Consider the following 57671-nt stretch of genomic DNA (forward strand, 5'->3'; position numbering starts at 1 on the left):
TCGGCCGTTCGGGCATCACCAACGGTGCAAACGCAGTACAGCCGTTTGATACCGACGCAATCGCAGCCTGCATCATCGGCGGCGCGTCCTTCATGGGCGGCAAGGGCACGATGTGGGGCACGATGGTTGGCGCGCTGATCATCTCGGTGCTGCGCAACGGCTTTACGCTGCTGTCTGCTCCGTCCTCGATTCAGAATATCGTGCTCGGCCTCGTTATCATCGTCGCGGTGTTCATCGACGTAACCCGTGAACGTATGGAAGCAAAGGCCCGCAGACTGGCTGCTAAATAAGACCATATCCACTCTCTTCTTAAGGACTGCCGCAGGCGTTTGCCGACGGCAGTCCTTGTTTATTGCATTGAAAAGCGCCGACTCCACACAGAAGCCGACGCTTTTTTGCAATTATTTATCCACTTTCGTTTATATCTGCGCAAAATGACACCTATTGCGTGACAAATTCCGCGCCGCGCTCCTCGAGCACCTCAATGTCAGTGGCATGCAGATACAGCATACGGTCGTAGCCGTCTATGACCAGCTCCGGTGTTCCTGTCACCCGAATCCATGCATTGTCCTCCGGGTATTCGCCGTCATATTGCAGCAGAAATCCGCCCCAGCCGTCGTTTCCGCAGCAGCCTGGGCCTTTGCGGTACACGGCCGGCGTGTTCTGCACCCCGTCCTTATCGTAAAACAGGGTATACATGCCCTCCACTTCGATTGTGGTATCCCAATAACTGTCAAAGTTGTTGAAAATCTCATTGATTTGGGTCAAAAACAGCTTTTCTCCAATGACAAGCGTGTCTGTTTCTGTGGTATCAGGCTCGACGACTTCCACCATGTGCCCGGTTTGCTCCGGCAGGCTGTCGCCCGCGCCGCCGCAGGCGGCAGTGAGCACGCCCAGCGTCAGCACGGCGGCCAGCAGCTTCAGACGTTTCATGCACGCCACCCCCTGCCTTTGCACCAACCGACCACCGAAAACAGCACGAAGCACGCCATGTTCAGCAGCGCTACACTCGCGCCGGTCGGGGTTGCATAAACGTAGGACAGCATAAGCCCCGCCAAAAAGCAGAGAAGCGAAATCAGCGCCGAGCTGATGACGACCGTTTTGAAGCGCTTGAACACCCGCATTGAGGTCAGTGCCGGGAAAATAATCAAGCTCGAAATCAGCAACGCGCCCATTGTTCTCATGCCGAGCACAATGGTGAACGCCGTCAAGAGCGCAATGAGCATATTATAGAAATCGGCTCGTGTTCCGGTCGCTTTGGCGAAGGTTTCATCAAAGGTGACGGCAAAAATGCGGTTGTAAAACAGTATAAACAGCACCAGCACCAGAACCGACAGCACAATGGTCAGCAGCACTTCGTTCTGCTTGACGCCAAGAATCGAGCCGAACAGATAGTTGCACACATCGGTATTCATTCCCGTGCTCATCGAAATGACCATCACACCGATGGCCAGCGAGCCGGTGGAGATGAGTGCAATGGCGGCATCGCCCTTGATTTTGCTGCTTTCCTTGATGCGCAGCAGCAAAAAAGCGGCCAGCACAACTATGGGCAGCGAAACGGCAAGCGGCGCCAGATGCAGTGCTGTTGCGATTGCAAGCGCGCCGAAACCGACATGGGACAACCCGTCGCCAATCATCGAATACCGCTTGAGAACCATGCTCACACCCAGAAGCGAGGCACAGAGCGCAACCAGTACGCCGACAATCAGTGCGCGCACCATAAAGGGATAGGACAGCATCTCCTGCCAGATGTTAAGCATACGTGCCACCTCCCGCAAAGCGCGCGCCCGCGGCGCTGTCACGATACTGCTGCACGGTGCCGAAAAACAGCTGTTCGGTGTCCAGATGCAGGATTTTGTTCGCATATTGCAGCACGCTCTGGATATCGTGCGACACCATGATGACCGTCAGCCCCAGCTCGCGGTTGACCTTTGCGATCAGTTCATACAGTTCTCCGGTGACAATCGGGTCAAGTCCCGCTGCCGGCTCGTCGAGCAGCAGCAGCTTTCCGGTTGCGCACAGCGCACGCGCCAACAGCACCCGCTGCTGCTGTCCGCCGGACAATTCCCGATAGCACTGCCGTTTCAGCGGAGTGATTCCAAGCTGCTCCAGTTTTTCATCTGCCAGCTTTTTTTCGGCCTTGCCGTAAAAGGGTCGACCTTTCAGGCGATTCAGACATCCGGACAGCACCACCTCATATACATCTGCCGGAAAATCCTTTTGTGCAGCGGTCTGCTGCGGCAGATACCCAATCTCATCCGCACGCAGTCCCTCGCCCATGCGGATAACGCCGCTTGCGGGCGCTTTCAGGTGCAGCAGTCCTTTCATGAGCGTGCTTTTTCCTGCGCCGTTTTCACCAACGATACACAGGTAATCCCCGCTTTCCACGGAAAAATTCAGGTTTTTTGCAACCGCTTTGCCGTCATAGGCAAAACCGGTGTTCTCACAGGCCAGTAGCGCCATATCAGTTCAGCGCCTCCCTGAGGTTTTCCACATTCTGCTCCATCAGGGACAGATACGTCGCACCATCAGCCATATCTTCGGCGGATACATTGTGGCAGGAGTGCAGAATCAGCTTTTTCGCCCCAGTCGCGTCAGCGATGGAGTCCGCGATTCTGCCGTTTGAAAACTCAATCGTGAACACAACGGGCAGTTGGTCTTTCTTCACTTCATCAACCAGAAACGCCACAGTAGCGGCGTCCGCCTCACTTTCCGTAGAGCAGCCGGAAAAGGCCGCATAATACTTCAGTCCGTAGGCATCCGCCAGATAGCGGAAGGGAAACCGATCGCCGAAGAGCACGGTCTTTCTCGCGCCGGATGTGACCACATCACGGAAGCTCTCGTCCAGACCTCGCAGCTTTTCTACATAGGCCGCGCTGTTCGCCTGATAGTCGGCCGCGTTTGCCGCATCCTTTTCAGACAGCACCGCCGCAATTTTATCCACAATCCGCATGGCGTTCTGTGGAGAAGTCCACACGTGTTCGTCGACCTCTTCCTCTTCTTCATGCGCTTCGTCTTCCTCATGCGCCTGCTCCATGCCTTCAACCAGTTCTTCCGTGACGGTGGGCACGCAGTCAAGCAGTTTCAGCGTCTCCGGCTGTGATTCTCCCATGGACGACAGGATACCGTCCACCCAAACATCGTTTTCACCGCCGGTATAGATAAACAGATCGGCATTCTGAATTTTCTTGATGTCCTGCGGCGTTGGATCGAAGGAGTGACTTTCCGCGCCGGGCTTGAGCAGCATTGTCACCTCGGCATGGTCGCCGACAATCTGACGCGTAAAATCATACTGGGGAAAGATCGTGGTCACAATGCTGAGTTTGTCCGCGGCGTCCGCTGTGCTTTGTGTGCCCGCCGTGCCGCAGCCCGACAACAGCCCCGCCGTCAGCAGCGATGCCAACAGCATAGATAAAGTTCGTTTCAAAATAAAAACCTCCGTTTTGTTTGCGTTTCTAAGCATAGGAATACGGGGCTGTCGACAACAGTCCTAGGCGGATTGTTCACAGTCCCTTTCGGAGGTTTTAATTATTTAGTTTGACCCGCAGCGTCACCGGGGAACGCCGTGCGTGCTCTGCCGCACGCTGAAGGATTGGAGCAAGCAGCCAGCGCAGCAGCACCGTCAGACAGCCGGCAGTTACCACAGCCGTTGACAGTTGCTGGCGGAGCTGCTCCATTTGCTGCATGTGCGCACAGATGGGGCAGTCATGCCCGGTGCAGATATGATCGGCCTCATTTATTTCATAGGCCGTGGAAAACAGAAAGACCGCGACAAAGCAAACGCACAACACGATAGCCAGAAATCTTTTGTTTTGCAGGTTGCGCAGCTTGTTCACGCGGGTTCTCCTTTCTGTTATTTGGAATGCTCACATGCGCCGCAAAGTCCGTAAAACACCGTCTGTTCCAGATCAATTTTGACTGACGCACTCTTTTTCAGCTGACTGTCCAGCTGCTGCAGCTCCCTGCTTTGAAAATGGAGCAGCTTACCGCACTGTCCGCAGCGAAAGTGAAAGGACGAATCAGGCATGTCCGTCTCGTCTTCATACTGAAAGCACGCGGCGGCGTTTCCGTCTAAAACGTACTTTTTCACCGCGCCTTCGCGCACCAGTGCGTCCATATAGCGGTAGATGGTGGGCATGCTCACTGCTGTATTTTCCTGCTGCAAATGAGCGGATATCTGCTGAATCGTAATATGTGCGCCTTTGTTTTGCTGCAAAAAGTCTAAAATTGCTTTTTTCTGTTTTGTTTGATACGATGCGCGAACCATCTCCGTCCAGCTCCCCTCCCAATTTGATAACCGTTTTCAATTTAACGCAAATTTCCGCGTTTGTCAAGCCTTATGCGCGGCGGCGCAGGTACTCCTCCATCGAAATTGCATATTCCGCAAGCACATCATTGGCCTTGGTTCTTCGCATACCGCAGCTGCTGACCGTATGAATGGACCGAGCGTTTTTGTGATAAACCTTCGCAATCGCCATCTCCGCTCTTTTTTCAAAGAAAACGATGTGCAGCGCACGCCGCAGCGCACGTTTTCCCATCCCCTGCCCCCACAGGCACTCTTCTCCGATTGCAAACACAATCTCATAGCATTTTCCTGTCTGGCAGCGCAGCTTGACAAAGCCAATTGACCGATTCTGCTCATCGCAAACCAGATAAAACTGACCGTATTGATTAAAATAGTACGTGAGCAGATGCGGCGGCGCACCCTCTAAAAGTGATTCGATTTCCCCCGCCACATGGCTGCTTTCGTTTAAGTACCGTGTTACATTCTCGTTTTTTACCCAACGGATCAGGTTGTATCCATCGTTCGGTTTGATATCAGCGCGCAAAAAAATAGAAGCGGCCTTTTCCATATCGCTTACCTCTCAGTAGAAATATTTAAAGCCCTTCTATGCATCCGCATCGACGGTTCTTTATCATTTAATTTTCGGAAAGTGTATCACGAAAGCCCCATAATGTCAAATGCGAATCGAAAAATGTATTTTTAATGAATTTTATGGCATTTTAAAACATTGTTTTTGCCCTTGCTTATATTTTCCTTTTGTGATATAATACTGTTAATTCAATAGGAAAGAACCGTCTTATCAAGAAGGGCTTTTGGTATGCGCTTTAAAGCGTTGTATGAAAAGTCCTTCTTTTTTTTACAGTATTCCCGCCATACTTCGGCTGCTGTGCAAAAACACGGCCGTTATAAATTTTTATATTACAGGAGGTTCAGTCAAATGAGTACGGTGATTGCAGTGAAACGAGATCCCCAGGCAAAAGCAAAGCAGCTGAGGAGGATGGGCATTGTGCCCTGCTCGGTCTACGGTGCTTCGCTTCCGGCATCGCTTTCGGTTCAGCTCGATCAAAACACGGTCAGCAAGCTGCTGCGCGGCAAGGACGTAGGCAGCCGGGTTGAACTGACGCTGAATGACAAGGTCATCCCCGTGATTATCAAGGAGATTGCGCGTGATACGCTGAAAAACGAGGTGCAGCACATTGGTTTTCAGGTATTGGAGGCTGACGCCAAGGTCAACGGCACCGCGCATATTGTGCTTGTAAACCAAGAAAAAATCGGCGGTTTTGTCAGTCAGGTCTTATTTGAGATTCCCTATGCCGCATATCCGGCTGATCTTGTAGACACCATCACAATTGATTTGACTGAGCTTGCCGTTGGCAGCAGCCTGATGGTGCGCGACTTGGAAATCGCAAACAATCCGCGCCTTGAACTGCTGATTGACGCAGATACACTGGTGCTGAGCATCGCCGACGTGAAACGCGCGCCCGCTGACGGCGAGGCACGTGAACAATAGCAGTCTTGACCCATCGCACAAAGCGGCGTTCGGCGCATCCGCGTGATGCCGTTTGACGGAAGAAAGGAACTCTGAATCATGCAATTGGAAGGTAAATCCGTTACCCATCAAAAATACGGTAAAGGCATCATCAAAGAGGTGTCCGGCAATACCATCGTCGCCGCGTTTTCCGAAACGGAAAAACGTTTTTTGTACCCGGACGCATTCTCTCAGTTTTTGACACTGAACGATGAACGCGTACAGACGCACATGGATGATTTGCTGATACAGGAACAGCAGCGCGAAGAAGCCGAACGGCAGGCCGCGCAGAAGGAACAGGAGCGGATACGCAGGCTCAGCCATTTTAAGATTTCTCCCACCTCGCAGGCGGCCTTTGGCTGCGTGACGAATACACCGCAGGACGTATTTTCCGAATGGCGTGTGCAAACCGGCCGCTATCTCAGCGGATGTTCGAAGGGCGAGCCCAAGATTCCGCACCGTATGAAGCCAAACTCCGCCTGCCTTATCACCGCATGCTCCAACCACCATGAGGACGACCGCCGCATCCTCGGCGCATTCATGGTGCGGGAGGATTTCTTCGGAGAATCCTGTGCGGACGGTGTCATCGAAAGCCACAACCATCATCGCATTGCGCTGAGCCCCGACGAAACGCTGCAGTTTTGGGATTATTTTGCCGAGCCCAATCAACAGCGCAGATGGGGCAGCGCAGAGGTCAAGTATTTTTCCAATCAGACCATGCGGCAGATTCTGTTCGACATAACACGCGCCGTAACAGATCCGCAGCAGCAGGAAACGGCACAGGCGCTCTATCAATACTTCTGCAAAATCAACCGCCTGCCGTACCTCAAACCCGAGGCGCTCGAAGCATAACATCGCCAAACCCATTTTTCTCTCAAGCCGCCGGAAACACGCCGTTTCCGGCGGTTTTTTCACGTTTTACTGCTAAAATGCAGTTGTCGCCTCCCTTTTTCCTGCCATCAAATTAAATCTTGCATTTCCCAAATCCATATGCTATACTTGCAAAGGTTTCGTTAGTCACCGCTAACCACATCTTACACTACCCGTTTTCAGCGGGTATTTCTTTTCCGCATCGGTTAGTTGTAGCTAACGAAAATTTTTCAAGGAGGACTACACCATGAAACAACGAACGCTCACTGCGGTGCTTGCGTGCAGCCTTGTGATTTTATCCATTGTGTCCCTGTTCGTGGGCGTAATTGATTTGAACCTGTCCACACTGCTGTCGGGCGATTTGGAGCAGCTTGAGATTCTGCTGATTTCCCGCCTGCCGCGGCTGCTTGCCATTTTGTGCACCGGCGTCGGCATGAGCGTGGCCGGCCTGATTATGCAGCAGCTTTGCATGAACAAATTTGTGTCACCGACGACGGGCGCGACCATCTCCTCGGCGCAGTTCGGCATTTTGCTCGCTCTGCTCTTCCTGCCGGGCTCTACTCTCTGGGGACGGGCACTCTTCGCCTTTGTTGCCGCTGTGCTTGGCACTTGGCTTTTCGTTTGGTTTATTCAGCGCATCCAGTTTAAGGACATGATTATGGTGCCTTTGGTGGGCATCATGTTTGGCAATGTCATTGGCGGCATCACCAACTTTCTTGCCTTTAAGTACGAAATGACGCAGGCACTGTCCTCGTGGCTCGTCGGGCACTTTTCGCTCGTGCTGCGCGGACGCTATGAGCTGGTCTATCTGGTACTGCCACTCGTCATTTTGGCATTTTTGTTCGCAAATCACTTCAACATCGTCGGCATGGGCAAGGATTTTTCCAAAAATCTGGGCGTCCCGTACAACCTTGTGCTGTTTCTGGGACTGACGATTGCGGCGCTCATCACGGCGAGTATCGTGGTTGTCGTCGGCTCCATCTCCTATATCGGCCTGATTGTCCCCAACGTCGTTGCGATGTTCAAGGGTGACAAAATCCGCGGCACGCTCGCCGATACCGCGCTGTTCGGCGCACTCTTTGTGCTCGTCTGCGATATGATTGGCCGCGCGGTCATCGCTCCCTATGAGCTTCCCATCGAGCTTATTGTCGGCATTCTGGGCAGCATTCTGTTCGTCGGTCTGCTGTTTTACCGTCTGCGTAACGGACGAAAAGCCATCCGGCTCAAAGCACACGGCTGCGGCTGTTCACCCGTGCCTGAAATAAACGGAGGTGATGCATTGTGACCTCGGCCGCTTATAAGGCAAATCTCAAAAAACTGACCGTTTTGGCGGTGCTCGTGCTGCTCGCCGCCGTAGCTTACATGCTGGTATCCGTTCAGTTTGACAACCCAAAGCTGCTGCAATACGCCTTGCGCATCCGTGCACCCAAGCTGATTGCCATGCTCATCACCGCGTTTGCGATCGGCGGCGCATCTATTGTATTTCAGTCCATCATCAACAACACCATCGTCACCCCTTGCCTGCTCGGCATGAACTCGCTTTACACCCTCATTCACACCGCGGTGGTGTTCTGCGTGGGTTCGGGCAGTGCACTGGCGGCCAACGTCAACCTGTCGTTCGCGGTCGATTTGCTGATTATGGGCGTTGTGGCGACAGTGATTTACAGCTACCTCTTCCGAAAAACCAACCACAACATTCTCTACGTGCTGCTCATCGGCACGGTGCTTACCTCGTTTTTCTCCAGTATCCAAACCGCAATGACCCGCATCATGGATCCCAACGAGTACGACACCCTGCTCAGCACGCTGGTGGCAAGCTTCAGCAACATCAACTCCGAGGTCATTCTGCTCTCCCTACTGTTGCTGGCGCTGCTGATTTTCGTGCTGCGCAAGGAGCTCGCACTGCTTGATGTGCTCACATTGGGTAAGGATCAGGCCATCAATCTGGGTGTGGATTACGATCGCTGCGTGCGCCGGCTGCTGCTTGGCGTGACCCTGTGCATCGCCGTGGCCACTGCAATGGTCGGCCCGGTTTCGTTTCTGGGGCTGATTATCGCGAATCTCGCCCGCCAACTGCTCAAAACCTATCGCCACAGTCAGCTAATCTTAGGCTCTGCTCTGTTCGGCATGTTGGTGCTGGTCGGAGGACAGCTGATTGTCGAGCATGTGTTCGCATATGCCATTCCCATCAGCGTGTTCATCACCGTGGGCGGCGGACTGTACTTTCTCTATCTGCTTTTGACCAACAGGAGGGCATAAATTATGAAAATCCGGCAACTCACCAAGCAATACGGCAGCAAAACCGTGGTGGATGCGGTCAGCTTTGAAATTCCCAAGGGCGCGGTCATTTCGATGATTGGCCCGAACGGCGCGGGCAAATCAACCGTGATGGGCATGCTGTCCCGCCTGATTGCGCGGGACGGCGGCCATGTCGACTTCGACGGAACGGACATCGCCCACTGGAAAAGCAAGGAGCTGTCCAAACGACTTGCCATCCTGACCCAGCACAACAACATCCAGATGAAGCTCACCGTGCGGGAGCTGGTCACCTTCGGGCGTTTTCCGTATTCGGGCAGCCATGTCACGGCCGAGGATTGGGAGATTATCGACCGCGCCATCGCCTACATGGAACTCGAATCCTTCGAGGATCGCTTTATTGACGAGCTTTCGGGCGGTCAGCGACAGCGCGCCTATATCGCCATGGTCATTGCGCAGGACACGGACTATATCCTGCTCGACGAGCCGACCAACAATCTGGACATTTATCATGCCACCAACATGATGAAAATCGTCCGGCGGCTCTGCGACGAGCTCGGTAAAACCATCATTCTGGTGCTGCACGAAATCAACTACGCGGCCTTCTACTCCGATTATATCTGTGCCTTCAAGGACGGACAGGTCGCAAAATTCGGCACGGTTAAGGAGGTGATGACCAAAGAGACGCTGTCCCGCATTTACAATGTGGATTTTGAAATCATGGAAATCGAGGGTCGGCCTCTGTCCATTTACTATTGAGTCGTTTCACCCACCATTTTTCAGTACTTTTATTAAAAAGGAGTTTTAACACCATGAAAAAACTGATTTCTCTTACGCTAACCGCCGTAATGGCGCTGAGCCTTGCAGCCTGCGGCAGCTCCGCCGCGCAGGGCGACGCCGCAGATAGCGCCGCGCCGGAAACCGTGACCATTTCCACACTCAACGGCAGTCGCGAAAGCGTCGAGCTGGAAGTGCCCTACAACCCGGAGCGCATCGCAATTCTGGACATGGCTTCGCTCGATATTCTGGACAGCCTTGGTCTGGGCGACCGCGTGGTCGGCTCGGCCAGCACCTCGCTTGATTACCTGCAGTCCTATGTGACGGATGATGGCATTTCCAATCTGGGCACCATTAAAGAGGCAAACTTGGAAGCGGTGATGGCCTGCGAACCCGATGTCATCTTCATCGGCGGCCGTCTGAGCGAATCCTATGACGCGCTCAGCGAAATCGCACCGGTGGTCTATCTGGCAACGGACAGCGAAATCGGCGTGGTCGAAAGCGTGCGTAAAAACGCCTCGACCATTGCGTCCATCTTCGGTCTGGAAAGCCAAGTCGACAATCGCATGGCTGAATTTGCATCCCGCATCGATGCGCTTGCCTCGTTTGCCGAGGGCAAAACCGCCATTGTCGGCATGGCAACGAGCGGCAGCTTCAACGTGCTCGGCAACGACGGCCGCTGCTCCATCATCGGCGTGGAGCTCGGCTTTGACAATCTGGGCAATGCCGACACCACCTCGACCCACGGCAACGAAAGCTCGTTTGAACTGATTACCAAGTTGTCTCCGGACTATCTGTTTGTTCTGGATCGGGATGCCGCCATCGGCACGGACGGCGCACAGCTTGCCAAGGAGATTGTGGAAAACGAACTGGTTATGAGCACAATCGCGTATCAGAACGGCAACATTGTCTACCTCGCACACCCTGCCGTGTGGTACACCGCCGAGGGCGGCGTCACCGCACTGGACATCATGCTCTCTGATTTGGAGAGCGAACTGCTCAAGCAGTAACCGAAAAGAGCATCTTTCACCGTCTGCGGACGTGGAAGGTGCTCTTTTTTCTTTTGGCCATGCTTGACAATCCATCCAAATCACGCTATCCTTATTGTAAACCATAATTTATACAGAGGTTTACATTCATGAAAATCAAAGACCTGACCCGCGTGGCGCTGTTTACCGCTCTGATTGCAGCCGGCGCTTTTCTTCGCATTCCGATTCCCTACGTTCCATTTACTCTGCAATTCCTGTTTACCACCCTTGCGGGACTGCTTCTGGGCGGCAAGCTCGGCGCGGTGAGTGTCGCATGCTATGTGGTGCTTGGCCTGCTCGGCGTGCCGATTTTTGCCGAGGGCGGCGGGCTGTCCTACGTTTTCCAGCCGACCTTCGGTTATTTGATTGGCTTTTGTGCCGGGGCATTCGCAACCGGGCATATTGCGGGACGCACCGAATCCCCCTCTATCAAGCGGCTGCTGCTGGCGTGCTTTGCCGGCCTTGCGATCGTTTACGCGTTTGGCATGGTGTATTACTGGGCGATTGCTACCTTTTATCTCGGTACGGGCATCGGTTTGTGGACGCTGTTTCTATACTGCTTCCTGCTTGCTGTGCCCGGTGACATTTTGCTCTGCTTTCTGGCGGCGTTTCTGGGCAAGCGCTTGCTGCCGATTTTGAACAAAGGAAGGACCTGACCAAATGAATATCACCGAACAATGCAAGCAAGCCGTGCTTGACGGCAAACAGCTGCAACAGGACGAGGCGCTTTCCCTGTACCAAGCGCCGCTTGAAGAATTATGCGCGGCCGCGGACGAAATCCGACAGCATTTCTGCGGTGAAACGTTCGATATTTGCACCATCGTCAACGGCAAATCCGGCCGCTGCTCGGAGGACTGCAAATTTTGTGCACAGTCGATGCATTATCAGACCAAAATTGAAGAATACGCGCTGATGGACACCGATGAAATCGTGCGACAGGCCAAAAGCAACGCGGAACAGGGCGTGCTGCGGTATTCCATCGTGACCTCCGGCAGACGGCTGAGTGATGCCGAGGTCGACCGCGTGTGCGAAAGCATCCGCGCCATTAAGGAAAACGTTGATATTGAGGTCTGCGTATCCTTTGGACTGCTGGACGAAGCACAGTTTCGCAAAATCCGCGCCGCAGGCGCGAGCCGGGCGCACTGCAATCTGGAATCCTCCCGCCGCTTCTTTCCGAGCGTATGCACCACGCACACCTTTGACGAGAAAATCGCCGCTCTGCAGGCCGCCAGACAGGCCGGACTCAGCGTATGCAGCGGCGGTATTATGGGACTGGGCGAAACGGTTGAGGATCGCATCGATTTGGCGCTGACTCTGCGCGCGCTCAGCATCAAATCAATTCCGGTCAATTTCCTCAGCCCTATCTCCGGCACGCCGTATGCACAAAATCCGCTGCTGACAGAGGAAGAAAAGCGGCGCATCATCGCAGTGTACCGCTTTCTGCTGCCAAACACCTCGATTCGCCTCGCGGGCGGCCGCGGGTTGATGCCCGATCAGGGCGAGGGGTGTTTTCGCGCCGGCTCGAACGCAGCCATCTCCGGCGACATGCTGACCACCGCCGGCATCTCGATGCAAACCGATTTGAATATGCTGCACCGGCTGGGGTTTGAAGCGGGTCTTTGGAATGAGTAAGGGCCTTTTTATCGTCGGCACGGAAACCGATATCGGCAAGACCTATGTCACCGGACTGCTTCTCAAGGCACTGCGGGACAGCGGACAGCGTGCGGCGTACTTCAAGGCTGCGATGAGCGGCAACGCGCGCGATGCGGACGGCAATCTGCTGCCCGGAGACGCGCTTTGGGTCAAAACTGTCTCCGGAATCGAGCAGCCGGTGCGGGAAATGTGTCCGTATGTATACGAAAACGCGTATTCGCCGCACCTTGCAGCCCAGATAGAAGGCAATCCAATCGAACTGCATGTCGTTAAGGAGCGTTTTGCCGAGGTCAGCCAACGCTATAATTATGTGACCGTAGAGGGCAGCGGCGGCATTCTGTGTCCGCTCCGCTTTGATGACAAGCAGATTTTGCTTGAGGACGTGATACGTGCACTAAACCTGCCCTGCCTGCTCGTCGCGGATGCGGGACTGGGCACGATTAACTCCGTTGTACTGACAGCGGAATATATGCTCGCACGAAAGCTTCCGGTAAAAGGTATGATTTTCAATCGTTTCCACCCCGAAAGTGTGCTTGAGCAGGACAATCTGCGCATGTGCCAACGTCTGACGGGTTTGCCCGTCCTTGCCTGTGTCAAACCGGGCGACACAACGCTCGCGATAGACACGCAGACGCTGACCGAACTCTATGAATAGGAAGGACTGACAACATGATTTGGTACCCTTACGCACAGATGAAAACCATGCCCCCTCCCATCAAAATCACCGATGCCAACGGCGTGTACCTTTATACAGAGGACACCCGCCTGATTGATTCAGTCTCCTCTTGGTGGAGCGTGATTCATGGCTATCGCCATCCGGTGCTGGACGAAGCCGTGCGCACACAGCTTGCGCATTTTTCCCACGTCATGCTCGGCGGACTGACGCACGAGGCAGTTGAAAAGCTGTCCGACAAACTGGAGAGCTGGCTGCCGGGCGACCTAAATTATTGCTTCTTTTCCGATTCCGGCAGCGTCGCGGTCGAGGTTGCGCTCAAAATGGCGCTCCAGTTTCAGGTTAACCGCGGCAGTCGTCGCAAAACCGTCCTTGCGCTGGAGCACGCGTACCACGGCGATACCTTCAAGACCATGGAAGTCGGGGATGATGACGATTATCACTTTGCGTTTGGAGAAAAGCAGGGTGTCATTCACATTCCAACCGAGATTCCCGCACTTGAAACCGCCTTTCGCATGTACGGAGAACAACTGAGCTGCTTCATCGTTGAACCGCTGCTGCAGGGTGCGGGCGGCATGCGGATGTATGAGCTGCCCTTTCTGGAACGCGCCCGCGCACTGTGCGACCAGTACGATGTGCTGCTCGTTTTCGACGAGGTTGCGACCGGCTTTGGGCGCACAGGACACCGTTTTGTGGCAGATTTGGTCTGCCCGGATATTCTCGTCCTCGGCAAAGCGCTGACCGGCGGCTACATCGGTCACGCGGTCACCGTGGCCAACCGAAAAGTGTTTGACGGCTTTTACAGCGACGATCCTTCCCATGCGCTGATGCACGGCCCCACCTTTATGGGCAATGCACTGGCGTGCAGCGTGGCGCTCGCATCCATTGAGCTGTTTGAATCGGAACGCTATTTGACGAAAATTCAGCGCATCACGGCGGTGACCCAACGGGAAATGGCAGACTTCTCCGACCCGCGCGTCAAGGAAGTTCGCATTCTGGGCGGCTGTGTGTGCATTGAAGTGCACGATGCGCAGACGCTCCACGGTTTTCAGCAGTTTGCGTATCGGCGCGGCGTGTTCAGCCGGCCGTTTTTGAATTATATGTACGCTATGGTGCCGTATATCATCCGCGAAGATGAACTCATACAGGTGCTCCGCACGATGAAAGACTGGTTCAGGCAATAAGCAAAGCCGCAGCAAACGCTGCGGCTTTTTCCTTTGGTTAAACGCGGTTTGCGTGCAGCAGGGCTGCCGTTTTGCGCAGGGCGGTCACAGTGTCCATCGTATAATCCTCATGCTCGATGGAAAGCACGCCGTCATATCCCATCATTTTGAGTGTAACAAGGAATTCCCGCCACCAGCGTTCGTCATGTCCGTAGCCCGGAATCGCGAAATTCCACGAGCGCTTGGCGAAGTCCAACACGCCCTTGCCGTCGAGCAGGGTGTTGACCGCGGCGGGTCGTTCGATGCGCACATCTTTAATATGTACGTGGTAGATACTGTCTCCGAGTGCGCGGGCAACCGCAATCGGATCTGCGCCCATCCAAAACAGATGCGAGGGATCAAGATTGAAGCCGATTGTCTGATCCCCGCCGCAGGCATCGCGCAGACGCAGGAAATTCTCCACATCATGCACCAGCTGACAGCCGTGCGGTTCGAGCGCAAGCCGCCTCACGCCGCTCGCATTTGCAACCTTAACAAGTTCCTTCCAGTACGGAATCGCGACCTGATTCCACTGGTAATTCAGGATTTCCTGCGTCTCGGGCGGCCACGAGGTGGTAACCCAGTTGGGATACTTGTCATCCGGACCACCTGCGGGCAGGCCGGACATCATCACCACAGTGCTCAGTCCGAACAGCGCGGAAAGACGGAAGCATTTGCGCGTGATTTCATCCTCGCGCCTGCCCCAATCGCCAGGGGCGAGGGGGTTGCCCGAGCAGTTAAACGCCGAAATTGAAATGCTGTACTCCGCAAGCATGCCCTTCATCTCATCGCGTTTTGCCTCGCTCTCAAGCAGGCCGTCCAAATCGACGTGCGGCGCTGATGACCAGTTCCCCACGCCAAGCTCAACCTGTTCAATGCCCAGCTCCTTGCAGGTTTTCAGCAGCTCTTCAAAAGACTGCCCCGCCAGACAATCCGATACCAGACCGATTTTCATGTCGCGCCCTCCTTACTTAACCGTGACCCACTGACGGGTCTCAGCAGACTCGAGCACCGCGTCGATGACCTGCATCACCTTAGTGCCGAAGCGGAAGTCGATTTCGCACGGCTTGTGCTCCGCCACGCACTTGAGCGTATGATAGGCTTCAATCGTCTTCTGGTCTGCATAGCCAAGGCAGATGCCCGCGCCGCCGTAAAACTTGTCATACTCGCCGTGGCCGGGCGCAATCAGCACGGTTTTGAAGCCGCGTTCGCGCTTATCGTCGTCATGGCGGTAAATCTGCACCTCGTTCTGGCGCTCCTGATTGTACACAATGCAGCCGTTTGTCATCTGAATCTCGTAGCCGAGCGACATTTTGCGTCCTGCGGCCAGACGATTGGAGAAAATCGTACCGCATGCGCCGTTTGCAAAGTTGAACATGAACTGCACCACGTCGTCGTTTTCAACCGGCAGCATTTTGGAGGAATCCTTCGGGTCGGGACGCGCCGGCACAATGATTTTCGTCATGCCGCAGACCTCCGCAATGTCGCCGATGATATATTGTGAAAGGGACAGCGTATGGCTCGCCAAATCGCCCAGTGCGCCCGAGGCCGAGGCGGATTTGAACATGCGCCACTCGTGCTTCTGATCGGGTTCATTATAATAGTCCTGATCGTACATACCGCGGAAATTGACGACCTCGCCAAGCTCGCCCGATGCAACAAGTTCCTTAACATACTGCTGAATGGGATTGCGCACATAGTTAAAGCCCACCGAGGTGATGATGCCCGCATCCTCCACGGCCTTCGTCGCGTCGACCGCTTCTTGCGCGGTCATGGAGAGCGGCTTTTCACAGTAGACGTGCTTGCCGTGCTTTGCAGCTTCGACCGCGATCGGGCAGTGCGATGCATTGGGGGTGGTGATGTCCACCATGTCGATTTCGGGGTCGAATACAACCTCCATCCAATCGGTCGTCCAACGCTGAAAGCCGTACTTTTCGGCGAGCGATTTGGCGTTCGCTTCGTTCACGTCTGCGACCGCGACCAATTCCGGTACGACCTCGTCACCGAAGATGTTATTGATGGATTTATAGGCGTTTGCATGGGTTCGCCCCATAAAACCTGCGCCAATCAGGCCGATTTTGATTTTTTTCATGTTGCTTTGCTCCTTTTGATCTGTATGCGGTTAAAAGAAGCTGCCCCTGAAATGCGGGGCAGCTCGGTTGTATTACTTCGTCCACTCTGCCAGCTTGACGAGGAAATCATCGACATTGGAAGCGTCAATGACGCTCGCTTCCGACGGATAGAACGCTTCAATCGACTTGCCTTCGACTGCGTCAATTGCGCGTGCCACACAGTTATAACCCATGGTGTAGGGGCCGATGTCGACCGTTGCCGTCAGCTTGCCGTCCTTGACAGGCTGCGCGCCCGAGATGCCGCCAAATCCGCACACCTTGATGCGATCGGCCAGTCCGGACGAAGCAACCGCGTTGGCTGCACCCATTGCCACGTCGTCCGAGTGGCAGACAACCGCGTCAATCTGATCGGGGTACTGCTGCATCAGGCCTTCAATGCTCGTAACGGCCTTATCCGCAACCGCATCCGTGTATTGCAGGTCGAGCACGGTGCAGCCGCCCTCTTCCAGTCCGCGCGTCCAGCCCTTAATGCGATCCTCCGAGGTGGTATCGCCCTGTACCCCCGCCAGAATCACAACATTTCCCTTGCCGCCAAGCTGTTCGGCGATGTATTTGCCGCCCGCTGCCGCTGCGTCCTCATTGGAAACGCCGATATAGCTGAGCAGCTTTTCCGAAGTAAACGTTGTATCGACCGAGAGAATCGGAATCTGCGCGTCCTTCACCGCATTTGCCGCCGAATCCGGCTGCAGCGGTGCAAGCACCAACGCTTCGGACTCACTGCTTGCAAGGGTGGTTTCAATCATGTTGAGTTGCTCATCGTAGGAGCTTTCGCTCGGCGGGCCCTGCAGCAGCACCTTGCAGCCAAGATCGGACTCAGCCTGACGAATGCCTGCCGCTACTGCATTCCAATATTCCGAATTGAGTGTCTTGAGAATAACCGTGATCGTATGCTGTCCGTCTGCCGCGGCTGTTCCTTCTGTCTGTGTGCCGGAAGCGGACTGTTCGCCGCCGCACGCTGTCAAACCGAGCACCATTGCGCCGGCCAGCAGCATTGCCAAAAATCTCTTTTTCATTCCATATACCTCTCTTTACATCGTGTGCGCGCTGATCATCACTGCACACTGTTGTGTTCTGGTTATCGGGCCGCCCTTTTGTTGTCCTTATTATAGGCCGACGGCTGTCTGCACTTCAATTCGCAAAGTCCATAGAGTTGGATTTTGTCAGCTTTCGCAGGGAATCGGACGTTTCGCTGTGCAAATCGCCCGAATCCTCCGTATCCTTTCTCGAAAATCCCGGGTTTCCCTTACGTGCCTAAAATAGGCACGTTCCACTCACCCTTGTTCTTGACGCATTTTGACCGAAGAACAGAAAATGACACGTAAAAGGCACGCTCTTAATGCAACAAAAAAGCGCTGCCGTATGCAGCGCTTTTCCTTACAGGCTTTGATTGGCTGAGAGCACTTCAATATTCTCATCAATGCCGATCAGGATGGGCATCTCCAGAAAGGGAGCGGCCGGTTTCTCCCCATCCAGCAGATATTTGAGCAGCGTATGCAGTGCCACACTGCCCTGCCGATAGGGGGTCAGTCCGATGGTGAAATCCACAATACCGCGCTTGACCAACGCGACCACATCGTCCGTAAAATTATAGCACACGATTTTAACGTTCTTGGCCTGACGGTCAATCAGCGCCTGCCCGATGTCCCCGGTGCAGCCGACTACGCTGAAAATGCCGCGCAGATTGGGATACTGCTGCACCAGCATGCCGGTCTTTTCATAGGCAATGACGCTCTGGTCACGCGAATTGATCGTCTCCACGATGCGGATGCTCGGATACCGTTCACGTATCGCCTGCTCAAAGCCATGCAGCCGCGCACGGTGCGCCAGCATATCCGGCAGGCCGCCGATGATTGCCACATCCCCCTGCCCGCCGATGCTCTTTGCCAGAAGCGAAGCGGCAACACGCCCCGAAGCGCGGCTGTCCTCCCCCACCATGCACAGCCGCCGACAGCCCGGCATATCCGAATCATACAGCACAACAGGAATGTTTTTGTCTGCAAAACGGTTCAGTCGGTCGCACAGCCGCCCGCTTTGTCCGCCGCGCAGCACAATGCCGTCCACGCCATGCTCCTCGATATAATCGAGTATGGAAAGCACTTCATTGACGTTCACACCGTCACAGAAGAAATACTCGACCTGCACATTGCGATCGTGGAAGTGCACTAAGGCGCTGTCCATGCCGCGCTTGACGATTTCAAAAAACGGGTTGCTCAGCCGCGGAATAATGACCGCAATCTGAACCTGCTCGAGCGCACCGGTTTCCTTCTGCCGCTTGGGCAGTTCATATCCAAGCTCATCAATCAGTTGCTGCACCGCCGCGCGCACCTCATCGCTGACGCCCGTACGCCCATGCACCACCTTGTCCACCGTGCCACGCGATACGCCGGCCAGCTGCGCTATTTTGCGAATGGTTGTCTTCATCCTGCTATCCTCTCATGCCGTTATCGTCCGTACTGTGCGATATGCTTTTCCGCACCGTTCCTCTGCAAAGTAAGTACTAAAACCTTCCAACTTTGAACGGGCACTTGTATTTCAAAGAAATATATATTATATTATATTTGTTAATTATTGGATTTTTCTTTGTGGTTCGGCCGCTTTCATGTCGATTCATAAGGAATCTTCCTTTCAATGAGGTGACTGGCTATATTTAAAGTTAATAAAGGGCTTCTTTATCTGTGGATTGCATTTGTTGCACTGTCCATCGGCGTCTTTGTCGTTTCTCTGCAGCAATTTTCCGCTTCCAATCTGCAAACGACGTTTTCTGATGCCGTTTCCAGTGTTGCGGCTACGTTAGGACTTAATTCCTCTGAATTTGATTCGTTTTCTCCGCAGGATGAGGATTTATCCGAAGAATTTCAGCGCATTCAAGAACAAGCAGATGCGCTGTTGGATTTGGACTCGGGTCATGTCAGCGTCCGGTACTTCGTGCACAAAGGAAGAGACCTGATTTATGTCATAACACAAGATGCAGCCGGTGTCAACCATCTATGCACTTTGAAGCTGCAGGACGATCATTGGTTGAAAACCGATGAAGTTCTGGATAGCAACGCAAATGATATCTAATTCCCCCTCAATACATAAAGCACCCCTGTGTCTCAACACAGGGGTGCTTTTTCGGGTTGTTTAACGAGGATGCAATACTCGCCCCCGAGTCAAGAGGGCACATGCTCCGTTTGCTGCTGCATCAGCGCCGCAAACTGCTCCACCGGCATCGGTTTTGCGTAGTAATACCCCTGCACGATGTCACATCCCGCTGCCCGCAGCAAATCAATATGCTCCCGGCTCTCAATCCCCTCTGCCACGGTCACAATATGCAGCTTTTTCGCCATCAGCATAATGCTTTCAATCACTGCGTTTGCTCTGGCGCTGTCCGAGTGATCGGTAAAGAAGCTCCTGTCGATTTTAATCACATCTACCGGCAGATTTTTGAGCAGTCCCAGTGAGGAATAGCCAGTTCCGAAATCATCCATCGACAGCGTAAAGCCGGCCGCATGGATTTTATTCAGCACCGTTTCCAAAAGGTCTTCATTCTCAAAGATGATGCTTTCTGTCAGTTCAAGCTCGATATTGTGCGCCGGAACGCCGTATCGTTTTGCAATTTCCACCAGTTCGTCGATGAAGTGGGCATTTGCCAGATGCCTTCTGGAAAAATTCACCGATACGGTGACGATTGTCTGTCCGCAATCCATCCATCCTCTGATGAGTTGGCACACCTGCTCGAACATATAGAAATCCAGCTTTGTGATGAAGCCATTGTGTTCAAACAGAGGAATAAACTCACCCGGATAAATCAGGCTTGCGTTTGACGCCTCCCAGCGGACGAGCGCCTCCGCCCCCACAACCGTCTCGCTTGCCAGCGCATACTTTGGCTACAAATAGACCTTGAATTCCCGGTTTTCCAGTGCCGCCGCCATTTTATCTTCAATTTCGGTTTCCCGCACTGCTTTTTTCTTGTCAGCATCATCAAAATAGAACTCGGTCACGCCCGTCTGCTCGGTCATCAGCTTCGCCTGCCGGTGGGCATAATTCACTTTTTCAAAAATTTCGGCGATCGAGTCTTCGCCCGTGTCCGTCACATATCGTCCGGTCGGGAATTTGACGAAATACTGAAAGGAAGGGCCCATCAGCTCGGTGAAACGCTGTCGAAACCGATTGCGAATATGATCCATTTCCGCTTTGCCCCTGTTGTTGAACATTATGATAAACTCATCCACCATAATACGTGCAAACAGTTCATTCGGCTCGCTCGCAACCTCTGACAGCGCCTGCGCCATGTTTTTCAGCACGCGGTCCCCCATGTCAAAGCCAAGGCGATCATTGACCAGTTTAAAATTCTGCACATCCATCTTGGTGAAAAGGAATTGTTTGTGCGGGTTTTCTATCAAAACCCGCTGTACCCGCTCCCGAAATGCATTGTAATTCGGAAATCCGGTCAATTCATCAAAATACGCCACGTGCTCCAGATGCCGTTTGGTTTTGCGGTTTTGTATGACCACAGTAACCAGCAGCAGCATGAATGCAGTCGAAGTAAACAGCACGATTTTTGTGTTGCGCGCAATCAGCCGGTTAGTGTTTTGGGAAATCACAGCAGTGGGAACAACGGAGAGCACGTACCAGTCGTTCACGCCAACTCTACAGTAAGCGCCCACTCTTTGCACGTCTCCCCGGCTGTACTCAATAACGCCGTTTTTGTTTTGCTCCATATTCTTTTTGATGGCCTGCACCTTTTCTTCTCCCATTTTGTCGCCATAAATCTCATCGAACAGGTTGGAAAATTCATAAAGGCCGTTTTTGTGCTCTGTGAAGACAATCGGTTCACCCTCTTTGGTGACGATATAAGAAAATCCCTCGCCACCAAAGGTGGCGGTGTTCAGCAGGTCGGTAAATAGATCGGTCTCATTGGTTGCAAAAACGACGCCGGCCACCTGTCCCTGATGGTACAGCGGCACGGCATACACATTGATAAAGCCGTTGTCTACCTTATCCACCAGTCGATCCGACACGCTGCTGAGACCTGACAACGCTTTTTTAAAATAGTCACGATCCGCGATGCTGAATTGCTCTGCATCTGTTGTAATTGCGTTGCCATCGAGCGCTGCATACCCCATCCGCTTAAAGGCCGAACGGGTTTGCTCCGATTGCAGAACCGTAATCATACGATTGGTATCCAGTTTTTCCTCTTGACCGATAATATTGGCGACCGCTTCAATTTTATCCAGCTGCATCTGCACCGTATTTTGAATGATTTTTGCATTCTGCATTGCAATTTCACTTAAATACTGCTGATCCTGCATGTTAATATCGTTCGTTGTCTGCACGAGAAAATAATACGCGCCGGCCAACACGATAGCCACAGGGATGCAAATCATCAAGGCAATCGTTATGAACCGTTTTCCCCATCGATTTTTCAAAGTATTGCTCCATTCTTTGGCGAACACGCTGTCTGAAAAGCGCCATATAGCATGATAATTCTACCACGTTCGTCCGAATATTGCAATGTTCTCCAAGCACCGCGATGTGCTGCATTTTCTGATGAGTGAGCGCATTTTCCGTGCGGTTTTTCTTTACACGGAGGAAAGCAGCCCAATCTTCTGCATGGCGTATGCAATGATGCGCGCATGGTCAAAAGCAAGGCCGCCGCTGTCCTGCAGCATATATTCCGTACGCACGCCCACAATTCCCAGAACAGTCTTCCGATACAGTACCGCGCTGAACGTCTCTGCCGTACCGGTAAAATCCAGTGTAAGGGTTTCCCCTGTCTGCTGCGCGCGGACGCGAAACCATGCAGCGTCTGCAGCGTCGTCACCCGCGACTGGGATAGCCTGCTGATCTGTGATTCTTGCAACATACCCTTCTGACATGACCCACATGCGCGGATCGCGTCCGGGCGTGCTGAACAGTCCCACCGGCTCAATCGGCAGTCCGGTCAGATGCGTTTCTTCCTCCAGTTCACGCATGGCGGTCTGCTCCACCGACTCCGATTCTTCCGAAAAGCCGCCGGGCAACGCCCATTTGCCGAGATACGGATGCCCGCCGCGCCGAATCAGCAGCAATTCCTCACCCTCTGGCATACTGCGGAAAACCGCAATATCCGCTGTGACTGAGGGCCTTTTGTAGTCCCGCGGCCGGTATTGTGTCAAAAATTCCGCTTCGGTGCGCCCGTTTTTGTCCCGTAATTCCATACTTCCTCCAAATTGACAGAAGGCTGCCGCTTACAATCAAGCGGCAGCCTTGTAGTTTGATAATTAAAAATCGACTTCGGTATCGTAGTAGCAGCACTTGAGCAGCTTTTCCATCTCCTCCTGGCTGGGTTGACGGGGATTTGAACCCGTGCACGCGTCAGCGATGGCATTCTTCGCAATCTCCGGCAGGCGTTCGAGGAACACTTCTTCGGGAACAAAGCCGTTCTCGGCAGGATAGCTGTCCGGGCCGTAATGCTTGATGCAGTGCGGAATGTTCAGCTCATCATTCATCTTGCGCAGATAGTCGATGAGCAACTGTACCTTTTCGTCATCATCCTTGCCGCCGAGTCCCATGTAATCCGCAATCACACCATAGCGCTTCTTTGCGGTATCATCCTTCGCATTAAACGCAATGACCTTGGGCAGGTACATCGCATTGGCTGCACCGTGGATGATATGCGCGCCGTGATCGGCAAAAACCGCGCCGGTCTTATGTGCCATCGAATGGACAATGCCCAGCAGTGCGTTAGAGAACGCCATGCCCGCAAGACACTGGGCGTTATGCATGCTGTCGCGCTTGGCCATATCGCCGTTATAGGAATCCACCAGATCGCTCTGCACCATCTTGATGGCAAAAATCGAAAGCGGATCGGTGAAATCGGAGTTCGCAGTGGAAACATACGCCTCAATTGCATGAGTCATCGCGTCCATGCCGGTGTGCGCCACCAACTTCTGCGGCATAGTTTCGGCAAGATCGGGATCGACAATCGCGACATCCGGGGTGATTTCAAAATCCGCAATCGGGTATTTGATGCCCTTGGAATAATCGGTGATGATAGAGAATGCCGTGACCTCGGTCGCCGTGCCGGAGGTCGAGGAGATCGCGCAGAAATGTGCCTTCTTGCGCAGCTTCGGCAGGCCAAACACCTTGCACATATCCTCAAAGGTCACGTCCGGGTACTCATATTTAATCCACATAGCCTTCGCCGCGTCAATCGGAGAGCCGCCGCCCATGGCAACAATCCAGTCAGGCTGGAATTTCTGCATGGCTTCCGCGCCCTTCATGACGGTCTCAACCGACGGGTCCGGCTCAATGCCCTCGAACAGTTCGACTTCCATCCCTGCTTCCTTCAGGTAGGAAACGGCTCTGTCGAGAAAACCGAATTTTTTCATGCTGCCGCCGCCAACGCAAACCATTGCGCGCTTGCCCTCAAAGGTCTTCAGCGCTTCCAGAGAACCCTTGCCATGGTACAAATCTCTCGGTAAAGTGAACCTTGCCATAATCGACCTCCAAATTTTTGATTATTTGATTTGTGTGCATAACACGATGAAGACAAGCCGCACCGCCTTATTGTTAATATTTTAACGCTTCTGCTTCCTGATGTCAAGCGCCTACGGACACCTGTCCAAAAATATTATTCGACCGAACGGTACAGCATACGGTACGGCCGTTCTCACTGATCGAAAAAGGCTCGGATTCCTCAGAATCCGAGCCTTTTTTTGTTGTATTACTGTGCGCTCAATGTCAGATATCGCATAAGCATTGCCGCTACTTCAGCACGGGTCGCATTGCCGGTGGGGTCAAGCACGCCATTGCCCTTGCCGGAAATGATACCGCGCTCTACCGCCCACTGCATTGCACCGGAAGCGTAACCGCTAATCCGACCCGCATCAGCAAAGCCGGTCAGTGCCTGCTCTGCTGCCGGGCTGCCGGCATGCCGCCAGAGGATGGCCGCAAGCTGTTCGCGGGTGATATGGTCATCCGGTCCGAACAGGCCGTCCCCATAGCCGGTGACATAGCCCTTCGCGTTTGCCCAAATCACTGCGTCAGCATACCATGCGCCGTTTGCCACATCGGTAAACAGGCTGCCGTCGGTGACGGCCGGACGCTTTGCGTTGTTATAGAGAATCTGCGCGAGCATTGCACGCGACAGTGCATCCTCCGGACCGAAGGTGTGCGCGTCATAGCCGCTCATCAGGCCGTTCGAAATGGCATAATCCACCGCTTCGTGGTACCACTGCGTGCGGTCTACGTCGGTATAGGGCTTGCTCGGGCAGTTTGCCTCGTCGTTACCGACAAAGCGCACCGCGATGGTGTGGTCTGCGCTGACATCCTTGAAGGTGTAGGCTTCGACCGCACCCACACTCTTGCCGTCGACTAGCACATCTGCTACCTGATAGCCGTCGTTCGGCTTAATGGTGAAGGTCTGCTCCTTACCGGAAACGACACTCACCTTGCCGGAAGGCGTTATGCTGCCGCCTGCGCCGACTGTGGCGTTAATGGTGTGCGAAGCGGTCACAGCTCCGCCGCCACCGCCGCCGGCAGGTGCAGTATACTTGCTCCAACCGATGGCGAAGGGAGACAGGCTGTTCACGTGGAAATGCAGTCCGTCTGCCTCCTTGGTAAACTTAACGACCTCCATTTCGCCTGCGTTGCCGCTCGTCGTCAGCATGTGAATCAGGGTAAAGGTGTCCTTGGAATCCGTGCCGGCCGGATAGGGAATCACGACATCCACGCCCTCCGCCGGGAAGTCATGCTCGCTTACGATTTGCCACGCATTTTCTGTCGTATCGTAATACTTGAGCGTCACTTCGTAGAAAGCGCGATTCTCGCTCGCATGATTGGTCAGCTTGGTTTCCAATTTGGTTTTAATCTTGTCAGTGGTATTGAGTTCCTCGTTCTCCTTCAGCGAATCCGGAACCTGAACGTCGTCCTCAACCACAAGCTTGTTGGCTACAATCTCGGTTTGGATATCGGCATTGACGTTTGTGACCGTTACCGTGTAAGAGCCGTTTACGTTCTTAACCGCCGTCACGTCGCCGCTACCGCCGGTGGCGGTCAGGCAGTCATAACCGTTGACGAGGAGCTTACTGAGGTAGCCGTTTTCACCGCCTGCCAGCTGTGTGGGCGTGACAGTGAAGGTTACCGTGCCGTCCTTGCGGATTTCGCCCTTGGGCAGCGTGTCATCCGGCACGCGAAGCACGTTCGTAATGGTATAGCTGCTCTGATTGGAGGGAATGGCATATCCCACATACGGTACAAATTCGGCGGTGACATGTACTGCCTTTGTCAGTTTGGAAATTACCAATGTGTTAGACAGTCGATCGGTCATGGCAAGCCCCAGAGCCGCCATATTGTCGTTGGTCACTTCCGTGCCGTCCACCGTCCACTTGGCCACCATATCGGTGTTATCGGAGGCATCTGCAGCAGGCTGCGCCGTGAAGGTCAGCGTTGTGCCGCCGACGACAGAGGCCGGCGTGTCAGTTGTCGGGTAGATGACCTCGTTCCCCTTCTGAACCTTGACGGTAGAGTCGTTCGGGTTGCTGCCCTCGATGGAGAAATACACATCGAGCAGAACCGCTTCATCGAACACCGCCTCAACAGCATAGTCCTTTTTGACTGCGTTGAGCGTCAGCGTGCTGCCGTCTGTCTCGTTCTGTACGCCGTTCATAATCCAGTGGTGGAAGCTGTGGAACTCATCGGGTTCGGTCGTGATGGTCACGCTTTCGTTGCGCGCGATGGCGATGCTGCCCGTGTTTTCCGTGTCGCCCACAATGCTTACCGCACCGTGCTCCTGCGCCGTTGCAGCAATCGTATAGGTCGGCCGTTCCACCAACTGTGCCGCAACCGTCTGCGCGCCGGTCACGTTTTGCAGCGTATAGCTCATGGCGACATCTTCCGTATCGGTCATTTCCGCAACGGTACTGCCGTCAACCGTCCAGCTTGCCAACATGTCGGTCGCATTACTCGGCTTGACGGTGAGCAACACATCCGCGCCATAGGGTACGGTTGCGCCGCTTTCAATGCTGCTGCCGTCAACCGTCGCGGTAATTTTGCCGGGACGGCCGCTCAGGCTGTAGTCGAGTGTAATCGCATCGAGCGCAAACACCGCCTTGACAGTTGTATCAGTTGTAACCGTCAGGGTCAGCGCATTGCTTTCTGTGGTCTTCTTTGCACCGTTTACCAACCAGTGCGTCAGATGACGGCCGGTAGCGGGCACGGCAGTCAGCGTGACTTCCGCGCCGTTTGCCACATAGCCGCCGGGTGCGACCGGACTTGTGACCGTGCCGCCCGTTTCTGCGCTGTAGTTCACCTGATAGCTGCCGCGCGCCATGACTGCACGAATCTCATAAGCGGAGACTGCGGGCGTTGCCTGCTTGCCGTTGGGCACCGTCCAGACAAAGCTGCTGCCTGCGCTACCGTCCTGCTTGAGGCCATTGACCGTCCAATAGGACACGGCGTAGCCGTCTGTCGGGGTCGCGGTAAAGGTCAGCTCTGTGCCGCCGCGTGCCTGATTTTCGGTCAGCGCCGGTGCGATGGACACACTGCCGTGATCCGCGCCCGCGGTCACACCGTAAGTGACCTGTCGGAACACCGGGGCGAGATAGACGCTCTCCCCTGTGCCAAGGCTGATATAGGTGTAGTCCGTCTTGCCTTCCGTACCGTCAATCGGTGCGGCGTTCTGTGTCCAGTACTGCACTTCATAGCCGGTTGCGGGGGTCGCCTTGAGGTTCAGCGCCTTATTTTGAGCCAGATTGATGCCCGAAGACGCGTTGCCGAGCACATTGGTATTCTCCACCGCTGCGGCAGAGAGATAGCCGCCGGTGTGTGCCGGATCGGTCGGCCCGAAGGTCACGCCGGCTACCGTTTTGATGAAGCGGACAGACACCGTAACATCGCCCTGCACGTCGGTCAGGTTGGGCAGGGTGCTGCCCGAACCCGAAACGCCGTTTACCGTCCATGTATAGGTCTGCACACGGTAATTGGCATCCGGCTCGGCATAAATCATGAGGTTGCTGTCGCGGTAGAACTGTCCGTCCACCGCATTTTCGGTATCCGAAATGGATGCCGTGTAGTCATTCAGCGTCTTTCGGGTCACGTCTGCACGAATCGCGCCGTGCTTGCCGTTGCCGCTCTGGTCAATCTGCTCAACCGACAGCGTCAGGTTGTGCTGCGCAATCGTCTTTGCTGTGACAGACGCGGTCACGTTTTCCGCAATCGGTCCGGCAACGGTGTAGGTCGTCTCATCGGTTTTGTCCGCGCTGACGGCAGATGCCGTGACAGACGCACCGTTCACCGTCCAGACAGCCGTTTCATAACCCTTGTTCGGCGTTGCCGTGAGCACAATGTCACTGCTGTACTTTTCGATGTGCTGACCGTCGGTCAACGCGGTGTCGCCCTGCTTTGCCGAAACGGTGATGTTGTGATCCGCATCGGACTCGAAGTCCAGAACCGGCTTTTCGGTGTACACCACGGCGACTGCCGTGTTGTCCTGCACGTCGGAAATCGACAGCTGAACGGTATCCGGCTCGTATTTTTCCGCACTGTCATAGGAGTAAGCCACGCCGCCGACCGTGATGCTGCTGACGAAATAGCCATCCTGCGGCACGGCGGAAATAGTGATGCCGCTGCCGTAATCCACATGCTTTTCTGTGCTGGCCGTATCGATTGCAATGTCCTTGCCTGCGCGGACACCCGAAACGGTCGTTGCGCCATGCTGCTCCGCCGACACCGTAATCTGCGGCTTTTCCGCAATGGTGACGGTGACAATGGTCTTCGCCGCCAGCGAAGCAATCGATGCCTTGGTGCTGTCCTGCTCGTTTGCTGCCGCGCCTGCCCATGAAACGACACGGTAATTGTCGTTCAGGGTGAGGGCGAAGTCCACCGGAATGTATGCCGCGCAAGTCGCGGGCGAAGCGCCGAGCGCCGCACCGCGGCTGGAGGCTGCAAGCGATGCAATGCCTGCATCGGTGACCATCGCGTCGCCCAGTTTCACCTGATAGGTCAGGGCGAAGGTCTGTGCCGTCGTGATGATGGCCTTAACACTCCAGTCGCCCGTGATGTTATACACGGTAACCGAGCCGCTGCCGCCCGAACCTGCAATAGCCTGATAGCCTGCGTCGTCGCCCTTATCAATCTGCCACTCCTTCACACCCATCGTGTCACTGGTGGGCACGGAGAAGGTAATTGCCGTGCCGGAAGGCACTGTGCCGAGGTCTGCGATTGCGTCATTGGTGGCAGCGTTCTTTGCCGAAACCGTAATGCCCGCCGTTTCCGTACCTGCCTCAGACTCAACGGTGGTGGTCACATGATGTGTACCCGCCGCTTCATAGGCTACGGTGACGGTCAGGTTGCTGCTGACAGCAGAAACGGTCAGCGTATTCTCACGGTACAGTGAAGTGCCGCCCGGCCAAGTATAATCACTGCCGTTGACCGTCCACTTCGATACCGTCTGCCCTGCATCCGGTGTCGCAGTAAAGGTAACCGTTGCACCTTCCGCAACCTTGCCGCCGTTTTCCACCTTGTTGTTTTCAGCGGTCGCCGCGGTCAAATTGCCGCCCTCGCCCTTAACCGAATATGAAACGGTGTGGCTGTCGCTCTTAAAGGTGACCTTGATGTTCAGCATATTGTTTGCCAGATGATCTACGCCGAAATCCGCAATGGACAGTGTATTGTTATTGTTGCTCAGCTGATAGGTCTTATCGCCGATGCTGATGGGGGTATCGTTCACCGTCCACTGGTCTACGATAAAGCCGGACTTCGGTGTGGCAAGGAACTGCAGCTTCTGGCCAATCTCAATGGACATGCCGGAGGCAAAGAGCGTACCGGTGTCGCCGTAACGTCCCTCAGCCTTGCCGTTTTCACCCACCGTGTAGCTTACAGGATAGGTGTCCTGCCGGCGCAGAATCTGTCCTTTTTCCAGCGTGGCATCATATTTCGAGCGGAAGGCATCCGCCGCAGCGCTCGCCTGATAATGAAGCTCTACACTGAACGCGCCGGTTTTTTCGGTATCCTGACTGCCGTCCGCCTTGTACAGATCGCAGATCACCTGGAACACATCGTCCAGTGTATCACCGGATACCAGTGTTTTAGCCGTCGGTGTAATATCGCTCAGCATTGCGGGGGCCTGACCCGACTCCGAGCCGGTCCAAATCGGTTTTACTGTCAGCGCCTTCTTGCCGATGCTCAGGATGGTAGAGGCCAGCACTGTGCCGTCCTTCTTGGACAGAATCTGGTATGTGCCCGCACGCTCGGGAGCAAATGCCTGCGGCGTACCGATTTTCTGCTCTGCGCCGCCATCTACCGTATAGTAGTAGGCAAGGCCGTCATCGTCCACCGCTTCGAAAGTCGCTTCAAGCGTACTATCTTCGTTGGTCGTGATGGTAGTTTTGCCTGTCCGCAGCGTCAGGGTATCACCATAGGTCGCTGCGGTCAGATTTGTTTTGTTGTCGTCCGTCTGACGGCTCACCGCCAGCGTATACTCCTGTTCGCTTGCGCCGCCGGCGAGGTAGAACCGCGCCTCGCTGCTGTTGCTGCCCGTGATCACGGTGATGGCGTATAAGCCGGCCGAGGGCGCAGTCCATGCAACGGTGCTCAGGCCCTTGTCGTCCGTACGTCCCGAACGTGTGAGAACCTTGCCCGAGGTCTGGTTTACCATGCGAATGGTGTAGTCCGCATTCGGCGCCGCAACCTGCAAGCCTCCGTCCTCACCGCCGAGCTTGGTGGTTTGCACGGCTAGGCTGAGCGCCTTACCGGTGACATCCGTCTGGCTGGTGGTAACGACATCCTCTGTCTTCTGCGTGGTCTCTACCTTAAATGTCGGATCGCTTACAGCAGTAAAGGAAGTGCCGCTCAAGGTCGTTTCAACATTCCGAACGATTTCTGCCGGCGTATAGGCGGTGCTTGCCTCCGCCGTCACTGCCGTGATTTCGTACCAGCGGAACACCGACGATTTTGTGGTAATCGCAGGTTCTTCTGCATCGGCCGCAGGCGTATAGGCATAGTCCGTGTCAGTATGACCGACCAGATAAACCGCCGTGCCGTCCGCGGCTGACGTATGGTACAGCTGCGTTACCTCAAAGCCTGTCGGAATCTCGGCTGCTGCCGGGAGCGTGGTCATGCCATCGGTATAAGGATAGAAGGTGGCATCATCCCGGCTGATGTACTGCTCGCCCACCGCGCTTACTGCGGTCAGCTTACCCTGCACCGTTTGTGCCGAAGTGGAACCCGTCGTGTCTCCAAGCTCCGCAAATGTGCCCTGAACCGCGATATAGCGGTGGTACGTTTTTTCGCCAATCTTCACGCTGAGTGGCTCAACCAGATTATCGGTGACCTGTTCCGGCCATGTGTAGGCACCGTCACCCTTGGTATAGCTGGCGACAGTTTGATAAGTCAGCTTTTCGCCTGCGGTGTAGACATCCTGTCCGTCCTGCTCGGTCTTGGTGACCGCATAGTACTCCGTGGTGCGCTGATCTTCCGCATCCTGCTCCACAATGCCCACATAAACCGGCACGGCCTCCGTGCCTACATTATAAACGCGCGCAACCGCAGCGGCATCACCGCTGCCAACTGCCGCAGTCGCCTGCACGATGTAAGTGACCTGATTGCTGCTTGAGGTCTCCTTGGTGTGGTTTGCAAGACCCGCATAAGGCTGCGTCTGCGTGCCCTCACCGCTGTCGTAGCCCGTCACCGAAAGCGAAGGCTCCACATCGGCCAGACCGACCGTCAGCGTAGCGGCACTGCTGTAATAGGGTACGGAATCACCTGCGGACGTTGTGCCGAATACGATACAGCGATATTTTGCGTTCGCACGCTCGGCGGTTGCGGTTACGCTCAGTCGGCTGGCGTTTGCGCCGTCAATCGTTTTCCAAGGCGCTCCGGACAGCTTCTCCTGCCACTGGTAATTCACCTGGTTATAGCCGCCGTAGTTGGAAACATTGACCGAGAATGCTGCGACTTCGCTTTCGAGCGCCGACTTATTCGCCGGATTCTCAAAGGTCAGCGAGTCGCCCGACTGCGCGAGCGTTGTGCCGATAACGACCTCACTGTACACAGACTCGCCGAATTTCAGCGACACACCGGTTATCACATACTGATACGTCGTATCCGGCGCAAGCCCGCCCAGATAGAAGGAATACGTTCCATCCTCCTCTGCGCCGCCGTTGACCGAGCCGAGCAGGGTGTATGCATTATAGGGGTTGGACGGATTATAGCGGTATACTTTGTATTCATTTGCGGGGCGATCGCCGGATTCCCAAGTCAGCTTCATGGAAGAATCCGTGTGCTCCGACATCGCCAGATTCTGCGGCGGCGACGGCGGCGCAATCACGTTGTTCACCAGATAACCCAGAACCGGGATTTCCTGCTGATTGAGCGTCTGCGTCCACGTGGAGAATCGCCATGTAAAGTCGTAGTTTTCAATGTTCTGCACATCGCTCGGACGCGTGGACACCGCACCGGTCTTGCTTGTCCCCTCCGAGTTCATGGTGGTGCTGCCGCTGCCAAAGCCGCCCCCGACACCGCCGCCTGCCTTGACGCCGAACACGACGCCGGAGGCTTCGAACTCCGTGGTAAAGTCATAGGTACTGGATTCCTCAGTGCTGTTGGTGATGCTGAGCGACTGGGATACCGTGCCCGTGCCGCCGTATGTGCTTGAACTCTTCGCCTGCCAAGAATGCTTGGGATCCTTGGATGTCGGCATCATACTGCGATAGCTGGTCGGACTGCCGGCTGTCGCCAGCATTGTACCCGAAATTTGATCCAATCCATAGGCATCGGCCGCCTCATTATACTGGTCGACCGTAATCATATTGGTCGTTGGCTCACCCTGAATGCCGATGACCAGCGTGTTGGAGTTGGTGCTGCCCGGAGTGTAGCTGCGTACGTCGTACTCATAAGTCGTCACGGGTGTGCGGTATACGATTACCGCGTTCTCACCCGAGTCATTTGAGTAGGTAATTTCGTACTCCTCTTCGGTGGATTTCGCGGTTTCACTCGTCCACTCGTTTGTGATGGTGGTTTCAAATCCGCCACCGCTGCCGGTTACGCCATCCTCATACTCAAAGCCGACCATTGCGCTGGCCGAAACCTTTGTTGAGGAGGAAGAGCCCGTACCGGAACCCTTAGACTTACCGTATTCGGTGGTACCGTTGTTCAAATCCCCTTCATTCACCTCCGAGAAATACGGGGGCGCTTCCAAAATCGCCATAACATCCGGTTTGGTATAACCGAGCGACTTGCTCTTGATTTTGGCAAGCGTGCCGTCCTGCTTGCCCACATCGGCCGCAGACAGAGAGACTGCGATTTTGCTCTCCCAGTAATAGGACCAGCCGTAGTCATTGGAATAGAACGACCGATCCGCATTGTAGCCGTAGCGCCAGGTCTTTGCAAAATGACCGTTGCCATACTTGTATTTCTGCATGGTGGTGAACATAACCTGCTCGCGGCCTTCCATGTTGCCGTCGAAGTTTCCGGCAACAGCCTGCTGTACACTGCCGTTGCTGATGATAAAGCGGCCGATACCGTCGTCATCATCGTCAAAATATTTGTTTTTTGTATCATAGACGAACTTACTTGAACTGGAATCATAATAATATGTTTCGCCCTCGACGAAAAGATACTCCGCCTCCGCGATGCCATGTGCCGCAAAAGCCGTCACTGCCATCGGGTCCTGAATCTTATCGCCGCTATCCAGACCACCCGAAGTGAATTCGGAGAAGTTATGCCGGTCATCCTGCATCACAACCGAGTAATTCGTACCATCATAGCGGAACATATAAAGGCCAAACTGCTTTTCGCTGATGCTGCAGCCATCTCCGCCGGCCTCATCGATAAAACCTGCTGCAATAATTTCCGGATAATCCACGGTGCTTTCGCCCTGCTGCACGTTGCCGACGCTTACGCCCGCAAAGCGAAGTCGGCCGCTAGCCTTCACATCACCGTTTTTCTCCAGAACACGCTTCCAGGTCTGATTCCAGCCCGTGCCGTAGTCATAGACCGCCGCGTAGGAGCATTGCCAGTCAGCCCTGTTGCCGTTGTACTTATCGTCATCCAAATCGTTCCAACTCGCAGCCAGCACCAGCTCGTCCCGACCGTCCTTATCGGTGTCCGCAGTGGTCATCTGCAGAGAGGGAGTAGCACGCAGCTCATCGCTGCCGTTGTCATTGTCATCATCCATGACCCAGTTCAGCTGATTTCGACCTACAACATCGCCGATATGGCACACATTGCGCACCTTGTTGATGCTTCGGCCGGACATTTCAAATTCCTGCAGCTCCAGTGCGTTTACCGCATAAACAACCACGGTGTCCCGACCGTCGCCGTCATAGTCACCGGCTGTGATGGCCATATGCGAAGTCGCGTGATAGGACTCTACCTCGTCCATAAAGCCCTTGCTGTTGTCAACTTCCCGATAATCCGTTACCGTGCCATAGGTATCGGTTACATAGAGGTACAGCTTGTTGGAGCTATCTTGGTACACAAGATTTGCGATATACTCCTTGCGCCCCGTGCCATTGGGGTCAAACGGCGCCGTAGCAATCAGGCTGTAGCCACTGCCCAGACCGAAATCGCCCTCACGGCTGCGGCTTCCGTCTGTATTATAGCGGTCCACATACTGATTGCGGCCGCCTTCCTCGCTGGTTTTGCTCTCAACCAGTTCGGATTTGGTAAACAGACTGAACCAACCCGTGGTGCCGTAGGGGTTGTCCTCCAAATTTGGATTCTCTAGCGTCCCGTTCACGTCAAGACCGAAGGGGTCATTGTTTGCCGCCGCACCCGCTGTCAGTGTAATCTGCGGCAGCAGGCCCAGCACGATGCACAGGGCAAGTGTTAGGCTCAACAGTCGTTTCTTCATCTGTATTCTCCTTTTATTTTGTGATTGCAATTTGATGTCTGTTTCTCATCGTTTGATGAGGCTTCTTGTGCTGGCGGTGCGCCAAGCCTGCCGTTGATAATGCGCAGCAGCTCCATCACACTTTTAAATGCAAACTCCTGCCCCTCAAAGCATACGCTACCCTGCCACTCCGCTTCTGCTGTGCCTGTGACGGTTAGCTGAAATTGCTGTCCGGCAGCAGATCTCAGGGTCGTTTCGCCGTCTTTTCTGATTTCCGAATGTTTACTCATATCACTTTCATCTCCTGCGCTGCTTTGACAGCGGCCAGACGATTTTTTACATTCATCTTGGCGTAAATATTTCCGGTATGGGTCTTTACCGTTGCCAGGCTGATATTCAGCAGTCTTCCGATTTCCGCATTGGACAGGCCGTTGACCAACAGTCGGAGCACATTCTTCTCCGCCTCGGACAGGTCGGCGCTCAGTTGATGCGCTGGCGCCAGATACCGCGGATAGCAGATGGCCTGCTTTTGTACTGCGGCAAGCAGCCGGCGGTGGTACGCCCCCCCTACATCCGGCTTCGCCTTTTGCAGCGGCTCGTAAATTGCGGCGCCCAAATCGCTCACCACGCGGTAAAACCCATAATCTTCGCAGATTTTAAGTGCATCTGACAGAACCTCCCGCCAGCCCGGCTGCCCCATACGGTACAGCACGATGGTGCGCAGCAGGCGCGCTTCTATCCAGTTATAATGCCGCTGATAGCCTGCAAAATAATACTCCACCTGATCCAGCAGCGACAGCGCCTCGAGATGCATGCCCTTGACCAGATAAACCAGCACCTTGGTCAGGTATCGGTACCGTTCGAGCGAATAAAAATGCTCCTGCTCGTTGGGCGCTTGCTCGGCAAACCAATGCTCTGAAGCATCGTTGTCATTATTCAGCAGAGACAGCCGAACCAGAAACGCATCCACATTGAGCAGCAGCTGGCGCTTGCCCTGATTTTGCACCTCCACACGAAACTGTTCCATCATTTCCTGCGCCGTGCTCGAACTGCCTTGGCAGAGAAACATGCGCGCCATCAGGGCATTTGCCGCAAACTCAAGCTGTAAGTTGCGGCATTTTTGGCACTCCGCCTTACCGCGATTGAGCAGCATCAGGCTTTCGGTAAAGTTGCCGTCCGCGTTTTTTTCAAACAGACTTTCGCCCAGTGCAATCTCGGGCAGGCCGGCTGCATAACTGCCAAACACCGTGTTGAGCAGCGGCGTTGCTGTTTCATAAAGGAAGCGATCCCTGCGACTCCAATCGCAGAAGTCCATGCTGCCGTTCATCACGCCGGGCATGTTGCCGCTGATGCTGACCTGCTGTATGCTCTGCCGCCGCGCGGCAATGCACTCAAGCTTGTCCAACATCTTTTCGATTCCCCGGTGCGGAATCGCAATCGACAAATAACTCAGCTTTTCCGCGGCGATTTTTTTGCGCGGATCGTTGTCCGGCAATGCACGCTCCAGTGCGGCAAGCTTTTCCATCCATGCGTCGCTTTCCGCTGTGCGCAGGGAAACCGAATGGAGAAAGGCAAGCGCGCAAATCATTTCCGGCGAATGCAGAACCTCCTGCTCGTCCAGTTCCAGATAATATTTTTCCAGTTCGTAGAAATACGCGTCCCCCGCATTGCCGCCTGCATTTTCAATCAGTATCTCGGTGACCCGTTGCTGGTCGCCTGCCATATGATAGTACCGCAGTGCATTGGGCAGGTCGTTTTCCATCGCATAATACAGCGCGGTACTGGTATAGTTGCGCTGCAAAAAGGCTTCATCGCACAGGCGTGACCGCTTATAAACCAGATAGGTTGAGAAAATGTGATAAAAGTGATAGTTTTGCTCCGAATCGCGCCTCAAAAAGCTGCCCATGGACAGCATGGTTTCCAAAATGCCGTTCATGTTGCCCTTGCCGCAAATCATACACACCTGCCGCTCGGTGAACTCCTCCAAATGACCGATTTGCAGCAAAACCTTCTGCACCTGACTGCTCCATCCGCTCCAAAGCATGTTATCAAAGTAGTCGTATACATCCAGTTCGGCAAGCTCGATTGCCTCGCGCGTCAACCCCTTTATTCTACAGACCCGTTGTGCCAAAAAAAATGCGCCCAGCAGCCAGCCCTGCACATAGTCGAGGATGCTTTTCGTCAACCCGCTGTTGCAGGAGATGCCGCGAAGCAGGAAAAATTCTGTCAGTTCCTGCTCGGTCAACCGCAGTTCGTCCAACCCGTAGCATGCCAGCTGATTGGTCGCGTAAAACGGCTTCAAAAACGGCGGCATGGCCGCGCGGCCAATCAGATAAAACCGTATGCCAAAGGGAGCCGCCGCCATCTGCCGGGACAGACTGTCCCGTTCTGCGTTGGTAAGCGTGTGCAAATCGTCCACCACAATATGCGGCACGCCCTGTTCCACATCGCTGCAAAATGCCTCCCACCAGTCCGCCTCCCGGGTTGACAAATAGTCGTGTGTCAGCTCATTCTGCTCCAGATACTGCTTGACCGCAGTCGTTTTGCCCCATCCGGTATGTGCACCGATATAGATTACCTTCTTTGTTTCCGCATCCATCTGCAGACGGCTGCACAGTTCTCTGCGCAGGACGATGTGTCCCTCATTCACGATGCAGTCCCCCTAAAATACCTCATGCTTTCAATATATTGCCTATCATAGCACACCCTTCCGTTTCTGTAATCATACCAAAGTATGATACCCGAGATTCAATTTAACCGCGGCATCCTCCCCCGCAGCAAATGAATAGCGGAATGCAGTTGTCAATCACCACTGCATTCCGCTGCAAACAACTGTCCGTTGATGGGAAATTGCAGCAAATCCGGCCACAATCGGCGGATAACGCCAAAAAACAGTTTCTTATGCAAGCGATCCTCATAAGGGAGGGACAGCATTTTGGATAGGATTTTGCGATTGTTAAACAGCAGGAACGTGTCGTGCGCCATATCGCTCTCCAACAGAAGCCAGCTATGCCACTGTGCCATGATGAGTTCCCACTCGAACAGGTCATAAAAGTCGTAGTGATAGAGGTTTTCCGGCGTAAAACCGGTCAGGTCGATGAACTCACTCATCTTCTCAATGACGCGGGCATCATGCTGCATCGGTGTCATGGTATAGAGATAGGCGAGCGTTTCCGGCGAAAACCCACATCGCTCATGATCGCTGAGGTCGGCTTTCGCCACTTCTGCAATATTGGAGCGCAGATGGATTTTCCCATGCGGCCAGTCATCCGCATAAATCTTGTTGAGCCAGGGCAATCCGCGGGGCAGGCCGAGATTGCGCTGCCATACCTGCTCCAACTCATACAAATCCTTTTTGTATTTTTCGTTGCTCCATCGATACACGGTGTGCCGCAGTGCAAAATGCCGACAGATTGCCGTAGCCGTCTTAAAATCCTCACAGTGCGTGCTATTCTTTGTTAAATGCGTGAAAAAGGTCATATCGTCCGCCACGGCTTTGCAGGCCGACAGCGTAAACCGGGAGTCTAAACCCGCGGAAAGCGACATCATGATTTGCTCTTTTTGATGCAGCAGGGTAATTTGCCGCACCATCAGCGCCGCGACCTCTTCTTCGAGCGCGGCATAATCCGTACAGACCGGATTCTCCTCCGAAGGGAAGATGCGCGTAACCTGTTTGGTGCGCGCATCCACCTTGGTATTCGGCGTCAGCAGCCGAACATTATCATACGGCGAAATCACGCCCGGAAGACGCTTGAGCGGTGCTTTTTTATAAAAAGGATTATAGAAGAAATAACAGGCTTCATCCGAGCGTTCATATCCCATCAAATCTGCAATCATCGTGGCGTGAGACGAAAATATGACCCGGCCGATGGCTCGATCATAGTAGACGGTTCGCGTAGCGCACGCATCCGCAAAGAATTCCAGCGTGCCGCCATAGTACAGCGCCAAAACGAACCTGCCTGAAAGCTCGCTGAGATAATCGAGAAAGCAGGCTTCGGAGCTTTGGCGGCAGTGAAGCAGATTTTGCGCAATGCGCTCCGCATCGTTTTGCTCGTCAAACGGATTGAGCACCAATCCGATCAGCAGCACCGCGTCGGCATCGGCACGAGCAATCGCTGTCGGCACGCAGTCATCGCAGTATGCGGTCCACTGTGCAAACGGAATGGCACGAAATCGCCCGAACGCTTGCTGCGAACATCTGTCAACGAATCGAGGGTTTGGCAAATCGGTAAACAAAAACCCTCTTTTATAGAGCAATGCATCATATTTCCCCATCTCTTTCCTCCCAATCAGAACCGCCCGGCATCCGGTGTTATTTCATACTTAGTGGAATATCTGCATCAAAAAACGCGTCACAAACCGATACATCGGGTTTTTCATGCGGAACAACAAACCCGCTCGACGCAATGTTGAGCGCAACAATTCGGTAAACAAACAGCATCATATAGGATCCGACCGTGATATATATATATTTAAGGGTATCTTCATACATACCATCGCAAATATCATCACAGTCCACCGCTTGCTCGACGCAGACGATGCTCACATCGAGCGGATACGCCTGCAGTTCTACCAATGCATGCGGTCCGGCACTGCTGCCGCGGCAATCCGAAAAATCCGAGCAGGCAACGGCAGATTGTCCTCCGCCGTACATAGTGAATCTGCGTTCGCACCGAAAGGATACACATAAATCCATCTTTGTCTCGGTGCGGATTTCCCCGGGGATATCTTCCAAGCACACGCATTGGATGGGCAGCGGGCGCAAAAGATGGTTCAGAAACTGCAGCCTGCATGCATACTGCACACAGACTTCGATTTCCCAGCACCCTTTTTTCAGCTCTGACGGACGTACAACCGTTGTTCCCAGCTGTTCCACGTGGAAGCTTTCATCCACCAGTTTGACTTTTGAGACATAGTCCGGCAGGATCACCGGACGCCCCGGCTGCACCAGTCGCCCAAATGTCCCCGAGCCTTCCCGGTTTTCGAGAATAATACATTCGCAAGGCTCTGCGGAAATCCAAGGGCCGTATGGATCGCACGTTTTTTGCCTGCATTGGTCATATATTTTAAAAGCAAGTATGGCATCTTCCTCCTGCTTGCAGTTTGGATGATTCCATATTGGTGAGAGCATAAAATTCATCTCCTTTCCGCCCCATTCTATGAAAACGCCCGATCAAATGATTGTATTCTGCCATGGAGGTCACTATGAACGTTCTGTTCTGCGCACGCAGCAATCTGCTCACTCACCCTGCTGGGGACACCATTCAGGTGCAGAAAAGCGCTGAATACCTCCGTCAAGGCGGGATATCGGTCGAAATTGGCCCTGTCCCTTCGGCGCAATCGGATTACGAGGTCATTCACCTATGGGGGCTGCATCCCATGGAAGAAATCTATCCGGCCTTTGAACGCGCCCGGCTGAGCGGCGCCAAAATCGCCGTTTCGCCGATCTACTGGAATCTATCGCGGTACTATACCGCACTGCACAGTATTGACCGCCTCGCCCAGTGGAATTGGCTTTGCCGGTTTCGGCGGGAGATTCTCCAAGAGTGCGATAAAATTTTTGTCTCCGGACATTTGGAGATGCACTCCCTGCAGCAGGATATCGGTGTGGAGCTTCCCTACACCGTGGTGCCGAACGGCGTTGATGCGCGTGTTTTTCATCCCAAAGAGGAGGCATCCGCCCCACAGAACTCCTATATCCTTTGCGCGGCCCGCATCTGCCCGCGCAAAAACCAGCTTGCACTTGCCAAAGCCTGCGCTGCCATGAACCGACCATTGATTCTGGCCGGATCGGTTGGCAATCAACGCTATTTACAGCAGTGCCTTGCCTATGAGCAGGTGCAGTATGCCGGTGTGCTGGACTGGGAAGCGCTGTCCAAACTGTATGAACAGGCCGAGCTACACGTGCTTGCCAGTTATGTCGAGACACCCGGTCTTGCCACACTGGAGGCCGCATGCATGGGCTGCAACGTTGTCTCTACCGCCGAGGGAGATGCCTCCGAATATCTCGAAAATCTGGCAACCTACTGTGACCCCTATCAGGCTGGCAGCATTGAGCAGGCCATTGCCGATGCCCTGTCTCACAGCTTTCAGCCGCAGCTTCGGCAGCACCTGCTGGCGCACTACCAGTGGGAAGAATGCCTTGCGCCCTTGCTCCAAGGCTATCAGGAATGGCTCTAAACCGTGACGATTGGACGATAATCCTCCGTATGGCAGATAAACTGGCAGCTGCGCAGCAAAACTTCATCGCTGACCTTGCAGGTGTGCTCTGTTTTGCTTGCCCGCCGGCAGTAAACATAGTTGAAACGGTCGGTCGAGTACATGGAGACCCCGTTTTTGATGCATTCCTTTAAAAACACGCTGTCTGACCCCTGCCGTTTTTCGCGAAAACGGATATGGTCGAGCACTTCTCGCTTAATGATAAATCCCGATCCGGAGAGAAAACGGACATAACGGTTCTCCATACCGGGGCAAATCAGCGCAAGAATATGGCTGGATTCAAAATAGCAAAAATAGCTGAGTTTTCCGACGATTTCGGTTTTCGCATACGGAAAGGCGTTCATCAAATCGGTCAGAAATTCCGGTGCATAGTAATTATCATCATCAAATTTCGTGACATACGGGAAATCGCTGTGGTCAATCCCCTCGTTCAGACAGATGCCGAGCGGCAGCGCCTCATCCACGCGCAGCACTGTCGCATTTTTCGACAGACGGGCTCGTTCCTTCCACGGCTCTATGTCGATGCCGTTATGATTTAAAATGACAACCAGCTCCCTCGGCTCATATGTCTGGCAATCATAGTTTGCAAAAATGGTCTCCATCGAGTCCAGTTTGTTGGTAGCTGTCAGCACGGTAACACCGGGATGCGGCATTCTGGCATCTTCTCTGCCCAGTGCGGCCAAAATGGTCTCCAACCGATGCGTATACGTGTTTGCGGCCGCCGTTTCTCGCAAAAAAGCGAGGTCTGCCGCCGCCGGCATCAGATCCTTTCTGCCGAAATGCGTGGTGTTGACCGGCCCGCAGTTCAATAGTTGCACGCCATATGGCAAAAACGCGAAGCTTCGTTTAAAGGCATCGCGCTGGTATTGCGCCAAGGTCTGCGGGTTGGCAACCAAGATATGGTCAAACGGCGCGGCAAGCTGTTTTCTTTCCTCCCACCGTTCGGGGCCCTCGGTGTCCCAATAAATGGTTGGAATCCCGCAAACCTTACACCGTTGCGCCACGGCTTGCAGCGTGCTGAGCCTCCACTGCCACGGAATTGCGTTTTCACTCACTGTGGCAGGCGACTGCGCCAGAAAAAAGGTGATGTTTCCGCTATTGAGCGTATCCTCCCAGTTTTCCTGACACAGAGGAAGCAGGTTGCACTCACTCTCCATATCCCACAAAAGCGATGGCTGCAGCATGCAGGCAACCGTCACATCGTCCCGCACCTTAGGCATGCCGGACAGGTTGGGCGGGACGGCAGAATACTTTTCATAGCTGCGGATATTCGGTAAAATCGGCATAGTGTTCCCCTCCGGACGTACTTATCATTGAAAAAGCGCTACGCCGCTCGTCGGTTTCAGCACATGCTGCGTATCCATTATAATAGGCGGCGTTGCCATATGAGCAGCAAGCGCGGCGGTATCCAGCGGCATCGCACGCTGCAGCGCCGTAATCACAAGGCAGTCGGCATCCTGCACGGCATCCGCAAGCGAAGCCGCCTGAAACGGAAACTGCGGCGGCACCAGCGGGTCATAGGCACGCACCTGCGCCCCGATATCCTCAAGCTCCCGAATTAAATCGAGCGCCGGACTGTTTCGCAAATCCGCGCAGTAGCTTTTCATCGCAAGCCCCGCAACGGCAATTTTTGCACCCTTCACCGATTTTCCGGCCTTGCTCAAGGCTTGGATCATCCGTTGCGCCAGCTGATGCGGACGCTCCTGATTCAGTTTTCGTGCGGTTTGAGACAGGGTCAGACCGTCATCCGGCATCGCCCCCCGCAGGTAGGACAGCGCGTTTGGCAGGCAATAGCCGCCCACGCCCGGCCCTGAGGTCAGCATGGAAACGCGGGGATTGACATTTACGAGCTGCTGCAGCTCCGCATCATCAATTTTCAGTGAAACGGCAGCGTCGCTGATTTCGTTTGCAAATGCAATGTTGACGTCCCGGCAGATATTCTGCACCACTTTGGCCATCTCGGCGGTTCGGATATTGGATGCGGTGTGAATCGGAACCTGGGTGACGGTACGGAAAAAGGCAAGCGCCTTTTGCAGGCTTTCTTCATCCATGCCGGACAGAATCAGCGGATTTTTCTCCAATTCCTCAAACGCCTGCGTTTCAATGATGGTTTCCGGGCAGTACGCGAAGTGGAACGGCAGATTGCGCCGCTGCAAAATGGGCAGAATGGTCGTTTCGCAGGTTCCCGGAATCATGGTGGAGCGGAGAACAATCAGGTCGTGCGGCGCCAGCACATCTGCGATGGCCTCTACCGCACAATGACCGGCGACAGATCCTTGCTTCCATCCGGTCGGTCTGCGATGCCGACCGAGATCAGAAACACCGCCGGTTCTGCTCCGACCCGGTCAATCTTTTCTCCTATTTGAAGCACACCGCGTTCGATGAGTGTTTTTGCGATTTCTTTGATGGGAACACCGTTGCGGTATTCCTCTATATCAATACGGCCAGCACGGATTTGTGCAATGCGCTCACAATCGATATCGACCCCAAGCACAACTTGACCCGACAGAGCAAGCCAACATGCGAGCGGAAGTCCAACATGCCCAAGGCCTAGAACATAAGATGTCATGGTTTTCCTCCTAAAATCACTTTCAAATCAGTGTATGCGTATGCTGATATGCAAGTGCCCGCCGTTTGGCCGTATTCACAGGCATCCCTACAATAGCCGCGGACAGGCCCATATCCTTTTCCAGCCTTGACGAGAAATATCTTTATGTTATATTAACAAATTAATTTACTAAACGTATATCATTGTTCCTCCTTGACTATCCGGCACTCACATGACAGACACTTGCAGATTGCATAAACAGATAGGAAACAACTCTCTCCTTTACACGAAATTGGAACTCGTGCCCTCATGCCTGCAGCGAAGTATTGTCTCGCGTACTTTATAATGCTTTTCGATCCGGATACACTAAATGCAGTCTGCAAAGGAGGACTTTGATTATGATTGAAAATCGGTTTAAAGACAAGGTGTTTATTATTACCGGCGCTGCCGGAGGCATTGGACTTGCCGCCGCGCGCCGCGCCGCCGCAGAGGGTGCAAAGCTGGTTCTCGCCGACCGGAAAGACGAGATGAGCAAAACCGCCCTAAGCGAGCTTCAAAAAATCACTCCGGAGGTCACATTTCTGATTCTGGATCTTTCTTCAGAGGAAAACTGCAAAAAACTAATTGAAACCGCCTGGAACAAATATGGCCGCATTAACGTGTTGGTGAATAACGCGGGCATTACCGGCATGCCGGCACCGGTGCACAGCATGAGCACCCCTATGTTTGTGGAGGTCATGTCCTGCAACGTGTTCAGCACATTTTTCTGCTCGCACTACGCGCTTGCCCGCATGATAGAGCAGGGCGGCCACGCGTGCGTCGTGAACGTATCCTCGGTTGCGGGTCTGACCGGCTTTCCCGGACATTCCGCCTATGTGACGTCCAAACACGCCTTAAGCGGTCTGACCAAAAATATGGCGATGGACTACGCCAAGTACGATATTCGGGTCAACGCGGTCAATCCCGGCACAACCGATACCCCGATGTACCGCGAGGCACTCGCGTTTCTTGCTAACAAAAAAGCGTCGGCAAGCGAAACACAGGTGGATTTGGACAAGGCGGTTTGTCCGCCTAAAATGGTATCTGCACAGGCCAGAATTGCGAGTGTCGAGGAAGTGTCTAACGTAATTCTGTTTCTGGCAAGCGACGAGGCAAGCAATATGACCGGCACCACCGTCCCTGTTGACGGGGGATTTGTGTGCTTCTGAGTGTGCGAAACAGCTCTCGCACACTCAATATTGTCCATCCAATGCAACCCAATTAAGCAAAAGCCGCCGCAAAGCGCTATGCGGCGGCTTTGTTTTGCGTACTCTGCTTGCGCGGCATAACAGCGCGGGAAGCATGCCCCGCCCTTTCTCGCAAACGTATTCGTTTGTAAGAGAGTAATATTTCTCAAGCTTACATACTCGATAAATTACACTCATTTATACGACTATATCCATTTTTATTCCAAAATTCTTATATGACAAAATTTTAGAGCAAAATTTGTCGCTGTTGTATAAAACAAGGGGATTCCAAGCAAATTTCAATAATAAAGCAACTTTTTGCGTCACAAATCGCAAACGTTTCCGATAAATCAATTACCCTAATTTTGTCGAGATTTATTTCGTGTTTTTTTGTCTGCTTTCCTGTGTTATCATAAAAAACAGATTCCAAAAAGCACCCTTTGAGAGAGAAGAGCGCACAGGAATCCGAAGGAAGAGGAGGAGTAAATCAGATGAAGAAGCAACTCAAACGCATACTTTCCGCACTGCTTGCGACAGTGCTGACAGTAAGCACTGCCCCACTGTCTCTGGCAGCAGATTCGAATCCGGCATTTAAGAACGGTCCGTATCTGTTGGTCCCGAAGACCGACAGCATGGTCGTCGTGTGGGAATCAACAGCCAAGGCGGACGCTACCATTGCGTTCGGCACCGATGAAGCCACGCTCGGCAACCCCATTGCGGTACAGGCAGACGCAACCGCGCCCGAATTCCAGGGCGCCAAGATGAACCTGTATCACTATAAGCTGAGCGGCCTGACCCCCGGCACCCGTTACTACTACGAGGTCAAGCTCGCGGGCGGAGAAAGCTGCAAAGCTAGCTTCAAAACGCTGGAAACCGATCCGGAAAGCGTCAACCTGATGTCGCTGTCCGACTCACATATTTTCGCAACACGCGATGAACTGGACGCGGCTGTCAAGTCCAACGATCCGGCGTTTCTGATTCACTGCGGCGACCTTGTGGAAGGCACAGGCGCACAGGCGGAGCAGTTCAGCTTCTGGTTCAAGGGGACGACCGAGAATGACTTTATCCATTCCTATCCGGTCGTTTACTCAAGCGGCAACCACGATCAGGGCGGTGATTTCTATAACGCCTATGTCTACAACATTCAGGATGCAGAATACGGCGCGGAAGTCAACGGCGACAGCTCGTTCAACTACGGCGGCGTACATATTACCCTGATGAACAGCGCACCGTGGGGTCTGTATCAGATGAACTCCGAGGCAACCGGCAACACGGCGGATGCTTCCACCATCGAAACAATCAACAAGGCGATGGCATGGCTGAAAAAGGATTTGGCGAGCGAAGCGGCAAAGAATGCTGACTTCCGCATCCTGACCATGCACCACCCGAAGTCTGACGCCTACACCAACCGCTATATTCCGGCAATCGCCGAAGCAGGCAAAGTGGACCTCATGCTGGCGGGACATACCCACAGCTACCTGCGCACAGTTTCCGACGATCCGGCAATCGGCGCGAGCACGGTATACCTGACCCATCAAGATGCACGTACCAACAGCAAAAAGGGTGATTTCTTCCACATTACCGTCAATCGCGGCGAAGGCGTGCTGACGGTGGACAACTTCGGCCGCGACGGCGCGGCAGCGGCATCCAAGCTTGCAAACGAGACCAAAATCGCCAAGGACAAGCAGGTGCTGTCCTTCTCCGATATCTCCATCACCCCGAGCGAGGTGCTGTATAACGACAAGGTAACGATCAAGGCCACCGTAACAAACAACGGCAAGGGCATTGCGGCAGCGGCGATTCCGGTTGTCGACAACGGAACCACCCGTTACCTGTACAAGTTCGGCGGCGAAGTTAAGATTCTGGAGCCGGGTCAGTCCGCCACCCTGTCAGGCACGCTGGATATGACCACGCTGGGTCAGCACACGCTGTCCCTTGCCGGCAAAACAACCAATGTTAACGTCAAGTACCGTACCGCAACCTTTTCGTATGATAACGTGCGCATCAAGCAGGGCACGGGCGAGAAAAACGACATCAACAGCAACGTCATCAGCCTGAAGGCAGATGTCACCAACATCGGCAACGAAGCCGGCATGGCGGCAACTGAATTCAAGATTGACGGCAAAACCGTGGCAGCCAAGAGCTACGCGCTGCAGTCCGGTGAGAAAAAGACCGCGGAGTTCACCTATACCTTCGATAAGGCAGGCGAATATCAGGTGACCGTCGGCACGGCTGCTCCGCGCACTGTGTATATTGAAGGCTCGATTCAGGGCATGCCGATCATCAAGGACAAGTCCGGCAACGGCAACGATGCTTACCTGCATGGACAGCCTGAACTGGGCACCGACGATCAGGGACACCAGACCGTGATTTTTGACGGTCTGCGCGACTACATCGAAATTCCGGACAACGGAGGCTATACGGTCACCGATGCTATGACCGGCATGGTTTGGGCAGATCTTCCCTCTGCGGGCACAACCAAGGGCGGCGTCAGCGAGCTGACCGAGCAATACACCGACGGCAAGGGCGTTGTGGCCGACCACAACCCGCTCATGCTCAAGGGCATCGGCCTTGGCTGGGGTACACCGTACCTGTTCCGCATCGCAGTACGCGAGACCGGAAAGGTCACCTACGGCGTATGCTTCTACGATGACAACGGCGAATTTAGCTGGAACGACGGCAGCGACGACAAGGCGGGCATCCAGAAGGATACCTGGGTGCAGTATACCAGTGCCTTTAACTTTGCCACCGGCGGCGATTCCTATCAAAATGGCTACAACAGCGCACACGTTGACCAGCCGCCCTTCGATGCGCCGGTCAAAAACTACGAGGGCGTGCCGATGTACATCGGTCTGGGCTTCAAGAACACACTGCTGACCGGACGCAACCGCGGTATGTATCACACCATGCTGCCGGGCGCGGTTTCTCAGGTTCGCTTCTACACCACCAAGGTTTCCGCACAGGAAAACGACGCGGTGCGCACCAATCCGACCGTAGCAGGCGCTTCGGCAAAGGATCTGAAAATCTGGCTTGATTTCGACAGCAAAAACATCGTGACCACCGGCACGCACACCACCGAATGGACTTCGGTCACCGCAGCACCGACCTCGCTGTCCTATGATGCGGCATTTGCCGGCAAGGCCTCCATCAAGGCGACCGTACAGACGTCGGATGATGGCAAGACCGTCAAGGAAGCCAAGGAATACACCCTCCAGAGCGGTGCGGACACTCTTGACCTGACCGCACTGGGCAGTGCCAAGTATGTTCGTGTGCTCACGACCTTCGTATCTGACCTCAACAGCACCCAGTCGAGCGTGCCCGTACTGAATGAGTATGTTCTGACCGCCGGCACGGTCAAGCGTTGGAATACGCTGGTTGACTGGCAGGCCGGTACATTTGCCAACGCGGCAGGCCACCAGTCTGGTGACGTTTACCGCGACCACGCGGCAGACTTTGACGACTATTCCGGTGCGGCAGATACGCCTGATTCCGTCGGCTTTACGGACATTGCAGGCCACTGGGCCAAGGACGCCATCGGCTATGTAACCGAAAACGGCCTGTTTAACGGCACTTCGGGCGTAACCTTCTCTCCGGATGCCGGCATGACCCGCGCGATGTTCGTCACCGTACTCGGCCGCCAGGCCAATGCCTCCTCGGCAGCCGCCAAGAGCAAATTTACAGACGTTGCGGCGGATGCTTACTATGCAGGCTATGTTGCATGGGCGGCAGCGCAGGGCATTGTCACCGGCACGGATGACACACACTTCTCCCCTGACGAACTGGTCACCCGCGAACAGATGGCGGCGATTCTGCAGCGCTATCTGGATGTAACCGGCGTCAAGCTGGAAGCCGGCAGCAGTCAGACCGGCTTTGCTGACAGCAGCGCGATTTCGTCCTACGCGGCGGACGCCGTTGGCAAAATGCAGGCCTGCGGCCTGATTAATGGCAAGGAAAACAACCGTTTTGACCCGCAGGGTACTGCAACTCGTGCAGAAGTTGCAACGATTCTGCAGCGTTTCGCTCAGAAAATCGCAAAATAAGCAAATTACATCAAAACAAGAGCGCCCCGACCGGAAAACCACTGGTCGGGGCGCTCTTTTATCTTCCTCTTCAAAGCGATTTTCCTCAATTTCCTTCGCCTTCCAGAACTGCGACCCATCGCTGCGCGCTGCTGTTTTTCAGATAGACATAGTTCATCTCACGCAGGATTGGCGACGCGTTCAAATAGAACACATCCAAGTTCTGTGTGCTTTCGGCTACCGCCTGATAGACAAACGAAATGCCCAGTCCCGCTGCGACCAGCTGTGTGGTGACCGCAAAGCTGCTGACACAGCAGACCGAACGGAAGCTGTCAATGGCGTAATTGCTCTGCTCCAATAGCTGCTCCAATACCGCACGCGTACCGGAGCCTGACTCTCGAACCACCAGTGTTTCCGCGAGCAGCTCCTCTATCGAAATTTTGCGTCCGGCAAAGGCATGTCCTTTCGCGCAAATTCCGACAAAGGGTTCCTGCCGGTAAAGCTTTGCGCCGTATGCCGTACGGTCGAAAAACCCTTCAATCAACGCAATATCCAGTTCGCCGCGGTCAAGCAGCTCCAATAAGTGCGCTGTATTATCCACCAGCAGCGAGGGTTGGTAGACACCCTCCTGCCACAGTTGTACAAAGCGGGTCGGCAGTATATACTCCCCAATGGTTTTCGTAGCGCCGATGCGCAGGATTTCCCGCTCGTGCACTGCTGCGATTGCACGCTGCACTGTTTGCTGATCGTAGCGGGCGGATCGGGCATATTCCTCCAGCAATTTGGCTGCATCGGTTTTGGCCAGCGAGCGGCCGTCATAGGAGAACAGGCGGCAGCCGTAGACACGCTCCAGATAATGAATGTGCTGCGTTACCGCAGGCTGCGTCATGTTCAGTTGCTCGGCCGTTATCCGGTAATTCATAATTTCGCACAATTTTAAAAACGTATCCATGCGGTAATCCAGCATTGCACACCTCAATAAATTTCGCTTATCGGTTCATTATATTTAATAATTTTACTTTATCACTATTGCGCGGTAAAATCAAATCAATTCATACAAAGGGGAATAAAAAATGAGAAAACTTGAACGCGTAACTGCGGTGATTCCGGGTTTTGTCGCCGCGCTGTTGGTTGCGATTGCTGCAATCTGGATTGAGAGCCTGCTCCCGATTCCACTCATCGGCGCATCTGTGCTCGCCCTGTTCATCGGCATGGGCATCAACGCCTTCTGGAAGCCGGTTCGAATTGCCAGCGGACTGCAATTCACCTCGAAAAAAGTGCTCAAATTTGCAATTATCCTTTTGGGGGCATCGTTAAGCATTGATACGATTTTAAATATAGGGCGGATGTCCTTGGTTGTGATGTGTTTTACGCTACTGACCTGCTTTGGCGGCGGTTATTTCATCGGCCGGGCACTGGGCATCAACTGGAAGCTGTCCAACCTGATTTCCGCCGGAACGGGCATCTGCGGGGGCAGTGCCATTGCCGCCATCTCCCCTGTCATTGAGGCGAAGGATCGCGATATTGCCTATGCCATGTCCGCAACGTTTTTATTCGACATGGTGATGATTCTGCTGTTTCCTCTGATGGGGCGCTGGCTTGGCTTGAGCGACGTCGCCTATGGTCTGTGGTCCGGCACGGCTGTGAATGACACATCAAGCGTTGTTGCAGCCGGATATGCTTTCAGTGAAGCGGCCGGTGATTTTGCAACAATGGTAAAGCTCACCCGAACGCTCTCCATTATTCCGGTGGTCATCATCTTTGCACTGCTGAATGCGCATATTAAGAAAAAGGAGGCTCTCGCCGCAGGAAACGGAGCAGACGCATCTGGCGCACACGAAAAAGTGCGATTTACCGCGTTGATGCCGTGGTTCATCGTAGGTTTTCTCGCACTGGCAGCGGCAAACAGCGTGGGCATGATTGCGCCGGAACTTGCTGCAGCAGCAAAGGAACTGAGCAAATTTCTAATGGTTGCCGCCCTCGGGGCGATTGGCCTGAATACCAGCTTTTCGGAAATGCGCAAATCCGGCCCTGCACCGATGCTACATGGGTTTATCATCTCTGCGCTCGTCGTCATTGTAGCCATTGCGGTTGAGTACTGCATGGGCATCGTGTAACAGAAAAAACAGCACGTATTGAACCGTCAATACGTGCTGTTTGCTTACGTTTGGCTTATCCTGCTGCAAAGGATAGCGCTATCCCAACCGCCGCGCTAGCGGCAATGTAGGTGACCGGATGCTTTTTCAGTTTTCGGATGAGGATAAAGATCAGTACAAAGTAAAGGATTTTTCTCCAGTGAAACAAGTCAGTCATCCGATGGCCTTGCGCGAACGCCGAAAGGTTGAGCAAAGACATTTTGATCACGTCATATCCCGCCACAGCAATCAGGCCGGTCACCGCGGGGCGCATGCCATAAAACATGCCTTCAACCAAGGTGCTGCGCCGAAATTTCTGCAAATACTTTGCGGCAATGCACACAATTACAACGCTCGGCAACACTTCACCCACGGTTGCCGCGATACCGCCCGCCAGACCCGCGACATGATACCCCACATAGGTTGCCATATTGATGCCGATTGGCCCGGGAGTGGATTCCGAAATTGCAATCATATCGGTAATCAGCGCTTCTGAAAACCATCCGGTCTGCACACTTAGATGCTGCAGGAAGGGCAGCGTTGCCATCCCGCCGCCAACCGCAAACAGTCCGATTTTGAGGAATTCGCAGAATAGTCTTAGATAAATCACGAATCACGCCCCCTTATGCTTCACTGCGGCAACGCCGATGACCGCTGCTGCAATGACAATCAGGATGGGAGAAACGTCGAAAAACTCCATTGCGCAGAATACCGCGATGCATAGCACGGCTCCCAAGCCATCCTTGACGCCCTTTTTCCACAGGCCAATCACCGCATCCAGAATCAGGGCCGCCACACATACCGATATGCCTGCAAATGCATTGCGCACCATTGGATTATCCTGAAAATTCGTCAAACAGGCGGCAATAAACGTCATGATGATGACGCACGGACTGACTACGCCGAGCGCAGCAGCAATCGCGCCGGGCACGCCGCGATGCATTCTTCCGATAAACACCGAAACATTGACCGCGATAATGCCGGGCAGACCTTGGCTGACCGCAAAATAGTCCATGACATCTTCGTTTGAAATCCAGCCGCGCTTTTCAACGATTTCGCGCTGCAAAATCGGCAGCATGGCATATCCGCCGCCGAACGTAACGGCGCCCATCTTAAAAAACGTTCGGAAGATTTCCCAAAGTTCTTTCATGTTTTCCCCCTCTGTTTACCGCTTATCTGCCCGGTCGATTGCATTTCCTTCCTACAATATGCTTCCTTTCCGCTTGCTTCATGCACCTCCCATCGTTTTTCCCGCAGATTGCCGCATGCATTTTTTCGCCGTTGCTGTTCAGCGCCGAAACACGCCCCGAAAAAGGTATTATAGTTGCGATTCCGGCAAAAATCACGTATAATAAAATTCTATTCTATACGCTCTGCTGCCTCAGCCAGAAGCGTGATACTAAGGAGACGGCATGAGTATTTTAACAGTCAGCCACGTCAGCCACGGATTCGGCGGACGACAAATTTTACAGGACGCATCCTTTCGCCTGCTCAAGGGCGAGCACATCGGTCTGGTGGGCGCAAACGGCGAGGGAAAGACGACTTTTCTGGACATCATCACCGGTAAGCGCGAGCCGGACGAAGGCTCTGTCAGCTGGTGCAATCATATCACCACAGGCTACCTCGATCAGTTCAGCACGTTGGAAAAAGGTCTGACCATTCGGGATGTACTGCGCTCTGCCTTTGCCCATATGTATGCACTGGAGCAGGAGCTGCTCGCATTGTACGACAAAATGGGCGAGAGCAGCGAGACGGAGTTGGAACAGCTGATGGAAGACGTCGGCGAGATTCAGGAGATTTTGGAGCACAGCGGCTTTTATGTGCTTGATACCAAAATCGAGGAATACGCGGGCGGCCTCGGTCTGATGGAGGTCGGTCTGGAGCGGGACGTAACCGAGCTGTCCGGCGGCCAGCGTGCCAAGGTGCTGCTGACCAAGCTGCTGCTGGAAAACCCCATGATCCTGATTTTGGACGAGCCTACCAACTTTTTAGATGAAAATCATATCGCATGGCTCAAGCGCTTTCTGCAAAACTACGAGAACGGCTTTATTCTGGTCTCCCACGACACGGAATTTATGAGCGATGTCGTCAACGTCATCTACCACATGGAAAATGCAACGCTAACCCGGTATTCGGGCAGCTATCAGCAGTTTATGGAGCTGTACGAGGTCAAAAAGCGGCAGATTGAGCAGGCTTATGAAAAGCAGCAGAAGGAAATCGCCCATCTTGAGGACTTTGTTGCCCGCAATAAGGCACGTGCTGCGACGGCGACGCTCGCCCGCAGCCGCCAAAAGCGGCTCGACAAAATGGAGGTCATCGAGATTGCCAAAGAGCGCATCAAGCCTGTTTTCTCGTTTACACCCGCCCGCACGCCCGGCCGCGAGGTCATTGTGGCGAAGAATTTGGTTCTGGGTTATGACGAGCCCTTGACCCGTCCGGTGGATGTGGTGGTCGAACGCAACCAGAAGATTGCCATTCGCGGCGTGAACGGTTTGGGCAAATCGACGCTGCTGAAAACCCTGCTCGGCCTGATTTCGCCGGTAGCGGGCACAGTGGAGCAGGATCAATTTGTCGAAGTCGGCTACTTTGAGCAGGAGGAGCGGGACAACGACCGCACAGCACTCGAAGAAATCTGGAGCGAATTTCCCGGCATGAGCAACGGCGAGGTGCGTGCTGCACTGGCGCGGTGCGGCCTGACCAGCGAACACATCACCACGCAGATGCGCGTGCTCTCCGGCGGCGAAAACGCAAAGGTGCGCCTGTGCAAGCTGATGCTGCGGCCGATGAATTTACTGGTGCTCGACGAGCCCACCAATCATCTGGATGTGGACGCCAAGGACGTGCTGAAAGAGGCAATTCGCGCCTTTAAGGGAACGGTGCTGCTGGTGAGCCACGAACCTGAATTTTACAGCGACCTTGTAACCACAGTCTGGAATGTAGAGGACTGGACCACCAAGCTGATTTAAGGCACCACCGCACATTTCTAAGTGCGGGATTGCGCAGTCAGATTTTTTGCCAGATGTGTCAAAAAGCGCAGCAAATACTTTGTGTATTTGCGAGCATTTTTGGCGCATATGACGGAAAAGATGCAAGCAAGCGTGCGCTTAAGGCGCTAGCCGCGAATTGTGCGGTGTTGCCTTAAGGAAAATAAAAAGAGCGTGTGATCTATCTATGGTCACACGCTCTTTTTGATTCGCAGGGGTATATCGCACCATTATGCTGTTCGCTTAGAGAATCACGCCGTCACGGAAGATAGAAATCTCCTTGTAGCCGTTCTCCTCGCTCCGAGTGCGGACGCGGCCGGAGGCCACATCGAGCAAACAGCGGAAAAATGCGTCCGACACCTCGTCCCACGACGCGCCATCCAAAATCTGTCCGGCATTAAAGTCAATCCAGTGCGGCTTGCGGGCGGCCAGCTCGGAGTTGGACGACACCTTGATTGTTGGCACAGGTGCGCCGAACGGATTGCCGCGGCCGGTCGTAAAGCAGATAATCGTCGCCCCGGAGCAGGCCAGATTGGTGCACGAAACCTGATCGTTTCCCGATCCGGTCAGCAGATTCAGGCCGTTTTTCATTACCGGATCGCCGTAGCCGAGCACACCGACCACCGGCGCTGTGCCGCCCTTCTGCACACAGCCGAGCGACTTCTCCTCCAGCGTCGAAATGCCGCCCGCCTTGTTGCCGGGCGAGGGATTTTCATAAATCACCTGCCCGTGGCGAGTGAAATAGTCCTTATAATCGTTGATGAGCGAAACCGTTTGCCCGAAGGTTGACTCATCAACGCAGCGCGCCATCAGCAGCTGCTCCGCGCCGAACATCTCGGGCACCTCGGTCAGCACGCACGAGCCGCCGGTGCGCACCACGCGGTCGCACAGTCTGCCGCACAGCGGATTGGCCGTCACGCCCGAAAACGCGTCTGAGCCGCCGCACTTGAAGCCGACCACCAGCTTGGATGCGGGCACGCTCTGCCGCGCCAGACCGCCGACCGCTTCGTTCAGCTCGTCGAGCAGTTCCATGCCCGCCGCATATTCGTCCTCGACCTGCTGTGTGACGAGGAATTTCACGCGATTTTCGTCAACTTTGCCCAGATAAGGGCGAAAAACATCCAGATTGTTATTTTCGCAGCCGAGCGACAGCACGAGTACGCCGCCCGCGTTCGGATTCTGAATCAGTCCGGCGAGCAGCTTCATCGTCGTCGCCTGGTCGTCGCCAAGCTGCGAGCAGCCCATGTTATGGGGATAGGCGCGGACATCGTCAAACCGGTTGCCGAACCGCGCCCGCGCTTCGTCCGCCAACCGCTCAGCCGTTCGGTTGACGCAGCCGACCGTCGGCACAATCCACAGCTCATTGCGCACACCCGCCCGTCCGTCCGGACGGAGATAACCCTCGAACGTCGCCTGCTCCGAAACACCGTCGAAGGCTGCAAGCGCTGCCTTGTCGGGTTGATAGCCATAGTCAAGCTGCCCGTCAAGATTGGTTTTCAGGTTATGCGTGTGAATATGCGCACCGACATGGATGTCCTGCACGGCGCGGCCGATGGGACTGCCGTATTTCATCACATTTTCACCCGCCGCGATTTCGCGCAGCGCGACCTTATGGCCGAAGGGGATGTCATCCCGCAGGGTGACGGTCTGTCCGGCGACCTCATAGGTCTCTCCCCCGCACAAATCAGCGAGCGCGACCGCCGCGTCGTCGCCGTCATGCACCAGAATCAGGCCTTTTTTCATTGAAGTGCCTCCTTAAACGAGCGCCGCGACCACGTCACGCATCGGCTTTTGCTCCATCGCGGTGAGATAGTCTGCGACCGCGTCCGCAAGACCTGCCACCTCAGTCAAATCCGCACCGCCCCAGAAGGATTTGTGCGATAGCACCGCATCCGCAACGCCCGCCGCGTCCTTGTCTGCCCACAGGTCGGCGAAGAATGCGAGCACCTCGGTATCGTCCTTAATCTGATATGTCGTGCCGTCGACACGCTTTCCCATGTACGCGCCGTCCTGCATTTCACCCTGATAGAACTTGATGAACGCAGCAAGCGAGAAGGTCAGCGCCTGCGGCAGCTCGCCCTTTGCCTGCACATAGCCGATGAGGCTCGGCAAGCAGCGCGCGCACCACTTGGAGCACGAATTGAGCGAAATATCGAGCAGACGGTGCTTGATGTACGGATTGCGGAAGCGATCCTTCACGTCGGACGCGAACTGCATCAGCTCCTCCTTCGGCAGGTCAAGCGTCGGGATGACTTCCTCATAGAGCACCTTGTCGAGGTACTTTTCAAAAACGTCGTCCTGCATCATATCCAGCACAATGTCGTGACCAGACAGGTAAGCCGCAAGCACAGACGAGGTATGTCCTCCGTTTAGAATGCGCACTTTACGCTTTTTGTAGGGCGTCACGTCATCCGTCCAGATGACATGTGCGTCGGTCATGTGGATGGGCAAAAGATCGGCCCACTCTTTTTTGCCCTCGATGACCCAGAGGTTGAAAACCTCGCTGGTCACAATCACATCATCCGAATAGCCGTTTTTCTGCTCGAAATACTCGATTTGATCACGCGGATAGCCGGTGACGATGCGGTCAACCAGCGTCGAGCAGAAGTGGTTATCCTCGTCGACCCACCGGATGAACTCCTCGCCGAGCTTCCACTCCTCTGCGTATTGCAGCACGATGCGCTTGAGATTTGCGCCGTTGTTGTCAATCAGCTCGACCGGCAGGAACAGCAATCCCTTGTCCGCCGCGCCGCCGAACGCGCGAAAGCGTTCATACAAAAAGGCGCACACCTTGGCCGGGTAGGACTGCGGCGGCGTGTCGGTCGCCTTATCGCCCGCATGATAGGAAATGCCCGCCTCGGTCGTGTTGGAAATGACAACCTGCAAATCAGCTGAGCGCGCCATGTCCAGCAGCGCTTCGTAATCCCCATAGGGATTGATGCAGCGGGACACCGAGGTAATCTGCTCAATCTTTTCGACCGGCTTGCCATCCTCAATGCCGCGCATCGCAAGGGTGTAGAGTCCGTCCTGCGCGTTGATTTTCTCGCCCATACCCTGCGCAATCGGCTGGCACAGCACGATGCTGCCCTGATACAGTCCCTGATGATTGGCCTTGTCGATCATCCAATCGGCAAAAGCGCGCAGAAAATTGCCCTCACCGAACTGAAGCACCCGTTCGGGATAGCCCGCAGTGTCCTTTTTTACGACTTCGTTAATCTTTTGCATCACACTATTCACCCTCCAATAAAAACGCTTTCTATCGTTTTGCCTGCTCTTAGTATATATCATGCATTCTCTGTTGTATACAACATATTTTGAGAGACTCCATTTTTCTGCGTTTTCCATGAAGGTTGGGCGCTTCGCTTGTGCAGATTTTCCAAGGCATTCATCGGTTTCCCACAGCAAAAAAACCGCCCCTTCCGGGCGGTTTTTTCTTACTTATATGCGTTCTGCGGTGTTTAGCAGCAGGTCAAATGTAGAATTTTTTGATGCAATCAAATGCGCGCGCATGGCTTCAGCAGCACTCTCCCAGTCCTTGCGCAGACAGGCCTTGACGATTCCCATGTGTTCCTCCATGGTGGCGTTCAGCCGTGCCCCGCTGACCTGTCCGGTCATGACCCGGAAACGGCGGTTGTGGGTGAGAATCTGCTCATACGTGCCGCGCAGAAAGCGGTTGGGCATGGCCGACACGATGGCGTTATGAAATTCATCGTCAATGGCAAAAAAGTCAAGATTTGAATAGGCCTCGTGCGGAATGGAGAGTTCATTATAAAAGCGCATTAGCGTCTCATCCGGTATGGTTGCGCCATAATTTCGAATCGTATAGGGTTCTAAAAGCAACCGAACCTCAAAAATCATATTGATATCAGCGATGGAAAGACCGGACACCATAATGCCCTTTTTCGGGATGATGGTGATGAGTCCCTCCTGCTCAAGACGGCTGAGCGCATCCCGAATCGGCGTACGGCTTGCGCCGATGTCCTCCCGCAGCACTTCTTCATTGAGCAGCGTTCCCGGCGCAAACTCGCAGGAGATAATCTTCTCCTTAATCATATTATATGCCTGCAGTTTTAAGCTTTCCTTTTTCATGGCACGCCTCCGGTATACATGTTTTGATACAGTAAGTATACTATACGTGCTTGTTTTTGTATAGCACGAAAGTATAAAAAGACCGTCCTCTGTGGAATTTGTATAACTTTAGCGAATTACATTGTGCGCATTTTACAAAATTCCAGAAAACGGACACGAATTGGTTGACAACATTACCATGCCATAGTATCTTTGATGTATACAACAGGGTATACAAACAACAGAGGGAGGACAAATATGAAGGCAATCT

46 protein-coding genes (1 of these 46 running past the window's edge) are annotated in these 57671 nt (G+C 54.1%); 17 read left to right on the plus strand and 29 right to left on the minus strand.

The window, feature by feature from the left end; translation table 11 throughout:
• Window positions 1–290 (plus strand): ABC transporter permease subunit (locus tag QOX26_RS11135; protein WP_442870226.1); only part of this gene is annotated, 290 nt, incomplete at its 5' end.
• 151 nt (window positions 291–441) lie between these two features.
• Here the strand turns inward: QOX26_RS11135 and QOX26_RS11140 are convergent.
• The 7 genes from QOX26_RS11140 to QOX26_RS11170 all read right to left on the minus strand — a co-directional run bounded on the left by QOX26_RS11140 (window position 442) and on the right by QOX26_RS11170 (window position 4829).
• The gene (locus QOX26_RS11140; protein ID WP_283675053.1) at window positions 442–933 is read right to left on the minus strand and encodes a TIGR03943 family putative permease subunit; all 492 of its coding nucleotides are present in this window, start codon (window positions 931–933) and stop codon (window positions 442–444) included.
• On the minus strand, window positions 930–1760 hold the full coding sequence (locus QOX26_RS11145; RefSeq protein ID WP_283675054.1) for a metal ABC transporter permease: 831 nt from the start codon (window positions 1758–1760) through the stop codon (window positions 930–932). The genes QOX26_RS11140 and QOX26_RS11145 overlap by 4 nt, the downstream gene beginning before the upstream one ends.
• Window positions 1753–2463 carry a metal ABC transporter ATP-binding protein gene (locus QOX26_RS11150; RefSeq protein ID WP_283675055.1) on the minus strand — a complete coding sequence of 237 codons (711 nt, stop codon included), beginning with the start codon at window positions 2461–2463 and terminating at the stop codon, window positions 1753–1755. Before QOX26_RS11150 ends, QOX26_RS11145 begins: the two co-directional genes overlap by 8 nt.
• A gap of 1 nt (window position 2464) precedes the next feature.
• The gene (locus QOX26_RS11155; RefSeq protein WP_283675056.1) at window positions 2465–3427 is read right to left on the minus strand and encodes a metal ABC transporter substrate-binding protein; all 963 of its coding nucleotides are present in this window, start codon (window positions 3425–3427) and stop codon (window positions 2465–2467) included.
• 97 nt (window positions 3428–3524) lie between these two features.
• Window positions 3525–3836 carry a hypothetical protein gene (locus QOX26_RS11160; RefSeq protein ID WP_283675057.1) on the minus strand — a complete coding sequence of 104 codons (312 nt, stop codon included), beginning with the start codon at window positions 3834–3836 and terminating at the stop codon, window positions 3525–3527.
• Window positions 3837–3853: 17 nt separating this feature from the next.
• Complete coding sequence (locus QOX26_RS11165; RefSeq protein WP_283675058.1) at window positions 3854–4267, minus strand: Fur family transcriptional regulator; 414 nt, start codon at window positions 4265–4267, stop codon at window positions 3854–3856.
• Window positions 4268–4337: 70 nt separating this feature from the next.
• Entirely contained in the window at window positions 4338–4829 is a 492-nt protein-coding gene (locus QOX26_RS11170; protein ID WP_283675059.1) for a GNAT family N-acetyltransferase, read from the minus strand.
• 393 nt (window positions 4830–5222) lie between these two features.
• Here QOX26_RS11170 and QOX26_RS11175 point away from each other — a divergent pair, with 393 nt between their 5' ends.
• From QOX26_RS11175 to bioA, 10 genes are all read left to right on the plus strand, one after another.
• Window positions 5223–5795, plus strand: coding sequence for a 50S ribosomal protein L25 (locus tag QOX26_RS11175; protein ID WP_283675060.1), 573 nt, complete (start codon window positions 5223–5225; stop codon window positions 5793–5795).
• A gap of 78 nt (window positions 5796–5873) precedes the next feature.
• Window positions 5874–6665 (plus strand): hypothetical protein, encoded by a 792-nt coding sequence (locus QOX26_RS11180; protein ID WP_283675061.1) that lies wholly within the window; start codon window positions 5874–5876, stop codon window positions 6663–6665.
• Between the two features lie 265 nt (window positions 6666–6930).
• Window positions 6931–7968 (plus strand): ABC transporter permease, encoded by a 1038-nt coding sequence (locus QOX26_RS11185; protein WP_283675062.1) that lies wholly within the window; start codon window positions 6931–6933, stop codon window positions 7966–7968.
• Window positions 7965–8942, plus strand: a complete 978-nt coding sequence (locus QOX26_RS11190; protein ID WP_283675063.1) for an iron chelate uptake ABC transporter family permease subunit — start codon at window positions 7965–7967, stop codon at window positions 8940–8942. The genes QOX26_RS11185 and QOX26_RS11190 overlap by 4 nt, the downstream gene beginning before the upstream one ends.
• 3 nt (window positions 8943–8945) lie before the next feature.
• A complete protein-coding gene (locus QOX26_RS11195; RefSeq protein WP_283675064.1) occupies window positions 8946–9698 on the plus strand; it encodes an iron ABC transporter ATP-binding protein in 753 nt (250 codons plus the stop codon).
• Between the two features lie 53 nt (window positions 9699–9751).
• Window positions 9752–10726 carry a siderophore ABC transporter substrate-binding protein gene (locus QOX26_RS11200; RefSeq protein ID WP_283675065.1) on the plus strand — a complete coding sequence of 325 codons (975 nt, stop codon included), beginning with the start codon at window positions 9752–9754 and terminating at the stop codon, window positions 10724–10726.
• Window positions 10727–10854: 128 nt separating this feature from the next.
• The gene (locus QOX26_RS11205; RefSeq protein ID WP_283675066.1) at window positions 10855–11400 is read left to right on the plus strand and encodes a biotin transporter BioY; all 546 of its coding nucleotides are present in this window, start codon (window positions 10855–10857) and stop codon (window positions 11398–11400) included.
• 4 nt (window positions 11401–11404) lie between these two features.
• Complete coding sequence (gene bioB / locus QOX26_RS11210) at window positions 11405–12376, plus strand: biotin synthase BioB (RefSeq protein WP_283675067.1); 972 nt, start codon at window positions 11405–11407, stop codon at window positions 12374–12376.
• Window positions 12369–13052, plus strand: coding sequence for a dethiobiotin synthase (bioD, locus tag QOX26_RS11215; RefSeq protein ID WP_283675068.1), 684 nt, complete (start codon window positions 12369–12371; stop codon window positions 13050–13052). Before bioB ends, bioD begins: the two co-directional genes overlap by 8 nt.
• A 14-nt stretch (window positions 13053–13066) precedes the next feature.
• Window positions 13067–14254 carry an adenosylmethionine--8-amino-7-oxononanoate transaminase gene (gene bioA / locus QOX26_RS11220; RefSeq protein WP_283675069.1) on the plus strand — a complete coding sequence of 396 codons (1188 nt, stop codon included), beginning with the start codon at window positions 13067–13069 and terminating at the stop codon, window positions 14252–14254.
• 37 nt (window positions 14255–14291) lie between these two features.
• On the opposite strand, the gene QOX26_RS11225 is transcribed toward bioA, so the two are convergent.
• The 13 genes from QOX26_RS11225 to QOX26_RS11285 form a co-directional block, all read right to left on the minus strand.
• Complete coding sequence (locus QOX26_RS11225) at window positions 14292–15227, minus strand: sugar phosphate isomerase/epimerase family protein (protein WP_283675070.1); 936 nt, start codon at window positions 15225–15227, stop codon at window positions 14292–14294.
• Between the two features lie 12 nt (window positions 15228–15239).
• On the minus strand, window positions 15240–16364 hold the full coding sequence (locus QOX26_RS11230; RefSeq protein WP_283675071.1) for a Gfo/Idh/MocA family protein: 1125 nt from the start codon (window positions 16362–16364) through the stop codon (window positions 15240–15242).
• Between the two features lie 72 nt (window positions 16365–16436).
• Window positions 16437–17417 (minus strand): sugar ABC transporter substrate-binding protein, encoded by a 981-nt coding sequence (locus QOX26_RS11235; RefSeq protein WP_283675072.1) that lies wholly within the window; start codon window positions 17415–17417, stop codon window positions 16437–16439.
• Window positions 17418–17778: 361 nt separating this feature from the next.
• Entirely contained in the window at window positions 17779–18825 is a 1047-nt protein-coding gene (locus QOX26_RS11240; RefSeq protein ID WP_283675073.1) for a LacI family DNA-binding transcriptional regulator, read from the minus strand.
• 731 nt (window positions 18826–19556) lie between these two features.
• A complete protein-coding gene (locus QOX26_RS11245; RefSeq protein WP_283675116.1) occupies window positions 19557–20261 on the minus strand; it encodes an EAL domain-containing protein in 705 nt (234 codons plus the stop codon).
• Between the two features lie 12 nt (window positions 20262–20273).
• Window positions 20274–21773 carry a sensor domain-containing diguanylate cyclase gene (locus tag QOX26_RS11250; protein ID WP_283675074.1) on the minus strand — a complete coding sequence of 500 codons (1500 nt, stop codon included), beginning with the start codon at window positions 21771–21773 and terminating at the stop codon, window positions 20274–20276.
• Window positions 21774–21968: 195 nt separating this feature from the next.
• On the minus strand, window positions 21969–22586 hold the full coding sequence (locus QOX26_RS11255) for an NUDIX hydrolase (protein ID WP_283675075.1): 618 nt from the start codon (window positions 22584–22586) through the stop codon (window positions 21969–21971).
• 63 nt (window positions 22587–22649) lie between these two features.
• A complete protein-coding gene (locus QOX26_RS11260; RefSeq protein ID WP_283675076.1) occupies window positions 22650–23867 on the minus strand; it encodes an iron-containing alcohol dehydrogenase in 1218 nt (405 codons plus the stop codon).
• Window positions 23868–24094: 227 nt separating this feature from the next.
• Entirely contained in the window at window positions 24095–34222 is a 10128-nt protein-coding gene (locus tag QOX26_RS11265) for an S-layer homology domain-containing protein (RefSeq protein ID WP_283675077.1), read from the minus strand.
• Complete coding sequence (locus QOX26_RS11270; RefSeq protein ID WP_283675078.1) at window positions 34219–34491, minus strand: hypothetical protein; 273 nt, start codon at window positions 34489–34491, stop codon at window positions 34219–34221. The genes QOX26_RS11265 and QOX26_RS11270 overlap by 4 nt, the downstream gene beginning before the upstream one ends.
• Complete coding sequence (locus QOX26_RS11275) at window positions 34488–36851, minus strand: LuxR C-terminal-related transcriptional regulator (RefSeq protein WP_283675079.1); 2364 nt, start codon at window positions 36849–36851, stop codon at window positions 34488–34490. Before QOX26_RS11275 ends, QOX26_RS11270 begins: the two co-directional genes overlap by 4 nt.
• Before the next feature lie 152 nt (window positions 36852–37003).
• Entirely contained in the window at window positions 37004–38476 is a 1473-nt protein-coding gene (locus QOX26_RS11280; protein WP_283675080.1) for a hypothetical protein, read from the minus strand.
• A gap of 37 nt (window positions 38477–38513) precedes the next feature.
• Window positions 38514–39149: a hypothetical protein gene (locus QOX26_RS11285; protein WP_283675081.1), complete on the minus strand. Its 636-nt coding sequence runs from the start codon at window positions 39147–39149 to the stop codon at window positions 38514–38516.
• A gap of 257 nt (window positions 39150–39406) precedes the next feature.
• Between QOX26_RS11285 and QOX26_RS11290 the strand changes: the two genes are divergently transcribed.
• Entirely contained in the window at window positions 39407–40381 is a 975-nt protein-coding gene (locus QOX26_RS11290) for a glycosyltransferase family 4 protein (protein ID WP_283675082.1), read from the plus strand.
• Here QOX26_RS11290 and QOX26_RS11295 read toward each other — a convergent pair.
• From QOX26_RS11295 to QOX26_RS11305, 3 genes are read right to left on the minus strand one after another with little or no spacing between them, the layout of a single operon-like run.
• Complete coding sequence (locus QOX26_RS11295; RefSeq protein ID WP_283675083.1) at window positions 40378–41706, minus strand: glycosyltransferase family 2 protein; 1329 nt, start codon at window positions 41704–41706, stop codon at window positions 40378–40380. The two genes, QOX26_RS11290 and QOX26_RS11295, sit on opposite strands and share 4 nt — an antisense overlap.
• Before the next feature lie 24 nt (window positions 41707–41730).
• On the minus strand, window positions 41731–42654 hold the full coding sequence (locus tag QOX26_RS11300; protein WP_283675084.1) for a nucleotide sugar dehydrogenase: 924 nt from the start codon (window positions 42652–42654) through the stop codon (window positions 41731–41733).
• A 14-nt stretch (window positions 42655–42668) separates the two neighbouring features.
• Entirely contained in the window at window positions 42669–42989 is a 321-nt protein-coding gene (locus QOX26_RS11305; protein ID WP_283675085.1) for a hypothetical protein, read from the minus strand.
• Window positions 42990–43366: 377 nt separating this feature from the next.
• Between QOX26_RS11305 and QOX26_RS11310 the strand changes: the two genes are divergently transcribed.
• Both QOX26_RS11310 and QOX26_RS11315 read left to right on the plus strand, forming a co-directional pair.
• Entirely contained in the window at window positions 43367–44176 is an 810-nt protein-coding gene (locus QOX26_RS11310; protein WP_283675086.1) for an SDR family NAD(P)-dependent oxidoreductase, read from the plus strand.
• 509 nt (window positions 44177–44685) lie between these two features.
• On the plus strand, window positions 44686–48234 hold the full coding sequence (locus QOX26_RS11315; RefSeq protein ID WP_283675087.1) for an S-layer homology domain-containing protein: 3549 nt from the start codon (window positions 44686–44688) through the stop codon (window positions 48232–48234).
• Window positions 48235–48319: 85 nt separating this feature from the next.
• Here the strand turns inward: QOX26_RS11315 and QOX26_RS11320 are convergent, their stop codons facing one another.
• The gene (locus tag QOX26_RS11320) at window positions 48320–49180 is read right to left on the minus strand and encodes a LysR family transcriptional regulator (protein WP_283675088.1); all 861 of its coding nucleotides are present in this window, start codon (window positions 49178–49180) and stop codon (window positions 48320–48322) included.
• A gap of 106 nt (window positions 49181–49286) precedes the next feature.
• Here QOX26_RS11320 and QOX26_RS11325 point away from each other — a divergent pair, with 106 nt between their 5' ends.
• Entirely contained in the window at window positions 49287–50330 is a 1044-nt protein-coding gene (locus QOX26_RS11325; RefSeq protein ID WP_283675089.1) for a YeiH family protein, read from the plus strand.
• A gap of 55 nt (window positions 50331–50385) precedes the next feature.
• Here QOX26_RS11325 and QOX26_RS11330 read toward each other — a convergent pair whose 3' ends face one another.
• On the minus strand, window positions 50386–50958 hold the full coding sequence (locus tag QOX26_RS11330; RefSeq protein ID WP_283675090.1) for a chromate transporter: 573 nt from the start codon (window positions 50956–50958) through the stop codon (window positions 50386–50388).
• A 3-nt stretch (window positions 50959–50961) separates the two neighbouring features.
• Complete coding sequence (locus QOX26_RS11335; RefSeq protein ID WP_283675091.1) at window positions 50962–51498, minus strand: chromate transporter; 537 nt, start codon at window positions 51496–51498, stop codon at window positions 50962–50964.
• A gap of 262 nt (window positions 51499–51760) precedes the next feature.
• On the opposite strand from QOX26_RS11335, the gene QOX26_RS11340 reads away from it, so the two are divergent.
• A complete protein-coding gene (locus tag QOX26_RS11340; RefSeq protein ID WP_283675092.1) occupies window positions 51761–53314 on the plus strand; it encodes an ABC-F family ATP-binding cassette domain-containing protein in 1554 nt (517 codons plus the stop codon).
• A gap of 261 nt (window positions 53315–53575) precedes the next feature.
• On the opposite strand, the gene QOX26_RS11345 is transcribed toward QOX26_RS11340, so the two are convergent.
• The 3 genes from QOX26_RS11345 to QOX26_RS11355 form a co-directional block, all read right to left on the minus strand.
• Window positions 53576–55075 carry a UxaA family hydrolase gene (locus tag QOX26_RS11345; protein ID WP_283675093.1) on the minus strand — a complete coding sequence of 500 codons (1500 nt, stop codon included), beginning with the start codon at window positions 55073–55075 and terminating at the stop codon, window positions 53576–53578.
• A 12-nt stretch (window positions 55076–55087) separates the two neighbouring features.
• On the minus strand, window positions 55088–56557 hold the full coding sequence (locus tag QOX26_RS11350; protein ID WP_283675117.1) for a tagaturonate reductase: 1470 nt from the start codon (window positions 56555–56557) through the stop codon (window positions 55088–55090).
• Between the two features lie 213 nt (window positions 56558–56770).
• Complete coding sequence (locus tag QOX26_RS11355) at window positions 56771–57421, minus strand: GntR family transcriptional regulator (RefSeq protein WP_283675094.1); 651 nt, start codon at window positions 57419–57421, stop codon at window positions 56771–56773.
• Window positions 57422–57658: 237 nt separating this feature from the next.
• Between QOX26_RS11355 and QOX26_RS11360 the strand changes: the two genes are divergently transcribed.
• Window positions 57659–57671: the start of a zinc-binding alcohol dehydrogenase family protein gene (locus QOX26_RS11360; protein WP_283675095.1), read on the plus strand. Its footprint extends 1016 nt past the window's final position; the window shows 13 of its 1029 coding nt (coding positions 1–13); it begins with the start codon at window positions 57659–57661; its stop codon lies beyond the right edge, outside the window.

The sequence above is a fragment of the Butyricicoccus sp. Marseille-Q5471 genome, from assembly GCF_951230135.1.
Classification (GTDB): domain Bacteria; phylum Bacillota; class Clostridia; order Oscillospirales; family Butyricicoccaceae; genus Agathobaculum.

Excerpts from the sequence above, each read along its gene's own strand:
- QOX26_RS11140 (WP_283675053.1), bottom strand. The coding sequence starts at position 933 with ATGAAACGTCTGAAGCTGCTGGCCGCCGTGCTGACGCTGGGCGTGCTC.
- QOX26_RS11145 (WP_283675054.1), bottom strand. The coding sequence starts at position 1,760 with ATGCTTAACATCTGGCAGGAGATGCTGTCCTATCCCTTTATGGTGCGC.
- QOX26_RS11150 (WP_283675055.1), bottom strand. The coding sequence starts at position 2,463 with ATGGCGCTACTGGCCTGTGAGAACACCGGTTTTGCCTATGACGGCAAA.
- QOX26_RS11165 (WP_283675058.1), bottom strand. The coding sequence starts at position 4,267 with ATGGTTCGCGCATCGTATCAAACAAAACAGAAAAAAGCAATTTTAGAC.
- QOX26_RS11175 (WP_283675060.1), top strand. The coding sequence starts at position 5,223 with ATGAGTACGGTGATTGCAGTGAAACGAGATCCCCAGGCAAAAGCAAAG.
- QOX26_RS11180 (WP_283675061.1), top strand. The coding sequence starts at position 5,874 with ATGCAATTGGAAGGTAAATCCGTTACCCATCAAAAATACGGTAAAGGC.
- QOX26_RS11185 (WP_283675062.1), top strand. The coding sequence starts at position 6,931 with ATGAAACAACGAACGCTCACTGCGGTGCTTGCGTGCAGCCTTGTGATT.
- QOX26_RS11195 (WP_283675064.1), top strand. The coding sequence starts at position 8,946 with ATGAAAATCCGGCAACTCACCAAGCAATACGGCAGCAAAACCGTGGTG.
- QOX26_RS11200 (WP_283675065.1), top strand. The coding sequence starts at position 9,752 with ATGAAAAAACTGATTTCTCTTACGCTAACCGCCGTAATGGCGCTGAGC.
- QOX26_RS11205 (WP_283675066.1), top strand. The coding sequence starts at position 10,855 with ATGAAAATCAAAGACCTGACCCGCGTGGCGCTGTTTACCGCTCTGATT.
- bioB (WP_283675067.1), top strand. The coding sequence starts at position 11,405 with ATGAATATCACCGAACAATGCAAGCAAGCCGTGCTTGACGGCAAACAG.
- bioD (WP_283675068.1), top strand. The coding sequence starts at position 12,369 with ATGAGTAAGGGCCTTTTTATCGTCGGCACGGAAACCGATATCGGCAAG.
- bioA (WP_283675069.1), top strand. The coding sequence starts at position 13,067 with ATGATTTGGTACCCTTACGCACAGATGAAAACCATGCCCCCTCCCATC.
- QOX26_RS11225 (WP_283675070.1), bottom strand. The coding sequence starts at position 15,227 with ATGAAAATCGGTCTGGTATCGGATTGTCTGGCGGGGCAGTCTTTTGAA.
- QOX26_RS11230 (WP_283675071.1), bottom strand. The coding sequence starts at position 16,364 with ATGAAAAAAATCAAAATCGGCCTGATTGGCGCAGGTTTTATGGGGCGA.
- QOX26_RS11235 (WP_283675072.1), bottom strand. The coding sequence starts at position 17,417 with ATGAAAAAGAGATTTTTGGCAATGCTGCTGGCCGGCGCAATGGTGCTC.
- QOX26_RS11240 (WP_283675073.1), bottom strand. The coding sequence starts at position 18,825 with ATGAAGACAACCATTCGCAAAATAGCGCAGCTGGCCGGCGTATCGCGT.
- QOX26_RS11250 (WP_283675074.1), bottom strand. The coding sequence starts at position 21,773 with ATGATTTGCATCCCTGTGGCTATCGTGTTGGCCGGCGCGTATTATTTT.
- QOX26_RS11255 (WP_283675075.1), bottom strand. The coding sequence starts at position 22,586 with ATGGAATTACGGGACAAAAACGGGCGCACCGAAGCGGAATTTTTGACA.
- QOX26_RS11260 (WP_283675076.1), bottom strand. The coding sequence starts at position 23,867 with ATGGCAAGGTTCACTTTACCGAGAGATTTGTACCATGGCAAGGGTTCT.
- QOX26_RS11265 (WP_283675077.1), bottom strand. The coding sequence starts at position 34,222 with ATGAAGAAACGACTGTTGAGCCTAACACTTGCCCTGTGCATCGTGCTG.
- QOX26_RS11270 (WP_283675078.1), bottom strand. The coding sequence starts at position 34,491 with ATGAGTAAACATTCGGAAATCAGAAAAGACGGCGAAACGACCCTGAGA.
- QOX26_RS11280 (WP_283675080.1), bottom strand. The coding sequence starts at position 38,476 with ATGGGGAAATATGATGCATTGCTCTATAAAAGAGGGTTTTTGTTTACC.
- QOX26_RS11290 (WP_283675082.1), top strand. The coding sequence starts at position 39,407 with ATGAACGTTCTGTTCTGCGCACGCAGCAATCTGCTCACTCACCCTGCT.
- QOX26_RS11295 (WP_283675083.1), bottom strand. The coding sequence starts at position 41,706 with ATGCCGATTTTACCGAATATCCGCAGCTATGAAAAGTATTCTGCCGTC.
- QOX26_RS11305 (WP_283675085.1), bottom strand. The coding sequence starts at position 42,989 with ATGACATCTTATGTTCTAGGCCTTGGGCATGTTGGACTTCCGCTCGCA.
- QOX26_RS11310 (WP_283675086.1), top strand. The coding sequence starts at position 43,367 with ATGATTGAAAATCGGTTTAAAGACAAGGTGTTTATTATTACCGGCGCT.
- QOX26_RS11315 (WP_283675087.1), top strand. The coding sequence starts at position 44,686 with ATGAAGAAGCAACTCAAACGCATACTTTCCGCACTGCTTGCGACAGTG.
- QOX26_RS11320 (WP_283675088.1), bottom strand. The coding sequence starts at position 49,180 with ATGCTGGATTACCGCATGGATACGTTTTTAAAATTGTGCGAAATTATG.
- QOX26_RS11325 (WP_283675089.1), top strand. The coding sequence starts at position 49,287 with ATGAGAAAACTTGAACGCGTAACTGCGGTGATTCCGGGTTTTGTCGCC.
- QOX26_RS11335 (WP_283675091.1), bottom strand. The coding sequence starts at position 51,498 with ATGAAAGAACTTTGGGAAATCTTCCGAACGTTTTTTAAGATGGGCGCC.
- QOX26_RS11340 (WP_283675092.1), top strand. The coding sequence starts at position 51,761 with ATGAGTATTTTAACAGTCAGCCACGTCAGCCACGGATTCGGCGGACGA.
- QOX26_RS11345 (WP_283675093.1), bottom strand. The coding sequence starts at position 55,075 with ATGAAAAAAGGCCTGATTCTGGTGCATGACGGCGACGACGCGGCGGTC.
- QOX26_RS11350 (WP_283675117.1), bottom strand. The coding sequence starts at position 56,557 with ATGCAAAAGATTAACGAAGTCGTAAAAAAGGACACTGCGGGCTATCCC.
- QOX26_RS11355 (WP_283675094.1), bottom strand. The coding sequence starts at position 57,421 with ATGAAAAAGGAAAGCTTAAAACTGCAGGCATATAATATGATTAAGGAG.